The organism is Tessaracoccus sp. MC1627 (assembly GCF_014164725.1).
Classification (GTDB): Bacteria; Actinomycetota; Actinomycetes; order Propionibacteriales; family Propionibacteriaceae; genus Arachnia.
Genome location: NZ_JACJGA010000005.1, coordinates 115,343 through 170,908, shown reverse-complemented (window position 1 = coordinate 170,908; position 55,566 = coordinate 115,343). Strand labels below are relative to the sequence as shown.

Sequence of the window (55,566 nt, the reverse complement as noted above, 5' to 3'; positions counted from 1 at the left end):
GCGCATGACATCTGTCATGCCGAGGTCATGATTTCGTGCACTACTGCCGCGACACCAAGGGTGCGAGCCTTGGGGTATGACCACCAGGCAGCAGACACACCACTACTCGCCCACCAGCCACGGCGCCCCCGTCCTGGCCGAGTTGCTCGGCGTCTCCAAGCAGTTCGGTAAGGGCGCGGCCACGGTCCAGGCCGTTTGTGGACTGGATCTGGAAGTGCGGGCAGGCGAGCTGCTGGCCTTCCTCGGACCCAACGGGGCCGGCAAGTCCACGGCCATCGGGATGCTCACCGGCCTGACGGCACCAACATCGGGAACGGCGCGACTCTTCGGGCACGACCCCCGCGACATACGGGCACGACGGCGTCTCGGCACGATGCTGCAGGCCTCGGGAGTACCCGACACTCTGCGTGTTCGTGAACTCCTCACCGCGTTCCGCGGCTACTACCCCGCGCCCCTGCCCATGACGCAGGTCGTCGCCGCTGCGGGTCTTGACGGACTCGAAGACCGCATGTTCGGCGAGCTCTCCGGCGGTCAGCAGCGACGCGTGCTGTTCGGCATCGCACTGGCCGGCGACCCGGACCTGCTGATGTTCGACGAGCCGACCACCGGTCTGGATGTGGAGGCTCGGCGAGGCCTGTGGGCCACGTTGCGCGAGCTGGCCCGGTCCGGGCGTGGCGTCGTGCTCACCACGCATTACCTCGAGGAGGCCGACGCCTTGGCCGACCGGATCGTGGTCATCGACCGCGGCGTGGTGATCGCCCAGGGAACGCCCGCTGAGATCAAGGCCCTGGTGCCCGGGCGACGGATCCGTGTGCAGAGCTCGGTGAGCCTGTCCGTGGCTCGACAGTGGCCCGGCGTCGCCCGCGCATCACGCGAGGGAACATGGCTCGATCTGCTCGTCGGGTCCGCCGAGCCCGCACTCCGCGCGATGCTCGATTGTGACCCCTCTGCCACCGACGTCACCGTGACCGAACCAAGCCTCGAGGAGGCCTTCCTCACCCTGACCAGCGACTCGGAGGCAGCATCATGACCACCCACACTGCGACACATACGGCTACCGACACGGGGCTGCCTCGATCGCACCCTGCACGGATCTACGTCACCGAGGCCCGCCATGAGTTCCTCAAGCTGATCCGCATCCCCATCTTCGCCGTGAGTACCATCGCCCTGCCGGTGATGTTCTACGTGCTCTTCGGGTTGGCCTTCGGCGGCGGCGAGTCCCGTGGAGTCGGTGCGACCACCTACATGATGGTGACCTACGGCACCTTCGGTGTCATCGGCGCGGCCCTGTTCGGCTTCGGCGTTTCGGTTGCGGTCGAACGCGGGCAGGGCTGGATGCGGCTCAAGCGCGTCTCGCCAATGCCCCCTCAGGCCTACTTCGTGGCCAAGGTCGTCATGGCCACGGCAGTGTCCGCGCTGATCATCGGCATACTGTTCCTCCTCGGCGCCACACTGGGTGGTGTGCGAATGCCCGCCACGCAGTGGATCGGCCTCGGGCTGGTGCTGATCCTCGGGGCGCTGCCCTTCTCAGCCATGGGCCTGGCCTTCGGCTACCTCGTCGGCCCGAACTCCGCACCGGCACTGCTGAACGTGATCTACCTGCCGATGGCGTTCGCCTCGGGGTTGTGGATCCCGATTCACCAACTGCCCGAGTTCGTGCAGGGGATCGCCCCGGCGCTCCCGCCCTACCACTTCGCCCAGCTCGCCCTGGGCACTATCGGTGCGGCTGAGGGTGGTTCGCAGGCGCTGCACGTCGTCGTGCTGCTGGCATTCACCGCGCTCTTCCTGGCCGTGGCGTTGTGGGGCTACCGGCGCGACGAGGGCCGGACCTATGGATGAGCCGCACCGGATGAGCAAGAGCCCGCCGCAGCCCTCCCGCTCCATGCGCTATGTCTGGCTTGTCTACCTCGGCACACTGTTCTATCAGCCGGTGTTCGAACCCTCGGTCGGAGCCTGGGACTGGCTGGCCGTGGCGGTGCTGATCGCGCTGTTCCTGCCGATCTACACGGCGTCCTTCCGGGCCCGCGACGACCGACGCACCCTGATCCTCGTCGCGGCCCTCGGCGCCCTCGCCTTCGCGGGTTCGCTGGTCAACAGCGGGGCCAGCGTGTTCGTGATCTATGCGTCGGCCATCGCCGGCCGTGCATTCCGCCCGCGCCGGGCCGTCGCGGTGGTGGCCGTTCTCGTCGGGCTGGTCGCCGCGATGGCCGTGATCTCGCCGGTACCGATGCCGTGGCGGCTGGCGGCGCTCGGCCCCGCCCTGTTCTTCACCCCGGTGGTGGGCGCGACGACCATCTTCGACGCAGAGCGGGACCGTGCGAGGCGGCGCCTCCGGCGTGCCGACGAGGAGATCGAGCGGCTGGCGACCATTGCAGAGCGGGAGCGGATAGCGCGCGACCTCCACGACCTACTCGGGCACACCCTCTCGGTCATCGTGCTGAAGTCCGAGCTGGCCGCAAGGCTGGTGCGCGCAGACCCGGACCGGGCAACGGCAGAGGTCAACGACATCCAGAAGATCGGTCGCGAGGCCCTGGGTGAGGTCCGTGCGGCGGTCACCGGATACCGCGCGCGCGGCCTCGACGCCGAACTCGACGGGGCGCGGGTGGCCCTGGAGGCGGCTGGGGTCGGCGTCGAGGTGCGCGCAGACCCGACCGACCTGCGCCCCGAGCAGGAGTCGGCCCTGGCGATGGCGCTACGCGAGGCGGTGACCAACGTGGTGCGCCACGCCGACGCCGAGCGCGCCTCGATCAGCATCACCACGGTCGGCTCCGAGGTTCGGCTCACGGTGACCGACGACGGCCGTGGCTCTTCGGGGCTGGCAGGATCCGGGCTCACCGGCATGCGCGAGCGGATAGCGGCCCTCGGTGGCCAGGTCGAGGTGGGCGCCCCCACCGGTGGAGAGCACGGGACCGTCGTCGAGGTGACGCTGCCCCTCGCTGGGGCGGCCGACGACGGGCGCCGCGCGGAGGAGGTGAGCGGGCCATGACCATCACCGTGGTCCTGGCCGAGGACCAACTCATGGTGCTCGGCGCACTGAGCACCCTCCTGGGGTTGGAGTCCGACATCACCGTGGCCGGCACCGCCTCCGACGGTGAGGAGGCCGTGCGCCTGGTCGAGACGCTGCGGCCCGACGTCCTGCTGACAGACATCGAGATGCCCAAGATGACCGGGCTCGAGGTTGCGGCCGAGGTCCGGCGCCGGGGCCTGTCGACCCGGGTGGTCATCCTGACCACGTTCGCCCGCAGCGGGTACCTCCGGCGGGCGCTGGAGGCCGGTGCCGTCGGCTACCTGCTCAAGGACGCGCCGGCCAGCACCCTGGCGCAGGCCGTTCGCGACGTTCACGCCGGAGGCCGCGCCGTCGATCCCCAGCTCGCCGCCGACGCGTGGGATGAGCCGGACCCGCTGACCGACCGGGAGCGCCAGGTCCTACGCCTGGCGGGAGATGGGCTGAACAACAGCGAGATAGCCGGGCAGCTGCACCTGTCCGAGGGCACGGTGCGCAACTACCTGTCCGACGCGATGGGCAAGCTAGGAGCCTCCAGCCGAGCGGCGGCCGCTCGCCAGGCACGCGACCGGGGATGGCTGTGATGCCCCCGGCACAGTCTTCAGATGTCTACCGGGTGGCCGAGGGACCGCCACCGCACGGCCGCCGCCGCACCCACGCCGATCAGCGCGAAGAAGACCAGCAGCCCTATGCCCGCCCAGTCGGTGTCCACGCCGGCAAGCGCGTCGATGGCGGGCAAACGAACTCCGAGATCGCTCGCCAGGCCCGCGAACGTGATCAACGAGATCGCGACGGCGGCGGCGATCGACACAGCCGTGATCACCACGTTGTAGCGTGCCCGTTTCCGGTGCTGGGCTGACGAGTACATCTTCAGCATCAGGAAACCGTTGAGGGAGTCGCCCAGCGTCATCGCCGCGGCGAACAGAAGCGGAAGGGACAGCAGGACCAGCGGGGCCGTGCCCGCTGGGAGGCCGACGGCCAGCACGAGCACGGCCACCGACGACGCGGTGTCGAACCCCAACCCGAAGAGCAGCCCGAATCCGTACACGTGCCATGGTTGACGGACCCTCGCCAGCGGCGCCAGCAGCACCCGCGACACTCCCCCATGCACGCCCGGGCCGGCGGGACCCGCCCGCCCAAGATCAGCCCACGCGCGCGCGAGGACCGGGAGGTTGGTCACGGCGATGGCAGCCAGGTACGTGGCCGCGACACCCGCACCGACAACTCCCAGCCAGTGCCGCGTCACTGAGTCCTCGTCGATCGTCGACCCGATCCACCCAGTCCCTGCGATGACCAACGCAGCAGCGACGAGCACCACCGTCGAGTGTCCAGCTGAGAACGCCAACCCCACCGCGGCCGACCGCCTCCCCTCGGCGACGAACTTGCGCGTGGAGTTGTCGATCATGGCGATGTGGTCTGCATCGACGGCGTGGCGCAGACCCAGTGCATAGGCGACGACGGCGGAGGCCACCAGCCCGGCACCTCCCGAGGCCACCCCCAGTGCCAGGAGTGCCAGCCCCAACGCATGGAGCGACGCGACGACACTCACCGTCGCCCTGCTGCCGGTCAACCCCTGCAGGCTCATCCCACGGCCCCCTCCGCGTACGCCGGTGCGGCATCGGTGTGGACCTGTTCTCCCACTGGCATCTCACTCCCCCTCGTGTCCGCCTGCCGGATGCCGTCGACGATCAGGGACGGCCGCGTGGGCCCGCGAACATCACGAGTATGCATCGTGCGCGCCAGTTGCCCGCCGCACGCCAGCTCCATCACCAGTTCGTCCGGTGCTGGGACAAGGGTCTGGGTGCCGAACGCGAGCCTTGTGCTGATCGAACGCGCCCCGGCCCGGATGAACCTCTGGTCCTCCCCCGCACCCTGGTAGACGACGTCCTCGACCAGCAGCGGAGCCTCAGCCGTCTGCACGAGGGTGTGGCTGTGCACCCGGCCACCACGTTCGCCGTGGCGCCCCAGGACCACAGTCTCATCCAGCCGGAGCCCGGCCCCGTCGGCCAGCGTGGCGCGCAGGATCCGCATGGCCTCCGCACCGTCGCTGACGATGAAGGGCTCTGCCGCCCACACCAGTGACGCCCCGGGTCCGACGTTGAGCTCAGCCATCCACGATGCCCCCTGGCCGCGACCGTCGTAGGCCACCGTTGCCGCGATGTCCTTCAGCGTCAGCGACAGGCCGTCACGCACCTCCACCACCAGACGCACGTCGTCCCCACCGAGCAGGGTCGCCACCGTCGCCAGCAGCGACACCTCGAGATGATCCGAGCCGGCGGCGGTGATCCGGGCGCTGACCGGCCCCGTCCGGACCAGCAGCCGCGGGCGCCCGCTGCCGTCTCGGGCGGCCGTGATCCGGGTGACCTCAGTGGTGATGATGCGCCTCGCCCTCGTCGTGCGTGTGCGGGGGGAGGCCGCCGTGGGAGTGCGGGGCCATGGGGCCCGGATCGACGGCGACGTGATGACCGCTGCGGACGTGCTCCAGGGTCTCTCGCACCCAGTCGCACAGCAGGTCCACGCTCGCCTCGTCGGTCCGGCTCAGGGGGAGCACGGGGCGTCCGTCGCGGGCCTCGCGACCCTGCTCCACCATCAGTTCCGCATCCACCCCTACGTAGGGAGCCAGGTCGGTTTTGTTCACGATCAGCAGGTCAGCCCGCGAGATGCCGGGCCCGCCCTTGCGGACGACGTCTCCACCTCCCGCCACGTCGAGGACGAAGAGCTGGGCGTCGACGAGGGCGGGCGAGAACGTGGCAGTGAGGTTGTCTCCGCCCGACTCGACCAGGGTGATGTCCACCGGGTCGAAGGCAGCCTCCATCTCCTCGACGGCGACCAGGTTCATGGTGACGTCGTCACGGATCGCGGTGTGGGGGCACGCCCCCGTCTCGACGGCCCGGATGCGTTGGGGCGCCAGCACTCCGGCGCCGCGGAGCATGCGGGCGTCCTCGTCGGTGTAGATGTCGTTGGTGATGACGGCCAGCGAGAACTCGTCGCTCAGCCTGCTGCACAGCAGCCCGATGAGGGACGTCTTGCCCGTTCCGACCGGGCCGGCGACGCCGAGCCGAAGCGAACGCTGGGGATGTGTGTGGTCAGGCACTGAACAACCTCCGTGGGGTAGTGGCGTGGGCATGGATCCAGGCCTCGGTCTCGGGCGCGGATGGGCTCGGGATGTCTCTCGGGTGTGAGACCGCTGCGGCCTCTGCCGCGATGGTCTCCGCGAGGGGATGGGCGGCGATGGCCCATTCCACTGACGTGGCGGGGTCAAGCGGGAGCAGCTTCAGGGCGGCTGAGGTGATGGTCTGAATCTCGTCGTGCAGCAGCACTCGCACAGCCTGGAGCGGGTCGCAGGCCAGGATGTCGGCGAGCAGGGCCATGGCCAGGGGTCGGGTCGCGGGCACACCGGCGGCCGCGGACCGCCGGGGATCCAGCCGCTTCGCCAACCGAAGGTACCCGTGGGACGCCTGCTCCGCCGCCCGCCGCTGGACATGGCTCGGGGTGCGGGCCGACCAGTGGGCGTGCACCAGGTCCAGTCCGTAGTCGGCCCCGCGGAGGGCGCGCATGCCCAGCGCGAGGGTCGCGGCGTCCACGCGGGACACTGTCATGAGCCGGACCCGCAGGTACCCGGGCACGTCGCGGGCCTGGAGGCCCGCGAGGATCGCCGGCTCGAGGCCGGCTGACTGGGTGTGTCCCCCCACCGGCAGCCGGGCGTCACCCAGGAGGAGCGCGCCGAACGCGCCGTCCGATGCCGGGCCCATCAGAACAGCGAGTAGAGCTGCGCCAGCGGCAGCCGGTCCGCCGGCGCGGGCACCACCGTCTCGCCGTCGATCGCGATGGCGAAGGTCTCCGGATCGATGTCGATGGCCGGCGTTGCCGAGTTGTTGATCATGTCCGCCTTGCCCACCCCCCGCGTGGGCCTGACGGGTGCGAGCTCGTGCCGCAGGCCGAGCCTCCCAGCCAGTCCGGCGTCGAGAGCCGCCGGGGCAACGAACGTGAGCGAGTAGTTGGGTGCGGCGTCGGCGACGAGTGCGGGGCGCATCAGGACCGGTTGCGGGGTGGGGATGCTGGCGTTCGGGTCGCCCAGTGCTGCCCAGACGATCATCCCTGACTTGAGCACCACCGAGGGTCGGACCCCGAAGAACTTGGGTTCCCACAGGACCAGATCTGCCAGTTTGCCTGCCTCGACGGAGCCGATCTCGTGGTCGATGCCGTGGGCGATGGCCGGGTTGATCGTGTACTTCGCGACGTAGCGGCGGGCCCGCTCGTTATCGGCGGGCAGGCTCTCCGACAGCCGGCCTCGCCGCGCCTTCATGACGTGCGCGACCTGCCAGGTGCGGGTGATGACCTCGCCGATGCGACCCATGGCCTGGGCGTCGGAGGACGTCATGGAGAGGGCACCCATGTCGTGGAGGATGTCCTCGGCGGCGATCGTCGTGGCGCGGATCCGCGACTCGGCGAATGCCAGGTCCTCGGGGACGGCCGGGTTGAGGTGGTGGCAGACCATCAGCATGTCGAGGTGCTCTGCCACCGTGTTGACCGTGTGCGGGAGCGTGGGATTGGTGGAGCCGGGCAGCACGTTGGGCAGCGACGCGATCGACAGGATGTCTGGTGCGTGTCCACCCCCGGCCCCCTCGGTGTGGAACGCGTGGATGCTGCGGCCGCCGATGGCGCCGATGGTGGAGTCCACGTAGCCCGCCTCGTTGAGGCTGTCGCTGTGGAGGGCCACCTGGAGGCCGAACTCGTCGGCCGCGCGGAGCGCCGCGTCTATGGCGCCGGGGGTTGCGCCCCAGTCCTCGTGGATCTTGAGGGCGGCGGCCCCACCCCGCGCCTGCTCCGCCAGCCCCTCGGCGCTGACCGTGTTGCCCTTGCCGAACAGCAGCAGGTTGATGGGCAGATGATCGAGTCCGCGCAGCACGGTTTCGAGATGCCAGGCGCCGGGGGTGACGGTCGTCGCCTTGGACCCCTCCGAAGGCCCGGTGCCGCCCCCTCCGAGCGTCGTCAGGCCCGCGGACAGGGCCTCGTGCACCTGGCTGGTCGACAGGAAATGAACGTGCATGTCGATGCCGCCCGCGGTCAGGATCTTCCCCTCGCCGGAGATGACATCAGTGCTGGGGCCGATCTCCATGCCGGGGGTCACGCCGTCGGCGATGTCCGGATTGCCGGAGTGCCCGATGGCGACGATGCGGCCATCGCGGAGTCCGACGTCGGCGCGCACGATCCCCCAGTGGTCCAGGACAACGGCGTTGGTGATCACCGTGTCCAGTGCACCGTCGGCTCGCGTCGTGGTGCCCTGTGCCATGGATTCGCGGATGGACTTCCCGCCCCCGAAGACGGCTTCCTCGCCGCCGACGGTGAGGTCGCGTTCCACCTCGATCCACAGGTCGGTGTCGCCCAGGCGCACCTGGTCCCCGCGGGTGGGACCGAAGAGGGCCGCGTATCGGCTGCGCGTGATCGAGCTCATGACTGTCCTCCATCAAGGTTGGCGGCTTCGGAGCCCTTGCGCTGGATGCCGGGGACCCGACGCCGGCCGCGGAACGCCACGGCGTCGACGTCTCGCGCCACGCCGGGCTCGAATCGCACCGAAGTGCCCGACGGGATGTCCAGCCGGAATCCATGGGCGGCCTCCCTGTCGAAGTCGAGGGCGCCGTTGGTGTCGGGGAGGTGGATGTGGGAGCCGATCTGCACGGGGCGGTCACCCGTGTTGGTGATCCTGAGGCTCAGGCGCTCATCCTTGCGCCGATCGCCGTTCAGCACCACGTCGCCCTCCCCGACGCGCACGGCGCCCGGCTCGTCGCCGCCGTGGCCCAAGGGGTGGTGGAGGGTGACGAGTTTCCGCCCGTCGGGGAAGGTGGCCTCCACCTGCACGTCGTGCAACATGGCCGGCACCTCTGGCATGACCTGCTCGGCGGTGAGGACCTGGGTGCCCTCCTCCATGAGCTGGGCCACGGAGGCTCCGTCGCGCGCCCGTTCGATCACCCAGCAGCTGAGGTAGGCAACGGTCTCGGGGTGGTTGAGCCGGACGCCACGCGCCAGGCGGTCGCGCGCGACCATCCCTGCCACAGCCATGAGGAGTTTCTCCGTATCGGAGCCGATGAGGTGCATGTCTGGGTCTCCCGTTCAGATGGCCATGGCGGAACGCACTGCGGCGCTTGAGTGAGAGTCGCTGTCACCGCGCTCGCGGATCCGGCCGGAGGCCAGCACGACGTAGCTGTCACTCGCTTCCAGCGCGAACCCTACGTGCTGTTCCACGAGGAGAACAGCGAGTCCATCGGCCGCCAGCGCCGAAATGGTGCGTTCGATCAGCTGGACCACGGATGGCTGGATTCCCTCGGTGGGCTCGTCGAGCATGAGCAGCGACGGCTCCAGGAGGAGCGCGCGAGCCAGGGCCAGCTGCTGGCGCTGGCCGCCGGACAACAGCCCAGCCCGGCGTCCCATCAGCTCACCCAGCGCGGGGAACAGGTCGACGACCTCGCTCAGCTTGGCGTGGCCGCGGGGATTCTGGTCGGCCACCAACTGCAGATTCTCGCGGGTGGTGAGGTCGCCGAACGACTGCTGGCCCTGCGGGACGTATCCCAGGCCCAGCTTGGCCCGTCGGTGGGCGCTCATCCGAGTCACATCCTGGCCGTTGAAGCGGACCCTGCCTGCGGTGGGCTTCAGCAGGCCGCTCGCCGTGCGCAGCAACGTGCTCTTGCCTGCCCCGTTGTTGCCGAGGACGGCCACGATGCCCCTGTCGGGAACGCGCAGCGACACATCGAAGATCACGCTGGTCCGGCCGTAGCCGGAGGTGACACCGTCGATCTCCAGCATCAGCGGCCTCCTTCCGTGGTGGGGGTGCCCAGGTAGACCTCCTGGACGAGCGGGTTGGCCTGGATGTCTGCGACGCTTCCCTCGGCGATGAGCTCGCCGCGGGCAAGGACGCTGACCGAGTCCGCCACCTGCCGCATGAACTCCATGTCGTGCTCGACCACAACGACGGTGTGCCGAGGAGCGAGCGCACGGAGCAGGATCGCTGTCTGCTCCCGCTCGGCCTGGCTCATCCCGGCGACGGGCTCGTCGAGGAGGAGCAGGTGGGCCTTCTGGACCAGCAGCATCCCGATCTCCAGCCACTGCTTCTGGCCGTGGGCCAGCGTGCCTGCGGGCTTCTCCCGGAGCTCCGTCAGGCCGATGATCTCGAGCGCCTCGGCCACGTCGTCGGGGACGTGTGGGCCCCGGGCCCGGAGCAGCGTGCGTGGCCCGCGTCCGGCGCCGCTGGCGATGTCGAGGTTGGCCAGGACACTGAGCTCCTCGATCACGCTGGCTGTCTGGAATGTGCGACCGACGCCCATCCTGGCAACACGGTGGACGCTGCGACCGATGAGCTCGTTCCCGGCGAACCGGGCCCAGCCGCTGGCCTTGACCAGTCCGGTGAGCGCGTCGATGATCGTGGTCTTGCCTGCACCGTTGGGCCCGATGAGGAATCGAAGGTCCCCGCTGGTCACCGTGAGGTCCACCGAGTTCACGGCGACAAACCCGTCGAACGACACGGTCAGGTGCCGGACCTCGAGATACTCCTGGCGGGGGTCGGTGCCCGCGTTGACGAGCGTGGCCGAGCCCGGGTCGATGGTGCGGCTCATGCCGGTGCCTCCTGAGGTGTGGTGAGGGCGAGGGGGTGCGGTTCCCGGGAACGCATCCGGCGTCGCACCACCGCCCAGATTCCCGCGAGACCGGCTGGCAGCGCCGCGATCACGACGATGAACAGGGCCGCCTGGAAGTAGGTCCAGGCCCCGGGAAAGGTCTCCGAAAGGCTGGTCCGGGCCCAGGAGACCGCGATGGAACCGAGCACCGGGCCCAACAACGTCGCCCTCCCGCCGATGGCGACACCGACGAGGAAACCGATCGAGGCCACGACCCCGACGTCGGCGGGCGAGATCATGCCGGCCACCGGCACGAACAGCGCCCCCCCGATCGACGCGAAGACTGCGGCGATGACGAAGGCCACGATCTTGATGACCGCAGGGTTGTACCCCAGGAACCTGACCCGGTTCTCCTCATCTCGCACCGCCACCAGGAGCTCACCGAAGCGGCTGCGCATGAGCTGGCGGACGATCAGCACCATGGCGACGAGCGTCCCGGCGGCCACGTAGTAGAGGGTGGTCTGGTTGATCGGGTCGGACAGGGCGAAGCCGAAGAAGGAGCTGAACCCCGTCAGCCCGTTGGTGCCGCCGGTGGTCTGCTGCTGGCCCACCAGGAGGATCGCGAAGGCGGCGACGAGCGTCTGACTGAGGATGGCGAAGTACGCGCCCCGGACGCGGCGCAGGAACACGCCGATGCCGAGCACGAGCGCGAAGGCTGCCGGAATCAGGACCACCAGGACGACGGTGAGGGAGCCCGACCGCATGGGTTCCCACCACCACGGCACCACGCCTGTGCCGTAGAGCATCATGAAATCAGGAACCCCGCCCGGGCCGGCGTCGGCAAGCTTCATGTGCATGGCCATGATGTAGCCGCCCAGCCCGAAGAAGAGGCCCTGCCCGAGGGTCAGCATGCCGCCCTGCCCCCATGCCAGCCCGATCCCGACGGCGACCATGGCCAGGCAGAGAAACTTGGCCAGCAACGACAGCCGGAAGCTGCTGAGCAGAAGCGGGGCTGCCGCCAGGGCGGCGACGAGCACGAGTGCGATGAGGGGGGACTTGAGTCGATCGATCATGCGAGGCTCCGGGTGCGGACGGTGAACAGGCCCTGCGGGCGGATCTGAAGGAAGCCGACGACCACCACGAGCAGCAGCACCTTGGCGAAACTCGCGTCTGTCATCAGCTGGAAGAACGACTGCAGGATGCCGAGCGTGAAGGCGGCCAGGACTGCGCCCTTGATCTTGCCGATGCCACCGGCGACCACCACAAGGAACGCATCGACGATGTAGTTCTGGCCCACGGTGGGACCGACGGAGCCCAGGAGGGTGAGCGCCACTCCGGCCAGCCCGGCCAGCCCGGAACCGATGAAGAACGTCGCGCGGTCGATGCCGCCCGAGTCGATGCCGCTGGTCTCTGCGAGCGCACGGTTGCCCACCACTGCACGGATCCGGCGTCCGAGCGGCGTTCTGGCCAACAGGTAGGCCACGATCCCGACGGCGACGACGCAGATCAACAGAATCATCAGCCTGCTCTTCGGCATGACAAGTGATCCGAGCACCACGGGGCCGGACAGCCAGGCCGGGGCGGGGACGTCGACGTTCGGGGCGCCGAAGATGTCGCGGGCCAGCTGCTGCAGCAGCAGCGCCACCCCGAACGTGACCAGGAGGGTGTCCAGAGGTCTGTCCCGCATGCGGCTGATGATCGTGGCGTGGAGCAGGACTCCGAGGAGGCCCGCGACAACGAACGCCACCGGCAGTGACACCAGGAACGAGGTTCCGGCGTGGCCGATGATGCTCGACATGACGAACGCTGTGTAGGCGCCCACCATGACGAACTCACCGTGGGCCATGTTGATGACGCCCAACTGGCCGAAGGTCAGGGCCAGCCCGAGGGCGGTGAGCAGAAGCACCGACCCCAGGCTGAACCCTGCGAACAACTGTTCGGCGAAGATCTGCATGTCAGGAGGTCTCCGACAGACCCTCGGCCCAGTCATAGGTGGTGAGGAACGGGTCGGGCTCGATGGGGCCCTCGGAGGTCCACACCGAGTAGATGAGGCCGTCCTCGGAGATCTCCCCGATCATCGCGGTCTTGGCGATGTGGTGGTTCTCCCCGTTGAGGGTGACGGAGCCCCCGGGTGCGGCGAAGGTGACCCCGTCGGCGGCTTCCTGAACGTCGGCCACGGCGAAGGACTCCGCCTTCTCGACGGTGGCCTTCCACAGGTACAGGGAGGTGTAGGCGGCCTCCATCGGGTCGGAGGTCACGCGGTCGTCGCCGTACTTGGCCTTGAAGTTGGTCACGAACGTGGCGTTCTCCTCGGTGTCCACGGTCTGGTAGTAGTTCCACGCCGTGAGCTGACCTGCGATGTTGGCGGCGCCGATGCCCTGGACCTCCTCCTCAGCGATGGAGACCGACAGGACGGGCATCGCGTCGGCAGACAGGCCGGCGCTGGTGTACTCCTTGAAGAAGGCCACGTTGGAGTCGCCGTTCAGCGTGTTGAACACGGCGTCGGCGCCGGAGTTGCGGACCTTGCCGACGATGGTGGCGAAGTCCGTGCTGCCGAGGGGGGTGTACTCCTCGCCGACGATCTCCATGTCGTGGGCCTCGGCGTAGGCGTTGATGATGCGGTTCGCCGTGCGGGGGAACACGTAGTCGGAGCCCACCAGGAACACCTTGGTGTGTCCCTGTTCGCGCAGGTAGTCCAGGCCGGGGATGATCTGCTGGTTGGTGGTGGCGCCGGTGTAGAAGATGTTGGGACTGGCCTCGAGGCCCTCGTACTGGACCGGGTAGTAGAGCAGGGAGTCCTGGTCCTCGAAGACGGGGAGCATGGCCTTGCGGCTGGCGGAGGTCCATCCGCCGAAGACTGCAGCCACGCAGTCCGAGGAGATGAGCTTGCGGGCCTTCTCGGCGAAGGTCGTGGGCTCGGAGGCGCCGTCCTCGGTGATGACCTCGAGCTGCTTGCCGAGGACGCCACCAGCAGCGTTGATCTCCTCCGCGGCCATGTTGAGCGAGTCGTTGACAGTCTTCTCGGAGATCGCCATGGTCCCGGAGAGGGAGTTGAGGAAGCCCACCTTGATGGAGTCGGCGGAGGTGTCGACGCAGGACTCAGCCGAGGCGGCGGAGTCGTCGGTGCCCGAGGCGCGCGCACCACAGCCGGCGAGCGCCAGAGCGGAGACGAGGGAGAGAGCGACTATCGACGTACGCGCCTGGGGGGTGCGGAACACAGACATGGTTGTCCTTTCAGGTGCCTGAACAGAGAAGGGACGGCCGGCCGGGGGAAGTCCCCCGGGACTGGCGCCGTCCCTTCATGCAGAACGCTATGAGTGCCTGGTGTCGGGGCAGTCTCGGTCCTGTTCCAAGGGTGTTACCGCTTGTGAAGATCTGTTACAAGCTTCCGCGGGTCTGCCCTCCACCCAGCTGAGCCGTCGAAGCTCTCGGGCGGGGGTGTCTCTGGCGGACCCGGACGGCGCCCGAGGGAGATGCGGCATGACCGGGCCCCCGCGGAGTCGTTCGCGTAGGACGTGTCCGGGTCACACGTGGCGCGCATGGTGGCCCGTGACAGACTCCGAGAATGCTGAGTACTTCATCTGCGTGTGGCGCTACCTGGAGAATTGTCCCTCACTCGTGCCGGCAACCCTCTTCGCTGTGATTCACATTGCCACCACCGCAACGAACTACCTCTGATGGAGCCGGACCGGCTCGTGTCTTGGAGCACGGCGAGACGAATTGGGCATGCCGGGTGGCGCTGGTCCGGAAGCGTGAGCGCACCCCCGCGTCGCTGCCAGCCCGCTTCTGCTTGGGCATATACCGGGCCGCTGAAACGCTGCACCGCTTCCACCTCGTAGCCGTCAACGTATTGTCACGGGAGCCGATGGTGTGGGCGATGCGCAAGAATTACCATCCCCCAGGTGGCGAATCCGCTGTGCGGCTAGCGCTCACTGCGCCAAAGCTCGAAATGCATCGCCGAGGAGGAGGCTGCAATGTCCATGAGGCTGCTGTGCCGGATCGGTAGGCATCGGTTCCTTACCCATCACAACACGGAGGATGGGAAGCCCACCCATCAGCATTGCGCGCGCTGCGGGAAGCGGCGGTACTACGGCTTCGATGAGGGAAACCGCGACCTGATCGCCTTCGGCACCTCGTTCCTCTAGCTTCGTCGCCCCTCCCCCTCAACGTGGTTTGACCGGCGGCCGCTGCGGGCGCGAGGGTGCTCGCGCCCGCGGGCCATCAGGCCTCGGGGATTGGCACGCCGAAGTTGTCCAGGGGGATGAAGTCCGGCTCGGGGCCGCCGCGGACGCCGGTGTCGAGGGCGTCGATCGGGGCGATCTCGTCGGCGGGGAGCTCGAAGTCGAACACGTGAAGTTCTCGGCGTTCCAAGCCGCCTTCGTGGACTTGGGGATGACCTGCACCCCCTTCTGGATGTGCCAGCGGAGCATGACCTGAGCGGCGGATTTGCCGTGCTTCTCACCGATGGCGAGGAGCACGGGCTCGTCGAAACTCTTCTTGGGCACGTCGTAGTAGGACGTGATGCCGCCGATCGGGGACCACGCCTGGGTGGTGCGAGGCCAAGGGCTCGACCACCGGGGGCCGGGCGCGCTGACCCGGCCTCAACTTCTTGATCGAAGCGGAGGCGAGAGTTGATCAGATCCATACATAGTCGGGGGACAGTGGTCGTACCGGGCTCACGGGAGGCACCTCAATCAAGGAGACCACTATGATCACCACGCGCAAGATCGCTGCCCTCGCCGCCGCCGCGGCACTCGTCGCGATGACCGCCACCACAGCGGGAGCAGTCGAGCCAACCGGACGTGAGTTCGCCGACCACGTTCGAATGATGGCCCAATCAGACATGGGCTTTGACGGCGCCTGCAACCCTGGCATGCACCAGGGATTCGCCGGGATGGAGGCTCACCACTCCTGACCAATCCACAGCCGCCTCTCCGCCCAGGACTACAGAAGCTGCAGCGTGGTCAGGCAGGTGGGGCCCTCGGCATCGGAGGAGAAGCGGCTCTCGGCGCGCTTTCCGTCCTTGGTGACGACGACGGTGCCCTCGACGTCCTTCGGAATCCAGAAGCCGACAAACCCGTTGGCGTAGGTGGTCGCGTCCTCGTCAATGAGGACCTCCCCCGAATCGGTGGTGATCATCACGCGCACCTCGACGTCTGCCAGCTCCCCTTGGCACGTGCCGAGGTTGTGGAAGTAGCACTCGTGCGTGGCGGTCTCGTACGGCGCCATCGACAGGTAGAACTGGTCACCGTCGAGGGCCAGCGCGGCCTCCGTGGTGCCGTCGCTGAGGAGCACCTCGTCGTAGCGCACCGATCCAGCCAGCGGCAACGGGCGCTGAGCGTCGAGTTGGTCCAGCGCCTCCACAACCTCGGCGCCGCTCTTCCCCTCAAGCCCGTGCGCCGCAAGCAACGTCCTCGCCTCCCCCACCGCGGCACTCGGCGCCGCCGTCGACGGGGTATCTCTCGGGGCCTCGGCAACCTCCGGGGCTGAGCAAGCCGACAGCGCCAGGAGGGCAGCGAGCGGCACAGCGATGCGGACGGTCAGATGAATGCGGCGCATGGGTGGTCTCCAGGATCTATGTCTTCAAGGAAGTCCAGGTGTCCGCGATGTACCGCGGCACCGTTTCGGACAGGTCGTCCAACCAGCATGCCCCAACCACTGAGTGCGCCAGTCACATGCTTGGTCAAGATCAGATCAAGAAGATCCCGAAGTGGCGGGGCTTCCTGTGACAAGCGCTCCACCGCTACCATCGTCACGCGGAGGCCCAGGCATGAGCGACACCCACGACCACACCCACGCGAGTCCGGGGACCAACCGGACCAGGCTGGCGATCGCGTTCGGGATCACCGCCACCATCCTGATCGCCGAGGTCATCGGCGCATGGTGGACCAACAGCCTCGCCCTCCTCGTCGACGCCGGGCACATGCTCACAGACGCCTCCGGCCTGCTGATGGCACTGATCGCCGCCTCCCTGGCCCTGCGGCCACCCACACCGGAGCGGACCTGGGGTTACCGTCGCGCAGAGGTGCTGGCCGCCGGCGCCCAGTCCGCGATCCTCCTCGCCGTCGGCATCTACGCCCTCATCGAAGGCGTCCGCCGGCTCTTCGACCCGGCAGAGGTCACCGCCGGCGGGCTGCTCGTGTTCGGGATCGTCGGACTCGTCGGCAACATCGTCGCCATGCTTGTCCTGGGCGCAGGCCGCGCCGCGAACCTCAACATGCGTGCCGCGTTCCTCGAAGTGGTCAACGACGCCCTCGGATCCGTCGCCGTCATCATCAGCGCGATCGTCATCTCGCTCACCGGATGGACCCGCATCGACGCCATCGCCGGGATGCTGATCGCCGCCCTGATCGTCCCCCGCGCGATCACGATCCTCAAGGAGGCCGGGGGGATCCTGCTCGAATCCACCCCCAGAGGCCTGAACCTCGACGACGTCCGCGGACACATCCTCCAGGTCCCGCACGTGATCGGCGTGCACGACCTGCACGCCTCCACCATCGCCACCGGGCTACCCGTCCTCACAGCCCACGTCGTCGTCGAAGAAACCTGCTTCGCCCAGGGCCACGTCTCCCAGGAGCTGCGAGACCTCCAAACCTGCGTCGCCGAACACTTCCACGTCAGCGTCGAACACTCCACCTTCCAGATCGAGACCCCCTCCCACAGCGCACTGGAACGCAGCTCTCACCACTGAGACCCGGTTCTGCCCGACGTGGCGTGGGTTTGGAATCGCAAGGGTGTGGGTATGGGTGAAGTGAAGGGAAGGAGCCGCCATGACAAGCGACGCACCGCGACACCACACCGAGGACAGCGGGAAGGACAAGCACTCGCATGCGATGTACTGGAAGTTCGGGGCGATTCTCCTGGTCAACCTGGGACTGATGTGGGCACTCAGCATGTCTATGGTCCGCAGCCTCGACCACTTCTACTTCAATCCCAGCAACCTCTACATGGCCGTCCTCATGGTGGCCGCCATGGCGGTGCTGATGACGGTCGGCATGTGGTCGATGCTCAAGAACAAGACCCTCAACATCATCCTGCTCGTCGGGTTTCTGGCGCTGTTTCTTGCCGCATTCTTCATGGGCCGCAACGAGGTGGGGGTAGGCGACGAGGGATTCCTCACCTCCATGATTCCGCACCACTCGCGCGCCATCCTGGTGTGCCAGGAGGCCACCATCACCGATCCTGAGATCGAACAGCTCTGCAGCGAGATCGTCGAGGCGCAGGAGAGGGAGATCGCCCAGATGAAGGAGATCCTCAAGCGGTACCAGTGAGTTGAAGCCGTCGCGGGGCACTCGGACCGAACGACACGTCCCATCCAGTGACTTCACCGAAGTCGCGTAGTGACCTCGTTGAGGAGTTCCTGCGGGTCGAGCCACATGGAGGGGTAGTTGCCGTACCAGCGTTGGACGCCGTCGCCGTCGATGAGCACGAAGCCGTGTCCGGGCAGCCCGGGGTGCATGCCCTTGTCGAGGACGTCGTAGGCCTTGGACACGGTGCCGTCGTCGAGCAGATACGGGGTGGTCATGCCGAACTGCTGCATGTCGGGCAGGATCTGCTCGGCGGTGTTCATGACGATGGGCAGTACCTCGATGCCCGCCTCGGCGAATCCGGGGTTCTTCTCGATCTCGGCCATCTGCATGGTGCAGGAGGCGCAGCCGGCGCCTTCGTTGAAGTAGATGAGCACCGGGTTGGGGCGCAGGTCGCTGAGGGTCACTGAGGTGCCGGCTGTGGTGGTGAGGGTGAAGTCGGGGGCGAGGCGCTGGCTGTCGCCCTGTTCGGGGATGGCGGTCCACAGCCCATAACCGACGACTGCCGCCACGATCAGCGTCACTGCTCCGCCGACGACCCGGGTCCAGGTGAGCCGCTTCGTGTCGCGCTGCGTCTCGGCCTGCTGCCGTGTTCTGAGTTGCTCGCGTCGGGAGGGTGCCGGGGCGGTGGGGGTCATCGGGGCTCCTGGGAGGTGACGGTCGGTGCGGCGGTATTCGCGGGCGCTGTTGTCTGGGTGTCGCAACAGTCATGGACGGTCGCGGGCTGCTCGTTTCTGCGGCGGTCTCTGAGGGTGGCGACGACGAACACGGCCACCAGTGCGAGCAGCGCGAGCCCGAGGACGGCTTCGGGGATGGGGGCGGTGATCGCGATCAGCCAGGCGAAGACGTCGGAGAGCCAGGCGCCCATGCCGACCAGCGGGGCGTCGGCGCCGGTCATCTCGGTGGCGCCGGCTTGGCCGATCACAAGGATGCCCATGATCACGAACCCGACGGCGACCGCAAGGTTGACGGTGTTGGTGGCCAGCGTGAAGCGGCCCACGTTGATGCGGATGGACTTGACGCGGAGGCTGCGCATCCGCCCAGGACGCTTGTCCCACAGTAGCGCCATCACGAACAGCGGGATCACCATCCCGAACACGTAGGCCAAGCCGAGCACCAAGCCGCCGACGGGTGAGCCGGACAACGCTGACAGGGTCATCACGCCGGCCAGGACCGGTGCGCAGCAGCTGGAGGCGATGCCGGAGAACACGCCGAGGCTGAAGAAGGTGGCGGTGTCACCGCGTGTGGTGTCAGGCGCCCGGAGGAAGGACGGCATCGACCACATCGTCCCCGACAACGCCAACAGGCCGAGTCCGATCATCAGCAGGCCACCGGCCCAGTACAGGACCACGTGGTACATGGCGATGGCGCCGGCGATCAGGCTGACGCCCATAGTGATCGGGACTAGGACCGCCGCCAGGCCGGCGGCGAACACGAAGGTCAGCGGGATCAGGCGCCAGCGGCGGTTCTTCGCCGCCGCAGCCAGGTAGCTGGGAGCGAGGAAGACGATGCAGCACGGGGCGAACAGCGCGACGCCGCCGGCGAGGAACGCTGCCAGGATCCCGCCGGCGCTGAGCAGGTCGGCGCCCATCAGCGGGCACCGAGGTGGTCGACGAGCCGCGCCAGTTTGCCGCGGGGGATACGCCCGTCGTGGAAGTAGCGCCCCGCCACCAGGGTCAAGGGGAACATGCCCGGACGATGCTCGGCGATCAGGGCCGCACCTTGCGGTGACTCCGCCGGGATCGTCGTGAGCCGAAGCAGGCCCGCGCGGTCGAGGGCGTCGAGGCGCTGATGGGCGTCATCACAGAAGTGGCACGCTGCGGTGGTCACCAAGGTGACGTTGACCACCTCGGTCGGGGCGGTCGGCGGTGCTGGCGCCAGGATCTCGTTCACGTTCCCAGCCTCACCCCTCCAGATCAGGGAAGGGTTCAGCCCGGGTCAAGGTTCGGCCAAGAACACTTCCCCCAGCGCTGTGAGGGGGTGGGTTGGGGGCGGGGTGTGTCGATAATGGCTGTATGGCTGAGCCCCGCAGATCGAGTGTGTTGGTGATCGACGATGAGCGCCCGCTGGCCGGGATCGTCGGCTCCTACCTCAACAAGGCAGGCTTCGACACCGCCCTGGCCTACACCGGCCCGGACGGCGTCCGCTCAGCGCAGGACCTGGACCCCGACGTCATCATTCTCGATCTGGGCCTGCCCGGCATCGACGGCATCGAGGTGTGCCGCCAGATCCGGTTGTTCTCCGACTGCTACATCCTGATGCTGACGGCCCGGGCCGACGAGGTCGACAAGCTGATCGGCTTGTCGGTGGGCGCCGACGACTACCTGACCAAGCCGTTCAGCCCCCGCGAGCTCGTCGCCCGCGTCAACACCGTGCTGAGACGGCCACGACGCCAGACCCACGGCACACAACCCGCACCGCCGCGCGAGTTCGGACGGCTGCGGGTGGACGCGGAAGGCCGCGACGTGTGGGTCGACGACCAGCAGGTGGGGCTGACCCGCACCGAGTTCGACATCCTCGACGCACTGTCGGCCCGGCCCAACGTGGCGCTGAGCAGGCGGCAGATCATCGACGCGGTGTGGGGCGGCGGGTGGGTCGGCGACGACCACGTCGTCGACGTCCACGTGGCGAACCTGCGCAAGAAGCTCGACGACCCACCCACGGAACCGCGCTACATCCTCACCGTCCGCGGGGTCGGATACCGGATGGGACCAGGGCGATGATGAGGCTGCGCGGGTACGTCTCCCGGATGCGGTGGGGCACCCGCACGTTTCTCACCCAGGCGCTGGTGGTGGCAGTCGGCGTGATCACCGCCGCGCTGGTAGCTGTGGTGGTCGGGCCTCCGCTGTTCCACGAGCACCTGCAACAACTGGGACACCCGGACGGCACCGCCGAGATGGGGCATGTGGAGCAGGCGTTCCTCGAGGCCGGCGTCAGATCGTTGGGCATCGGGCTGGTGGTGGCGCTCACGCTGGCTATCGGCCTGGCCTGGCTGGAGACCAGGCGGCTGCGCCGACCGCTGGAGCGATTGACCGCCGCCTCGGCACTGGTTGAGGCAGGCGACTACAAGGCGCGCGTGCCAGACACCGCGACCAGTCCCGAATTCACGGCGGTCGCCGACGCATTCAACGATATGGCCAGCCGCCTGGACTCCACCGAAACCAGCCGACGGCGGCTTCTCTCGGACGTGGCGCACGAGCTCCGCACCCCCCTGGCCACCCTGACCGCTGAGCTGGAGGCCGTCATCGACGACGTGGTCCCCTGGGACCACGACAGCCAGCAGCTGCTCACCCTCCAGGCCACCCGGCTCAAGAAGATCGCCGCCGACCTCGATGACGTGTCCCGCGCCGAGGAAGGCCGATTCACCCTCGACACCCAGACCCAGCCGATCCGGGACCTCATCGAGCCCGCCGTCGCCTCCGTCGCCACCCGATACGAGAACAAGGGTGTCGCGTTGTCCGCGGACTCTCACCCGGGCCTTGTCGCAGCGGATCCGCAGCGGGTGGGTCAGATCCTGGGCAACCTCCTCGACAACGCGCTGCGGCACACCCCCACCGGCGGGATCGTGCACATCAGCACGCGCGACTCGAAGGCCGAGGTGGTGATCACGGTCACCGACACCGGCGACGGCCTCACCCCGGAGCAGCTCTCGAAGGTGTTCGACCGGTTCTACCGCGCCGACACGGCCCGGGCCCGCGATGCGGGCGGTTCCGGGATCGGGCTGACTATCGCCCGCAGCCTCGCGCTCGCCCACGGCGGCTCATTGACCGCCACCAGCCCCGGCCCCGGACACGGCTCAACGTTCACCCTCACCCTTCCCCTCGCCACCGCGCCCGAACCGGAGCGGGTCTTGATCGATCCTTGACCTTCCACGGGTTGGATCGCTAGCTGAGGGTTCATAGGCTCGAGATCAAGGTCCGGCGACCCCGTCGGCCAGGAACGGAGCACGAACATGTCACGCACGAAGCGGATCACCGCCACGTTGGCGGGGCTGGTCCTGACGGCCACCCTGGCGGCCTGCGCAGACCAGAGCACCACACCCCCAGCCGCGACCACCTCACAGACAGGCATCTCCGCCATGGCCACCGAGTCAGTGTCGGCGAGCGCCTCATCGGACGTCGCTGCCGACCACAACGACCAGGACACCACCTTCGCGCAGATGATGATCATCCATCACGAGGGCGCCATCGAAATGTCACAGCTGGCGATCGAGCAAGCCGAAACCCCCGAGGTCGTCGCGCTCGCTGAGCGGATCGCCGAGGCCCAAGGCCCGGAGATCGACGAGATGACCGCGTGGCTGAACACCTGGGGCGAGGACGTCTCCCCCGACGACCACGGCGGCATGGACATGGGCGGGATGGACATGAACGGCATGAGCCAGGAAGAGATGATGACCCAACTCGACGGCCTCACGGGCACCGAGTTCGACCAGGCGTTCCTCGAAGCCATGATCGCCCACCACGAGGGCGCCATCGAGATGTCCGAGCAGCAGTTGGCCGACGGCCAGAACCCCGACGCGGTAGCGCTGGCCGAGAAGATCATCGCCGACCAGCAGGCCGAGATCACCGAGATGCAAGAGCTGCTCACCAGCCTCTGACCAGAGTCCGCGGAGGCGGGACGCCAGTGCGGGGCTCCACGCTCAGGTGTCAGACCAGCGGGTGCCACTACGGGCACGATTCCGCGCCTCGGGCCTGATCCACAACCTGGACCGAGCCGCGACCATCGGGGACAAAAACAGGGCGGCGCCTCGGATCGGGCTCGGGTGGTGTCTCGGGGCATGACTTCGAACGAGGTCATGAAGAATCGTGGCGGCAGCGCATCGCCGGCTGGTCACGGAACCAACCCTACCGAGCTCACGGGCAGGTCGCGCGTGTCGAGCTGTTAGTTATCCCGTCGTCCATCTGTTAGGTACAGCACTGTCCAGTCGACCCCGCCCTGGCCGCCCGCCTCGTCGGCGTCGGCAAGGCCGGGCTGCTCCGTGGACAGGGCCGCCGCGTCCACGCTGCGACCGGCACCTGGCTAGGGGCACTGTTCGAGTCGCTGGCCGCCCAATCGGTGCGGGTCTACGCCGAAGCGGCCGATGCCCGCATCGGGCACCTGCGCACCAAGAACACCGACCACGAAATCGACCTCATCGTCGAGGCGGCCAACCGTTCCGCGATCGCGATCGAGGTCAAGCTCACCGACACCATCAGACCCGCCGACGTCGAGCACCTGAACTGGCTGGCCCAGCAACTCGGCGACCGCCTCGTCGACCAGATGATCATCTACACCGGCAGACACGCCTACCGCCGCCCCGACGGCATCGCCGTCGTCCCCCTCGCACTCCTCGGGCCCTGAACGACGGCACACCGCCGGCCGTGACCTCAAGCAGATGCTGACAGCTGGCCTACCAACCTGAGGGCGCGTAGTCCTTCAGGAAGACGCCGAAAAGGTCCTCGCCGGCCTGCCCGCGGACGATCGGATCGTAGACCCGAGCGGCTCCGTCGACCAGATCCAAGGGCGCATGGAAGCCCTCCTCGGCGAGCCGAACTTTCGTGGGGTGCGGGCGCTCGTCGGTGATCCAGCCGGTGTCGACGCTGGTCATCAGGATGCCGTCGGACTCGAACAGCTCCCGCGCGCTCGTCCGCGTCAGCATGTTGACCGCCGCCTTCGCCATGTTGGTGTGCGGATGGCCGGGACCCTTGTAGCCGCGCGCGAAGACCCCCTCCATCGCTGACACGTTGACCACGTACCCCCGGGCCGGACCACTCGCCACGCTTCTCGCCGCCTCGGCCAGGCGCGGCCGCAGTCGGCTGATGAGGATGAACGGAGCCGTCTCGTTGCAGAGCTGCACCTCAAGCATCTCGAGCGCGTCCACCTCACCGACGCCCTGGACCCAGCTGTTCGAGTCGTGAAGGTCGGGAACGAGCCCTCCCGCGTCGATCGCCGAGCCGTCGGCCAGACGCGCCAGCGACGACGAGCCCGGAGCCAGAGCCATGTCTGTCAGGCGCTGGGCGTCGCGGGCCGCTGCCTCGGCATCCGCGTGAGTGGCGGCAGAGCCGGTGACCGCGGCGTCCGCCGCCGCGAGCAGCGGGTGCGCCTTGACCGACTCGGCCAGCGCCAGAGGATGCAGGTCTCGTGTGTGCCCGAACGTCAGGAGTTCTGGGCCTTGGCCTTCGGGCCACAGTCCGTCCGGGACCGGGATCGACTCGGCGTCGACGAGGGGCGCGTACGAACCGGCCGAGCGTCGTACTGTCTGTGCCGCGTTGTTGACCAGGATGTCCAGCGGGCCCCTGGCGGCCACCGCGTCGGCCAATGCGATGACCTGGGACGGATCACGCAGGTCGATGCCGACCACATGCAGTCGATGCAGCCAGTCGGCGGCGTCAGGCATCGCCGCGAAGCGTCGCACCGCGTCACGCGGGAAGCGGGTGGTGATCGTGGTGTGGGCACCATCGCGCAGCAGCCGGAGCGCGATGTGCATTCCGATCTTGGCCCGGCCGCCGGTCAGCAGCGCCCGCTTGCCGGTCAGATCCGTCCGCGCGCCGCGCTTGGCGTGACTCATGGCCGCACACGCGGGGCAGAGCTGGTGGTAGAACGCGTCCACCAGCGTGTAGCGCTGCTTGCAGATGTAGCAGGGCCGGGCCTTCATGAGCGTCCCGGCCGTCGGCGCCTCGACGCCTGACGTGAGCGCCAGCCCCCGCGTCTCATCATCGATGCGGTCGGGTGCGCCCGTGGCCGTCCCGGCGACGATGGCCTTGTCGTTGTCCTGGATCGCCGCTCGCTTGACGCCTCGGCGGTGGTGCTTGACCGCCTTGAACATCCTGCCGGTCGCCTGTCGGACGGCCACGAAATCGGGGTGGGCCTCGTCGAGCTCGTGGATGGTGCGCAAGACCCGCAATGTCACGGCCAGGTCGTCTGCGTCGACTCCGCTGCCGACCGCAGCCGAGGAGGGTGCTGACATGGGCTCGGGCGCTGATCGGTTCGACACGGCGTCCAGCGTACTCAGGGCTCGTCCGCGGGCACATTACAGCCCGCATGGGCGAGGCAACTCAGCACCCGAGACCCGCGCGGATCTCGCGCCATGGTTGTCCCTCAGCATAGGCGGCCGGCATCCACGGGCCACCGCCGAGAGGTTGGTTGTCCGCAGGGCTGCCAGCCAGTCGATGGAAGGGGCCGCGAGCGTGGGAGCCGCCGCGGCGTCGCCGCCTGCGGCCAACCACACCGAGACCGAGATCCGGCCACCGAGCGAGGAAGCGTGCCGGCGCATATTCTCGGGCTTCATCGGCAACGGCCGCTGCGTTCGCCTCGCCCCCGCGCATGGCCAGCCCGAACTGGCCGGAGGTGTCGACCGCCCGCAGCAGCCCGACGGCGCGGAAGGCACCAGTCTCCTTCACATGGTCGGGCAAGAGCGACAGCGACCGCCGAACGCTGCAGTGGATTTCTTGCACTGCATCGCGGCCTCCTGTCATCGGCCCAGACAAACCAGTCACCCCGCATAACGAGCGCCGACCGTAACCGGTGGACAGCTTCGGACACCCGCGTGCACCCCCAACCCGCCTCATGGCCTGACACCACAGGGCTGCCCGTGAGCACGACGTGACGCTTGATGACGTGTTGTCTGCCTTCGCTGTCCTCGCCGAAGGACAGGACGACCGCAGATGCGACGTGGGGACGCCGCCGTAGGAACGAGTCAGTTCACCGAAATGCCGATGGGCGTGTGCTCACTCAGCTGCCCAGAGTCGGACGCCGACGGCGATGGTCGGACCCCGCCCACATGGCGATGGTCGGTCCTTCAAGATTGCGCACCGCGCCCGCTCATGTTTGCTTGGTTCGTGTGTTCGCGTTTGCGTACTACGTAGCGTCATGTCTGCTAGGTTGGGCTCATGGTCCTCGACTCGCTCGTCCCACGGAGGGTGGGTGAAGTCCTGACGGGGCTGGTTGCCGTGGAACCGGTGATCGCCCTGCACGGCCCGCGCTCGGTGGGTAAGTCCACGGTGTTGCACGGGTTCGCTGCCGATGTGGGGAGATCGGTTCTCGACCTGGACGACGTCGAGGTGCGCGAGGCGGTCGTGGGGAATTTGGCCTCGGTCGTCGCCGGTGCGGCACCAGTGTGTGTCGACGAGTACCAGCGGGTGCCCGACATCCTGGATGCGCTCAAAGCGAGGCTGAATCGAGAGGGCAGCCTACCCGGAACCGCCGTGATCACTGGATCGACCCGGCAGGACGCCCTGCCCGCCACGGCTCAGGCTCTCACGGGACGGTTGCACTCCCTGACCATCTGGCCGCTGTCCCAAGGTGAGATCGCCGGGGTGAGCGAGAACCTCATCGAGGTGTTGCCTGCCGACCCTGAGGGTGTCGTCGGCCGGATCCCCTCCTCAACGACCACGCGCCAGGAATACGTGGAGCGTGTCTGCGCCGGGGGCCTGCCCTTGGCCCTGCGACGTTCCGGCGCGGCCCGAGCCCGATGGTTCGATGACTTCGTGCGAGCATCGGTCGAGCGGGACGCCCTGGAGTTGAGCCGAATCCGTGAACGACAGGCAATGACCGACCTGCTGGGTCTGACTGCGGCACAAACCGGGCAACTGCTCAACGTCTCTGCTGCTGCTGAGAGGCTCGGCGTCAGTCGAGCCACCGTAGAGGTTCACCTGCGGCTGCTCGAGGACCTCTTCCTCGTGGTACGGCTACCGGCGTGGGGCAAGACCCTGCGCTCACGGGTCAGCGTCAAACCCAAGGTCCACGTCGTCGACTCCGGACTGGCCGCCCGGCTGCTGCGACTCACGCCTGACAAGCTCACACGACTCGACCCGGCATCACTCACCGACTTCGGGCACCTGCTTGAGACCTTCGTCGTCGGGGAGATCCGCAAGCAGGCTTCCTGGCTCGACGAGCCCGTCACCCTAGGCCACTGGCGGACAAGCGACGGTGCCGAAGTCGACGTGGTCATCGAGTACGACGACGGCACAGTCGTTGCGTTCGAGGTCAAAGCCAGCGAACGGGCGCCGGGCGGCGACTTTCGCGGTCTGGCTCAACTCCGCGACGCCCTCGGACCGCGGTTCGCCGCCGGGATCATCCTCACCACCGGAACCCGCTCCTACACCTACGCCGACCGACTCCACGTCATGCCCATCGACCGGCTGTGGACTCCGGTGGCACCCGGAGCCCCGCACTGACCCCGCCACAAGGCTCCGACGCGAGTTGGTTCTCTACCCAAGGTCTTTTGATGGGCCTGAGCCATGTCGTCACCTCGTCGTGGGGAATTGTGTAGAGCCGCCACAGCGCGCGTTGCTGTCAACGGCAATCCCGAGATTGGCGCAGAACGGCAGCATCCTCGGCGCCATGGAACGGGACAGGCGAACACGTAGCAACCGTGCAGCCGGCACGGGAGCTCGGCATCTGGGGGTCGCCATCACCCGTTGAGTCGGACGACGCGGACGGCGATCTCGACCAGGCTCCGAGCGCGACGGACGAGCGCCTCAGCCTTCACAGCTGACATGAGGCTGACGCCGTGCTCAACGTCAGCCTTGTTCGACACCAGTTCGCGGAGTCCCTTCTCGGCACCGGCCGCGTCCGGTCGCTGCCCCAGTGCCCGACGAAGCTCCTTCGCGGCAAGCGCGTGGTCCTTGCCCTTCACCGTCGAACCGGTGAGCTGAGTGACGATGGCGTCCTTGGCGCAGATGCCCGCATGGATGGCATCCCCCGCAGCAACGGTGTAACGCTCCGCACTCAGATTTGCCTCCGCGGAGGCCAGGTACTCCTCGGCTTTCTTCAGGAAGCTTCGTGCGTGATTGCGGTGTTCGAGCGTTGCCATCACGCCACACCGACGGGTGCCTGCGGGAGCGACCCGAGTAGAACCACCCCGTCAGCGACGATCTGGGCGACGACCGGCTCCTCGCCGCTGCCCGCGAGGCGGCCGAACTCCTCCGGTGTGAACACCAGCACGTCGCAGTCGTTGCCCAGCCGAGCGCGGACAACGTCTTCCAGTTCCGTCCGACCCTGCCAGTCCGAGGGCGCGAGGACGGCCAAGTCGACATCACTCTCGGCCGATGCCTCCCCCCGCGCCACCGACCCGAACAGGACCACCGCATCGACACTCGACCCGACCACGGCCCGGACCGCCTCCCTCAGCGCCGCAATCGGATCGAGCAGGACACGCAAAGGCTGGATGGCGTAATGGTCCTCGTTGATCGTGTGAACCATCGCCCGACCCACAGCGCGGCTCTCCACCACACCGAGATCGGCGAGGGAGGCCAGCGCCTGCTGAACCGACCACAGGCTGCACTGATCGCGGACCAGGCCATGCACCTGCCGCCCGGTCAGCGGAACACCCGTACGCAGCAGCACGGCCAGCACCGCCCCGCTCGCACCCGGGATCAAGCCCCCGAACGCGGCCTCAAATCGCATATGACCAGTCTACCTGTCACATGACTGCAGTTCCAGTCACTTGGGGTGATCACGCGGCTAGGCCACTGAGACCCAAGCGACCAGCTCGTCAACCCGAAGACCCCCCCCCGGCGGCCAACCCCAGCGAGGCTGGACCCTCGCGATCGCCGCCCCGCGATCTCGTGGGTCGCGATGTCGACGGTCAGGGCCTTGCCCGACAACTCCCACATGCGGTGCCACAACCACTCCGCCTCCAGGTCGGTGCCGACCAACAGGCCTGATCATAATTCTGAACCCCTCAAACTCATGATCTGTACTCGAGTCAAGTCCTCATGAGCCAGAGATGCCTGCGTGGTGGTGGACGGCTTGGGCACCGACCAGGACGAGGCTCGGGAGGTGGTGGGTCAGCGCTTCGAGGGCGTCGAGGAGGAGTCGCCGAGCGGCGACAAACAGGGACGACGGCGTCCACGTCAGTCCTTCGACGCGAGATCGGTCGCCGCCAGGGCGTCCATCAACTGCTCGGCCTCGGAGTCAGAGCGACTGCAACTCGTCCCTTCAGGGGTTGCCCGGCCAGGTAGTGTCAGCTATAGTCGACACGTGGTCGAGGTTACACCGCGAGGGCTTCGACCGTTGGCTCAGAAAGCTGAAGGACCGGCAGGGCAGGCTGCGGATCCTGGAGCGGATCGACCGCCTCGCCCACGGGAATCCTGGTGATGTGAAGTCGGTCGGACAGGGCGTGCTCGAACTGCGCTTGAGTTTCGGTCCCGGCTATCGGGTCTACTTCACACAACACGGCGACCGTCTGGTCCTGTTGCTGCCGACTGGCGTTCGAGAGAGGACGACGATGACGACGAAGAAGACTGAGAAATCCACCCCGTTCGATGCGGCCGACTATCTAGACGGCATCGATGATGTCCCCTCCTACCTGGAGATTGCGCTGGAGGAATCGGCCGAGGACCCCACGGCCGTTCCCCGCGCCCTTGGTGTCATCGCTCGCTCCCAGAACATGAGCGAACTCGCTCGCCGCGTCGGCATGAGCCGCGACGGCCTATACAAGGCGCTGTCCGATCAGGGCAACCCGACCTGGTCAACCGTCCTGAAGGTGACCAACGCACTGGGGCTGCGATTCACTCTGCACGCCGCCTGACTCACGAAAGGTACGCACATCGCGTTATCTCGAAGGTCGCGGCTTACGAGATGACGAGGTGCCGGTGACCGTCGATGCCTCCATGGACGATGTCGAGTTTTCCGGCGTGCGTGGTGGTTTCAACAAGCAGCCTGCCCCATACCCCCCTTTAGTTCTTGCGACTACGGCAACCCACCCATAGTTTGAGGCGTGAAGCAAGCAACCGTGAGGACTCGCACATGAACATTGGCATTCTGGGGACGGGCAACATCGGCAAGACGCTGGTCACAAGGCTCAGCCAAGCGGGGCACGAGGTGAAGGTCGCCAACTCTCGCGGCCCTCACACGATCGATGCCGAGCTTCTCTCAGCGGGCGCGCGTGCCGTGACGACCGAAGATGCTCTGGCCGATGTTCAGGTGGTCATCCTGTCCATCCCCCTCAACCGCATCCCCGAGCTCGCTCCGCTGATCGCGCGCCTGCCCGAGGACACAGCGGTCATCGACACCTCCAATTACTACCCGTTCCGCGACAACAAGATCGACGCGATTGAGGCTGGTCAAGTTGAGAGCGTGTGGGTTGCCCAGCAACTTGGCCGTCCGATCGCCAAGGCATGGAACGCGATCGGCTCGGCCTCCTTCGCCAAGAAGGGCAAGCCTGCAGGTGCGCCCGATCGGATCGCGATTCCTGTCGCGGCCGACCGTGACCGGGACCGGGAGATCGCGATGGCGCTGGTCAATGACACCGGCCTGGACGCCTTCGACGCTGGTTCCCTCGCGGACTCGTGGCGCCAGCAGCCCGGCGCCCCCGCCTATTGCACGGACCTCAGCCACGCCGAAATAGGCGATGCTTTGGACGCAGCCGAGCGGGACAGGCTGCCCAAGCGCCGGGATCTCGGCGTAGCAGTCATGCAGGAGCGTCTCGGCGACGGAACCACCAACCCAGACGAAGAGTGGGGAGTCCGCCTCGTACGGGTCATCAACATGTAGTCGGCCGCGGGCACGACCCTCGCGCGCAAGCGTGCTCCGCTCACGAGGGTGCCAGTGAGCGCTTGCGGTACCCGTGGGTCGACAAGGACGGCCGATACACGAGGGACGTTCCGGCAATCACTCTTCTCATGGGCGCGGGAGTCAGGGAGTTCGGGAATCGCTGGCCACGCATCGACATCGCCGGAGACTCCGCCACCACCCTGACTACCCATGATGCGCCCCTCCCGTCACGCTCCGTAACGGGCTCGAGGACGGTGGAGTGGACAGCAGGCGACGCCGACGACGTTCCCCCCACCCCGGATGTCGTGGGAATACGTGGGGAACCGTGGCGAATGGGAGGCCTCCGGAGGCCATCCGTGTCCATGAGAGTCCACAACTGAGAAGGACCGAAGTCCTTGTCAGAGGGGATTTGATGTAGTCAGGAAACCATACATCGTTGTGCGCGAGAGAGGAGTTGAACCTCCACGTCCCAAGGGACACTGGCACCTGAAGCCAGCGCGTCTGCCATTCCGCCACTCGCGCAGTGGGTCTTGCAACCCGACGGCAAACAATAGCACGCACTGCGCGAGCTTCCGCAAATCGAATGGGCTCCACCGCCCCGCCAGTCCACGGCGATCTCCCGGAACCCTGTCAATCAGGACCTGAGACGCCTACTGTGGAGAGACCACGGAGTCTGACTTGAAGGAGGACGACCATGCCGGATTGGCCACTATGGGTGTGGGTGATCATCGTCGCAGTGCTGCTCGCGGTGATCGCAGGGATCGTCGTGGCAGCGTCGCGGAGGCAGCAGAGCGCCAATCTTGAGCGCGCCGAGGAGCTGCGGACGCGTGCGCACGAGAGCGACCGGATCGTCGCCGCCCGGCAGGAGCGTGCTGATGAACTGGCCGCTCGCGCCGAGTCGGTACGCAACGAGGCGATCGGAGAGAGCCAGCGCGCCGAGTCCCTGCGCATGCAGGCCGCTGAGGCGGAGGAGCGGGCCGCACGCGCCGCCGAGCAGGCTGAGTTGCGCGACGATGAAGCCCGCAACAGCCGCGAGTCGCTCGAAGCAGCCGCCCTGGAGCGCGATCAGCAACTCGCTAAGGCTGACCAGCTGGACCCACGGGTGCACACCGGACGGCACGGCCACATCGTCGAGGATCAACCTGTCGACAAAGCCCGCCCCATCGATCCCGATGATGAGCGGGATCCGGATCCTGAGCCTCTCCCTGACGATGACCGCGACGTGGACCTCGAAGACGAGCGGGACCTCGTCGTCGACGACGATCCGACGCCGGATGACGTTCCCCGGGACGAACACGGCCGACGACTCGACCCCTATGGAAACCCTGTCCCCGATGGCCGATGGCCCGATAAGGAGTGAATCATGACCACCGATCCTCTCGGCACGCCCTACCCCGACCCTGCCGCGCGCCCAGACCTCGAGAACGAGGTCTCCGCGGAGTCGCCCGGCTCTCCCGACTCGCCGGACTCCCCCGCCTCGCCCGACTCACCAACCAGCCCGGACAGCCCTCCTGAAGCTGAGCCCCTCGACCGCGACGGTCTGGCAGGTATGGACATCGAGCACGAACCCGATGCGGACGGCTTCTGGCGCGACGAGTTCGGGAACCGCGTCGACCACGAGGGCCGACGGGTGGACGAGGACGGCAACCGGATCGACGCGGGGGGCGATCGCATCGACCCGCTGGACCCGCCAACCGGCATCGTGCCACCAATCCCACCCCGCTGACCCTCTCTCAGCAGGCGGGGGCACAAATCTCTGGGAGCCGGCCGCTCTCTGGGTTGGTCAACCCACCCAGAGAGCGGCCGCTCACCAAACGAACCACGCGGGGGTGACACATCCCCGCGACAGGTCAGGGAACCAGGTAGCCCGCCGCCCGGTACAGCTCGTACCACTCAGGCCGGGTCAGCTCGACGTCGGCACCCGCCGCCGCCCAAGTCACGCGCTCGGGCGTCGTCGTGCCCAGCACAACCTGCATGTTGGCCGGGTGCCGCGTGATCCACGCCGTCGCGATGCCCTCGGGCCGCACGTCGTACTTGGCCGCCAACCGGTCGATGACCGCGTTCAGCTCCGGATGGTCCGGGTTGCCGAGGAAGACGCCGGTGAAGAACCCCGCCTGGAACGGCGACCACGCCTGCACAGTGATGTCGTTCAGGCGGCAGTAGTCCAGGATGCCGAGGTCGCGGCTGACCGACTGGTCCAGCGCAGCCATGTTCGCCGCGACACCCTGCGCCACGATCGGCGCGTGCGTGATGGACAGCTGCAACTGATTGGCGACGATGGGCTGGGTGACGTCGCGCTTCAGCAGGTCGATCTGCCCAGGAGTCTGGTTCGACACCCCGAAATGGAGCACCTTCCCGGCTGCCGCCAGGTGATCGAACGCGCGCGCCACCTCCTCGGGCTCCACCAGCGCATCGGGGCGATGAAGGAGCAGGACGTCGATGTAGTCGGTGTCCAGCGCGCGCAGCGATCCCTCCACCTGGACGACGAGGTGCTTGTAGGAGAAGTCGAAATAGGGCCCATCCTTGACGATGCCCGCCTTGGTCTGGAGCGTGATCTCCTCCCGCTCCGACGCGGTGAGCTGCAGCGCCTCCGCGAAGCGTCGTTCACATCCGTGATAGCGGTCGTCGCCGTAGATGTCAGCGTGGTCGAAGAAGTTGATGCCCGCCTCGCGTGAGGCGTGATAGAGCGCCCGCACCTCGTCGTCGGACTTGTCCTGGATACGCATCAGGCCCGTGACTACGGCTGGGACCTCGAAGGTGGTGGGGCCGAGGTTGAACGTCTTCATCGTCGTTTCCTTCGTCAGGTCGTTCGCGGGCCTCCTCGGCTCGCGCTCATGAGCCTATCCCTCGCCCGACCAACAGGCGGGCTCTTCCTGCCATGCGACGCTGTGTCCAGGTAAAGCGGACAGGTCACGTTCCTGAGGCTTCGAGGCCGCTTCGCGGCACCTCAGCCAGCGGGGGCGCACGCCTCGCGGCACCTCAGCCAGCGATGGGGCCGACGGGGGCCGTGGAGTGGCGGATCACCAAGCGGGTGGCAAGCCGCACGTGCCCGGATTCGACCGGGCGGCCGGCGGAGATATCCAACAGCCGACGAACGGCGGCCGCGCCCATCCGGTGCAGCGGCTGGTGCACCGTCGTCAGGCCCGGCACGGCGAGCCCGGCCAGGATGGTGTCGTCGAACCCCACGACACTCAACTCCCCCGGCACCTGGATCCCGAGCTGCCGCGCAGCCTCGCAGACCCCCATCGCGGCCGGGTCGCAGGGGGCGAAGATTGCGGTGGGCCGCTCTTCAGCCGGCCGCGACAGTAAAGTCCGCCCGGCCTCCAACCCCAGCTCGTGGGTGTAGCCGCCCTCCACCACCAGCGACGAGTCCAGCGTGAGGCCGCCCATGTGGAGCGCCGAGACGTAGCCCTGCATCCGCTCGGTGGCGGGCACCGATTCGGGCGGGCCCTGAATGAAGCCGATGCGACGGTGCCCCAGGCCGATCAGGTGCTGCGTGGCCTCCACACCGCCGTTCCAGTTGGTGGCGCCGATGCTCATCACGTTCGACGGCAGGGCGTTGGCCGGGTCGATGGCCACCAGAGGCAGCGCCAGGTCGCGCAGCTTGGCGAGCTGATGCTCGGAAAGCCGGGCGGTCAGGACGATCACCCCGAGGTACCCCTTGGCCTTGAGCAGCTCCAACCAGGCGTCATCCAGCGGGACGGGGGCCCCCGCAGTCGACTCCCCCGGGATGTAGAACGTACCGAGCGCCACCCCCTCGGCCATCGCGGTGGAGATGGCGCCCTTGAGGATCTCGAGGGTGTAGGTGGTGGTGAGGTCGTCCGCCACGAGCGCGATCTGCGGGTACGGCGACGACTCCCCGCCCACGGGCTGGTACCCCAGGTCCTCCACGGCAGCCAGCACCTTGGCCCTGGTGGCGCCGGACACTCCGCCTCGGTCGTTGAGCGCCTTCGAGGCCGTGGCGGTGGATACGCCCGCACGCAGCGCGACGTCCTGCAGCCGCACCGCCTTCACTCCCTTGCCCGCCATGGAGGTCAGCCTAGCGAAAGTTTCGCCCGTGGGTCACAACACGGCACCAATCTTTGGTCGCTCTTGCAAACTAAATACCTTTGTGCCTAAGATCAGTCTTGTTAGTCAAGGTTTCGCGAAACTTTTCGCGGTCACACTTTCGGAGGATCAACGATGACCCACAAGCTTCCCAAGATCGCGGCACTCGTCGCGGCGGCGGCTCTGGCCCTGTCCGCCTGCGGCGGCACCACCGACGAGGCCAGCCCCGGCTCGTCGTCCGCCCCGGCCGGTGGCGGCGAAGCCGCCCTCACCTGGTGGCACAACTCCAATACCGGCGCCGGCAAGGACTACTACGACAAGGTCGCCGCAGACTTCGAGGCCGCCAACCCCGGTGTCACCATCACCGTCGAGGCCATGCAGCACGAGGACATGGGCACCAAGATCGAGGCTGCCTGGCAGAGCGGCGACATGCCCGACATCTACATGGAGCGTGGCGGCGGCGAGCTGGCCGACAAGGTCGAGGCCGGTCTCGTCAAGGACCTCTCCGAGGCCGCGTCCGAGACGATCGACAAGCTGGGCGGCGCCGTCAACGGCTGGCAGGTGGACGGCAAGACCTACGCGCTGCCCTTCTCGCTGGGCGTGGTGGGCTTCTGGTACAACACCGAGCTGTTCGAAGAGGCCGGCATCACCGAGGCCCCCACCACGATGGACGATCTCTACGACGCCATCGACAAGCTCAAGGCCGCCGGGATCGATCCGATCTCCGTCGGTGCAGGCGACAAGTGGCCTGCCGCCCACTACTGGTACTACTTCGCTCTCCGCCAGTGCTCGCAGGACGTGCTGTCCGGCGCGGTGACCAGCCTCGACTTCTCCGACGAGTGCTTCGTGCGCGCCGGCGAGGACCTCGAGAAGCTCGTCGCGGCCGAGCCGTTCAACCCCGGCTTCCTCACCACCCCCGCCCAGTCCGGCCCCACCAGCGCCTCCGGCCTCCTGGCCACTCGCAAGGTGGCCATGGAACTGGCCGGCCACTGGGAGCCCGGCGTCATGCAGGGACTGACCGAGGACGAGCAGGGCCTCGGCGAGGCCACCGGCTGGTTCGCGTTCCCTGAGGTCGACGGAGGCGAGGGCGACCAGAGCGCCGCGCTCGGCGGCGGCGACGCCTGGGGTGTCCCCGCCGACGCCCCCGACGAGGCCGTCGAGTTCGTCGAGTACCTCCTCTCCGACGAGATCCAGAAGGGCTTCGCCGAGCTGGACATGGGCCTGCCCACCAACCCCACAGCGTCCGAGTACGTGGCTGACCCGGCGCTGGCCCAGCTGCTCGAGGTCCGCGACGCCGCGGGCTACGTGCAGCTCTACTTCGACACCGCCTTCGGCACCTCCATCGGCGGCGCCATGAACGACGAGATCGCCCTGGTCTTCGCCGGTCAGGCCTCCGCGCAGGACATCGTCGACGCCACCCAGGCCGCCGCGGACGCGGAGAAGTAATCAATGACCGCCACCTCTCAGCAGGCGGCGGGCCGGATCAACGTGGAGGGCGGGCGCGACGAGCGCCCGCTCTCCCCCGTCCGGAAGCGGCCCGTCAACTGGAAGATGGGCCTGGAGATCGCGATCTTCGTCCTGCCCGCCCTCATCCTCTTCTTCATGTTCGTCGTGTGGCCCATGCTGCGCGCGATCCAGTTCTCGGTCTACCGCTGGAAGGGCTTCGGCCCACTGGTGGACTTCGTCGGCCTCCGCAACTACGCCTCGGTGCTCAGCAACGACGTGTTCCTCGGGGCGCTCAGCCACAACCTCATCATCGTGGTGGCCTCCATCGCCATCCAGCTTCCGCTCGGCATCGCCGTCGCGCTCCTGCTCAACCGCAAGATGAAGTTCCAGGGGCTGCTGCGCACCATCGTGTTCGTGCCCTACATCCTCGCCGAGGTCATTGCCAGCGTGGTGTGGTTCCAGCTGCTGCAGCCCCGCTACGGCGTGATCGACTCCATGCTCGCCACCCTCGGCATCCAAGGCCCCGAGCAGGGCTTCCTCGGCACCCCCGAGATCGCGCTGTGGACCGTGATGGTGGTGCTCACCTGGAAGTACCTCGGGTTCGCCATCCTGCTGTTCCTCGCAGGCCTCCAGGGCGTCCCCCAGGAGCTCGACGAGGCGGCCCAGATCGACGGTGCCTCGTGGTGGCAGACCCAGCGCTACATCACCATCCCGCTGCTCGGCCCCACCCTGCGCACGTGGGCGTTCCTGTCCATGCTGGGCTCGCTCCAACTCTTCGACATGGTGTGGATCCTCACCGGCGGCGGCCCCGCCAACGCCACCACCACCATGGCCACCTTCCTCATCAACGAGGGCACCAAGCGCAGCAACTACGGCATCGCCGGAGCCGCGTCGGTGGTGCTGTTCGTGGTGGCCCTCACCATGGCGCTGCTCTACCAGCGCTTCATCCTCAGCCGCGACATTGAAGCCAACGACAAGCGAAAGGTCCGCCGATGACCGCGATCACCGCCCGCGCCGCGTCCGACGCGGCCCCGCGCCGCCGTCGCCTGATGAGCGTCAACCCGTTGGTCTACCTGGTGGGCCTCGTGGTGGCGGCATTCTCGCTCGGGCCCGTGTTCTACTCCATCCTCGGTGGCTTCCGCAGCAACGCGCAGCTCGCCGAGAACCCGGCCGGGCTCCCGTCGCCCTGGATCTGGTCCAACTACACCGGCGTGCTGACCAACCCCAACTTCTGGCGCTACGGCCTCAACTCCATGGTGATCGCGCTGCTCACCACCGCGCTGGTGGTGGTGCTCGGCCTGATGGCGGCCTACCCGCTCTCGCGCTACCACTTCCCCGGGCGCGAGAAGATCTACATGATCTTCGTGCTGGGCCTGCTGTTCCCCGCCACGGTGGCGGTGATCCCGCTGTTCATCATCATCAGCAAGGACCTCGGCATGAGCAACACCTGGTGGGGCGTCGCGCTCCCCCAGGCCGCGTTCGCGCTGCCCATGACCATCGTCATCCTGCGACCCTTCCTCCAGGCCATCCCGGCCGAGCTCGAGGAGGCTGCCGCGATCGACGGCGCCAGCCGGCTGAGCATCTTCACCCGCATCATGGTGCCCCTGTCCGGCCCAGGTCTGGTCACCGTCGGCGTCCTGGCCTTCGTCGGCTCCTGGAACGCCTACCTGCTGCCGCTCCTCCTGCTGCAGGGCGACATGCGCACCCTCCCGCTGGGCGTGGCCGACTTCTCCACCGAGCACTCCTCCGACACCGCCGGCGTGTTCGCGTTCACCACCTTGGCGATGGTCCCCGCCATGGTCTTCTTCCTCACCATGCAGCGCCGCATCGTCGGCGGCCTCCAAGGCGCGGTCAAGGGCTGACGCCCGCGCGCAGAATCGACTCCCCCATGACCTGGACAGACCCCACCGCACCCCTCGACGCGCGCCTCGATGCCCTGCTGGCCGAGATGTCCCTGGCCGATCTGGCCCACCAGCTCGGCTCCTACTGGCTCCCCGCCGACGGCGACCGACCCGCACCGGATCCCGACGCCCACGAGGTGGCGCCGATGGAGAACGAGTTCGCGCAGGAACTACGCCCCTGGGACGAGGCCATCGACGGCGGGCTGGGACACCTCACCCGCGTCTACGGCACCGCCCCGGTCAGCGTGCCCGATGGCGCCGCCAAGCTGCGCCGGCTGCAGGCCGACGTCGTGGCCTCGAACGCGTTCGGCATCCCGGCGATCGCGCACGAGGAGTGCCTCACCGGCTTCACCACCCTGGGCGCCACCGTCTACCCTGCGTCGATCGCCTGGGGCGCCACGTGGCGGCCCGAGCTGATCGAGGAGATGGCCGCGGCGATCGGCTCGGACCTCGCCTCCGTCGGCGTCCAACAGGGGCTCTCGCCGCTGCTCGACGTGGTGCGCGACTACCGCTGGGGCCGCGTCGAGGAGACCTGCGGTGAGGACCCGTACCTGGTGGGCAGCCTCGGCACCGCCTACGTGCGCGGCCTGCAGTCGGCGGGTGTGATCGCCACGCCGAAGCACTTCGTCGGCTACCCGGCCAGCCGCGCGGGGCGCAACCACGCGCCGGTGTCGATGGGGCGCCGCGAGCTCGAGGACGTGATGCTGCCGCCGTTCGAGATGGCGCTGCGCCTCGGCGGGGCCCGATCCATCATGAACTCCTACTGCGACATCGACGGCCAGCCCGCCGCCGCGTCGGCCGAGCTGCTGACCGGCGTGCTGCGGGACCGCTGGGGCTTCGAGGGCACCGTGGTCTCGGACTACTGGAGCATCGCGTTCCTCACCCGGATGCACCGGATCGCCCCCGACGACGCCACCGCCGCGGCGCTGGCCATCCGCGCCGGGCTCGACATCGAACTGCCCTCCACGGGCTCTTACTGGGCCATCGAGGAGGCCATCTCGCGCGGGATGCTCAACGAGGACGACGTCCGCCGCTCAGCGCGCCGCGTGCTCCGGCAGAAGCTGCAGTTGGGGCTGCTCGACGACGGCTGGGAGCCGACTGCGGACCCAGCCGCGGACCTGGATTCCCCGCGCAACCGCAGGATCGCGAGCCGGGTCGCGGAGGAGTCGGTCGTGCTGCTCAGCAACGACGGCGTGCTGCCGCTGGCCGCGGGGCGCCGGGTCGCCGTCGTCGGTCCCGTGTGGGCCGACGTGCGCAGCTTCATGGGCTGCTACTCCTTCCCCAACCACGTCATGGCCAAGACCGGCACCGAGATCGGCCTCCCCATCCGCGGCCTCGACGAGGCCCTGACGGCCGCGCTCGGTGACGCCGTCACCTTCGCGCAGGGCACCGGCTTCATGGACGGCACCGACGAGGACCTGGCCGCGGCCGTGGCCTCGGTCGCCGGCGCCGACGTGGCCGTGGTCACCGTGGGCGACATCGCGGGCATGTTCGGCGACGGCACCTCCGGCGAGGGCTGCGACGCCGTCGACCTGCGCCTCCCGGGCCGGCAGGGCGAACTGGTCGAGGCGGTGCTGGCCACCGGCACCCCCACGGTGCTGGTGCTGGTCACCGGCCGCCCCTACGCCGTCGGAGAGTACGCGGACCGCTGCGCCGCCGTCGTCCAGGCGTTCATACCTGGCGTGGAGGGCGCGGACGCCCTGGCCGGGGTCCTGTCAGGAGCGCTCAACCCGTCGGGCCGGCTCCCGATCGGGCTGCCCTCGCACCACGGCGGCCAGCCCGGCACCTACCTGGCGGCGCCGCTCGGATGGTTCTCCAACGGCATCTCCAACCTTGATCCCATCCCGCGGTTCCCGTTCGGGCACGGCATCTCGTACACGCGGTTCGAGTACTCGGATGTCGCGGTGTCCTCGCCGACGATGCCCGTCGACGGCGCCGTCGAGGTGTCCGTCACGGTCACCAACGTCGGGGATCGCGACGGGGCCGACGTGGTCCAGCTCTACCTCAGCGACCCCTGGGCGGAGGTGGTGCGGCCGCTGAAGCAGCTGATCGGCTTCCGCAAGGTTGACCTGGCCGCCGGCGCGTCAGTACGGGTGACCTTCGAGGTGCACGCGGATCGGTCGTCGTTCACCGGAGTCGACATGGCCCGGATCGTCGAGCCGGGCGAGGTGCAGCTCTCGATCGGGTCCTCGTCGGAGGACCGGCTGCCCGCGCTGTCGGTGGAGGTCACCGGCGAGCGGCGGGTCGTCGCGGAGGGTCGCGTGCTGGATACGCCCGTCACGGTGGCGGCGCTGTGAGCTCGAGGGTCGCGGCGGCGGCGGACCCCGGGGTCTACGCGCACCGGATGGGCACCGCGGTGCTCAGCCTCGGGCCGGCCGCCGCGGGGCGGTCGGTCACGGTGCGGCAGACCCGGCACGCGTTCGCCTTCGGCAACATCGGGTTCGACTTCATCGGCCTCGCCAATGGCGAGGAGCAGACCGTGTCGACCGGATTCGGCCAGGCGCCCAGCGAGATGGCCCAGGCACTGGCAGGGCAATGGTTGGAGTTGTTCAACACCGCGACCCTGCCCTTCTACTGGCGCACCTTCGAGCCTCACCGGGGGCTGCCCGACACGCGGCGCATGCAGGCCGCCGCCCGCTGGTTCGTGGAGCGTGGCGTGGTCGTCAAGGGCCACCCCCTGGTGTGGCACACGCTCGCCCCGCAGTGGCTGCTCGACCTCCCCACCGCGGAGGTCCGGCGCCGCATCGAGGAGCGGATCCGCCGCGAGGTGGCCGACTTCGACGGGCTGATCGGGCTGTGGGACGCCATCAACGAGGTGGTGATCATGCCGGAGTTCACCGCCGAGGCCAACGCCATCACCCCGCTCGCCCGCGAGCTGGGCCGGGTGGGCATGGTGAGGCTTGCGTTCGACACCGCGCGCGAGGCGGACCCGTCTCTGCGCCTCGTGCTCAACGACTTCAACATGTCAGCCCGCTACGAACGCCTCATCGAGGAGTGCCTCGACGCCGGGATCCGGATCGACGCCATCGGCCTGCAGAGCCACATGCATCAGGGCTACTGGGGCGAGGAGCGCACGCAGGAGGTGCTGGCACGGTTCGCCCGCTTCGCCCTGCCGCTGCAGATGTCGGAGACCAGCCTCGTCTCCGGGGAGATCATGCCGGCCGAGATCGTGGACCTCAACGACTACCAGGTCCCGTCCTGGCCCTCCACCGTCGACGGCGAGGCGAGGCAGGCCGACGAGGTGTCGCGGCACTACCGCACGCTCGTGGAACACCCCTCGGTGGAGGCCATCACCTACTGGGGCATCACCGACGCGGGCGCCTGGCTGGGCGCGCCCATCGGGCTGATCCGTGCCGACGGCACCCCCAAGCCGTCCTTCGAGGCACTGCGCGGCCTCATCCGCGGCGAGTGGTGGGTACCGGAGACCACCGTGGTCGCGGACGAGCGGGGCGAGGTCGCCGTCGAGGGCTTCGCGGGAGACTACGAGGCAGTGATCGACGGGCGGGGCACGGCGTTCAGTGTCGCGGCGGGCTCCGAGACCGGCGTGGATCTCACGCGCTGAGGCGCGCGCCGAAGCGCTCGATGAGGACCGTCGCGAGGTCCTCGACGACCTGGATGGGATCGCCGACATTGATAGCCTCGATCCCCTCCTCGTCCTCCCCGAGCGCCTCGAGCGCGGCGCGCTGGGAGCCCAGCATCACGGGCTTCATGAAATGCCCCTGCCGAGCCACCAACCGCTCCAGGTTCACGTCCTCCGGCAGGACGAGGTGGACGAAGAAAACGTCCCCGTCGGCCTCGCGCAGCACGTCGCGGTAGTCCGCGCGAAGGGCCGAGCACGCCACAACAGACGAGCGGCCCACCGCCTCCTGCTCGGACATCCAATCCCTCAACGACGCCAGCCACGGCCAACGGTCCTCGTCGGTCAGCGGCTGGCCCGCGCCCATCTTGGCCCGGTTGGCCTCGCTGTGGAAGTCGTCGCCCTCCCCGAACGGCAGGCCCAGTAGATCGGCCAGGCCCCGGCCGATGGTGGTCTTGCCGGTGCCCGCGGCGCCGAGCACCACCACGTGCACGGGCCTGTTCGCGTCGATGTGCCCCGCAGGGCCTTGACCGCTGTGATCCACTGGACAGTTCTCCTCATACCCTGGGCCGCGTCGCCTCAATGATAATACCATTACACAGAGTCGACGGAGTGGCAAATCCGGACCGCGCCCACGGGCTTCGCGGCCACTACCCTTGGGCCCATGTCCAGCCCTCGCGCCGCCCTCTCGCACTCGGTCATGGACACCGTCGGCGTGGAGATCGTCAGCGGCCAGCTCGCCCCCGGCGAGGGCTTCACGCTGCAGGATCTCACGGAGCGCTTCGGTGTCTCGCGCACCGTCGCCCGCGAAACGATGAGAGCGCTGGAGGAGCTGTCGCTGGTGGCCGCGAGTCCGCGCATCGGCATCACCGTCCTCCCCGCCGGGCAGTGGAAGGTATTCAGCCCCCGCGTCATCCAGTGGCGGCTCCAGTCGGGTCAGCACGACGCCCAGCTGCGCTCGCTCACCGAACTCCGGGCCGCCGTCGAGCCTGCCGCCGCCCACCACGCGGCCGCCCGCGCCACCCCGGGAGAACGGGTGCGGTTCACCGAACTGGCCGCCACTCTGCGACGGCTGGGCGAAGCAGGTGAGGGCCACCTTGAGGAGTTCCTGCGCGCGGACATCGAGTTCCACACCCTCCTTCTGCAGGCCTCCGGCAACGAGATGTTCGCTGCGCTGGGAGAGACCATCGGGGAGGTCCTCGTCGGGCGCACGCACCTCGGGCTCCAGCCTGCCCATCCCGAACCCGACATCCTCGACCGCCACGACGCGATGGCCCGGGCCATCGTCGACGGGGACGCGGTGGCGGCGGAGTCGCACGCCCGGGCGCTGGTCCATGAGGTCAGCGACGCGCTCGCCCACCTCTGAGGAGGTAGTAGCGTCACCCCATGCGCGTCGCCTTCATCTCGCTCCACACCTCCCCCGCCGAGCGGGCCGGCACGGCCGACGCCGGAGGCATGAACGTCCTCATCCGGGCGCTGGCCACGGCTCTGCAGCAGGCCGGGGCGCACGTCGAATTCTTTACGCGACGCTCCTCAGCGGATCAGCCCGCCACCGCCACCCTCGACGACGGACTGATCGTCCACCACATCACCGCCGGCCCGGCCACCCCCCTGCCGAAGAGCCAGATCGACGCCCACATCGACGAATTCCGCGACAATCTCGGCTCGCTGGACCGCTTCGACCTCGTGCACTCCCACCACTGGATGTCCGGCGTGGCCGCCATCCCGCTGGCCCGCGCGGCCGGCATCCCGCATCTGATGACCTTCCACTCAGTGGCGGCGCACCCCAACTCCTCCCTGCGCGACGGCGAGCCCGCGGAGTCCCCGGCGCGGATCGACGGCGAGGTCTACTGCGCCACGGAGTCGGACTTCATCCTGGCAGTCAGCCGCCACGAGGCCGCCGTCGTCATCGGGCGTTGCCAGGCGGGCCCGGAGCAGGTGATGATCGTGCGTCCCGGGGTGGACACCGAGCTGTTCCATCCGGCCGACCCGGGAGAGGTGTGGGTGCCGGCGCCCGGCGTCGAGCCCGGATACGTGCTGTTCGCCGCCCGCCTCCAGCCGCTCAAAGCCCCGGACGTGGCCATCCGAGCGCTCGGGCTGATCCCGGCCGAGGAGCGGCCGGATCTGGTGATCGTCGGGCAGGTCTCGGCGGACTTCGCCGACTACGAGGCCGAGCTGCACCGCTTCGTCGAGGAGGGTGGTGTCGCGGGCGAGGTGACCTTCCTGCCCGGCCAGGACCGCGAGTCGTTCGCGCGGATCATGCGGCACGCCTCCGTGATGCTGGTGCCGTCGTACTCCGAGACCTTCGGCCTGGTGGCCCTGGAGGCGTCGGCCTCCGGCATCCCGACGCTGGCCGCGGCCGCCGGCGGACTCACCGAGGCCATCTGCAACACCCACACGGGCGACCTGGTGCCCACGCACGATCCCGCAGACTGGGCCGCCGCGCTGCTGCGCCTCCTCCGCGACCCCCATCGTCGGGCGCGGATGGGCGTCACCGCCCGCGAACGTGCTGAATCGATGACGTGGGCGCACGTGGCGGACCGGACGCTCCAGGCCTACCGTCGCGCCATCGCCAACGGCGCCGTCAAGCACGTCACCTTCATCCACGCCCACCCCGATGACGAGACCCTCGCGTCGGGCGCGCTCATCGCGCACCTGGTCGACGAGGGGCTGAAGGTGTCGGTGCTCACCTGCACACGCGGCGAGATGGGGGGCGTGGTGCCGGGCCCGCTGTCCTACCTGGAGGGCACGCCGGCGCTGGAACAGCGGCGCGAGGCCGAGCTGGCGGGGGCCCTGGATTCGTTGGGCGTGCACGCCCACGCGTATCTGGGGATGCCGCCCGCCCGCGCGTCGGAAGAGCCGCGCCGCTTCCTGGACTCAGGTATGCGGTGGATCTCCGAGGGGCTCGCGGGCCCGGGAGAGGAGGCTGACGAGCGGTCGCTGACGTCGGCGGACGAGGCGGAGGCGACGGCGGACATCGCGGCGTTCCTGCGCAAGATGGGCACGGACCTCGTCGTCAGTTACGACGACGACGGCGGGTACGGCCACCCGGACCACGTGCGCACGCACCACTTGAGCCGGGCCGCAGCCGACTCGGTGGGGATCCCGTTCGCCGCGCTCACCACGGACCGCGAGGTCGCGGCGAGGTGGTTCGACCTTGAGGGGTACCGCCCGCGCGTCGCGAAGGCGCTGCGGCATCACCGCACGCAGCTGACGGTCCACGACGACGACCGCACCATCACCCACAGCGGGGGGCAGCCCGACACCATCGTGACGTCGACTGGCCTACGCGGAGACGTCCCCCACCTGCCGTAGCGGCCTGGCGGCACCTCAGCCAGCAGAATCGACGAGGTCTCGCTCGTGGATCGCCACCACGGCGAACGTCAACACGCCAAGTGCCGGCACGAGCAACAACAGGTACTGCCAGGTGATGACGACGGCGAGGCCGAGCGCCACGGCGGTCATGACGGCGACGAACGGGGACAAGGAAAGCCGGCGGGGCGCCTCGGCCAGAAGCCCGCGCCACAGGAGTCCAGGCCGCCACGACGCAGCGGCGGTGAGGATCAGGACCGCCGCGACCCCCGCGGCGGCGGTCAACACGACGGCGATCCCCGCCGCCCCGGGCAGCGCGCCGTCGGCGGCAATCCGAAGATCCAGGGCGACGAGGCCGCCCAGCAGCAGCGACCCCGCCCCCACGCCCACGCCTCCGGGCATCGCCCGCCGCACGTCGTCGACGAACTGCGCCACCGTCGAGGACTCACCCCGAAGGAAGCGGCGCAGATGCGAGGCGCCGGCCGCGAAAGCCGCCGGCCAGGTGACCAGCGGCAGGCAAGCCACCGCCATGAGGATGCCCACCCACAGCACCTCACCGAGGAGCGCGAACTTGGCCGTGGCGCCCGGCCACCGGAGCACGCTGCCATCGGCAGGCTCCTGTACCGCGAACCGCGGCCGTCGCCTCATCCCTTCAGCCCCTGCGTCGAGACGCCCTCCACGAGGAACCGCTGGAAGATGATGAAGAACAGCAGGATGGGAAGCAGCGCCAGGACGGACACCGCGACCGTCGCGCCGTAGTCCGACGTCGAGGTCTGGTCGTTGAACACCCGCAGAGCCAGCGGCAGGGGGTAGTTCTCCGGAGAGTTCAGGTAGAGCAGCGGCCCGAGGAAGTCGTTCCAGCTCCAGATGAACGCGAAGATCGACGCCGACACCAGGGCCGGCTTGATCAGCGGAAGGATGATCAGCCAGAAGATCCGCCAATGGCCGCAGCCGTCGATGCGTGCAGCCTCATCCATGTCGCGGGGCAGCGCCCTGATGAACTGGACGATGAGGAACACGAAGAACGCCTCCACGGCCAGGAACTTGCCCAGCAGCAGCGGGACGAAGGTGTCGATCAGGTCGAGCCGCCGAAACAGCATGTACTGGGGGATGATCAGGACGTGGAACGGCAACAGGAGGGTGCCGATCATGATGGCGAACCACACGCCGCTTCCCCGGAACCTGACGCGCGCGAACGCGTAGGCCGCCAGCGACGCGGAGATCACGATGCCGATCACCGAGAACGTCGCCAGGATGAACGAGTTGGCGAAGAACCGCCACAGCGGCACCCCGCCGATGCCTTCCAGAACCTTGAAGTAGTTCTGGATGGTGGCATTCTCCGGCAGGAACGACTGGTTGGCGCCGAACTCGGACGTGGGCTTGAACGAGGCCGAGAACATCCAGGCAAGCGGGTAGAGGACCACGGCGGTAAGGAGCACCATGGCCGCCACCCATCCGACGGTGGCCCAGGTGCGCCTGCTGCGCATGCCGCGGGGCCGCGGTCCCGCGACGGCGCCCCGCTCTGGGGCGGAGGTGGTGGCGGTCATCGCTTGTCTCCCGAGTAGTGCACCCACTGGTTGGAGGTGCGGAACATGATGAAGGCGATCACGCCGACGACAGCCAGCAGCACCCAGGCCATCGCCGAGGCGTAGCCCATCTGGCTGTTGGTGAAGGCCCGCGTATACAGGTAGACGGTGTAGAAGTTGGTGGCTCCCGCAGGCCCCCCGGTGCCCGAGCCGATGATGTAGGCCGAGGCGAAGATCTGGAAGGCGTGGATCATCTCGAGGAGCAGGTTGAAGAAGATGACCGGCGACAACATGGGCAGTGTCACGCTGACGAACTTGCGGAAGGGACCGGCTCCGTCGACGGAGGCCGCCTCGTAGAGCTCCTGCGGCACCTGCTTGAGGCCGGCCAGGAAGATCACCATGGGTGCGCCGAACTGCCAGACGGCCAGCAGGATCATCATGGGCAGAATGAGGGCGGGGACACCAACCCATCCCCCGATGTTGATGCCGAAGAGGCTGAGCGAGCTGTCCACGGGGCCGCCGGTGGAGAACATGGCGCGCCACACGATGGCGATGCTGACGGATGCGCCGATCAGCGACGGCGCGTAGAACGCCGAGCGGAAGAAGCCGGTGCCGCGGCTGCGGTAGTTGAGCAGCATCGCCACTCCGAGGGCTGCCGCGAGCTTGATCGGGGTGCCCACGAGCACGTAGATCAGGGTGATGCGCACCGACCCCCACCACACCTCGTCGCTGAGCATGCGCTCGAAGTTGCCGAGGCCGATGAACTCGGTGGTGCCGAAGATGCTGTAGTTGGTGAACGCGAGGTACAGCGAGTAGATCATGGGGCCGGCGGTCAGCAGGAAAAAGCCCACCAGCCACGGCGTGAGGAACAGGTAGCCGGCCGCGTCCTCGCGGCGCTGCAAGGCCCTCCTCCGGCGGGGCGCGGAGGCCGCGTGCTCTGCTGCAGTGACGGGCCCCCCGCCACGGGCCCGGCGAACCGGGCCCGCGGCGGTTGTGGCCGCACTCTTGGGTGCGATGGTCATGGTGTCAGGTCCGTTTCCGTGCTCAGCCGAGGATGACTTCGGTCTCGGCGAAGAACTGGTCGACGGCCTCGTCGACGGTCACGGCGCCGAGCCCGAGCGCCTTGCCCAGGTCCCAGAACTTCTGCTCCAGAGCACCGTAGCCGACGACCGGGACGGGCGGGGCGTCGCCGATGCGGTCCTCGACGGAGGCGAGGAAGTCGGCCACCTGCTTGTCGGGGCCCTCCAGCACGGCCCCTTCGAGCTTGCTGCTGGAGGCGGGGAAGCCGAGGGTGGTGCCGAAGATCTCGCCTGCTTCGGGGCTGTTGACAACGAAGTCCAGGAAGAGCGCGGCGGCCTCCGGGTGCTCGGTGTTCTCCGAGATGGCCATCTGCAGGCCTGCCTGGCGGTAGAGGTCCTTCGACCCCTCAACTGCAGTGGGAGGCGCGATCATCGAGATCGTTTCGGCCCCCGAATCGGCCAGGTAGCCGCCCAGGAAGTTGCTCCAGCTGGTCTCGCTGACGGTGAGGTTGGCGCCGAAGCCGGACTTGGGCGCGATCTCCTCCAGCTTGTTCTGGGGGACGCCGATGCCGTCGCGGACGGCCTGGCCGGACTCCCAGAAGGCCGTCAGCTCCTCCTTGGTGAAGCCGAGTTCGCCGTCCTCGGTGTAGAGATTCTTGCCCTCGGCGCGCAGCGCCAACTCGAAGGTCTGGATCCGCTGCGTGACGTCAGTGCCGCCGTAGACGGTTCCGCCGGTCTTCTCGGTGACGCCTGCCATCCAGTCGGTGAACTCGGCGAAGGTGGTGCCGCCCTCGGGCATCTCCAGCCCGTGCTCGGCGATCAGTCCATCGTTGACGAAGTTCGCCCAGGTGCTGTAGCCGGTGGGGAGCGAGTACTGGACGCCCTCAAGCTGACCGGTGCCCTTGAGCCCGTCGTCGAAGGTGTCCATGGTGATGTGATCGGAGACGGTGCCGAGGTCCAGCAGGTAGCCCGGCTCGGCGTACTGACGAAGGTAGCTGTCTGAGAACTGCCACACGTCCGGCAGTCCGCCGCCTGCGGCCTCGGTCTGCTTCTTCTCCCAGTAGGAGGGAAAGTCCGTGAACGTACCGTTGATCTCGATGTTGGGGTACTCCTCGTTGAACGCAGCGATCAACTTCTCGTACCGGGCAGCGCGGTCGTCATTGCCCCACCAGGTGAACGTGAGCGACACCGCCTCGTTGGGATCGAAGGAGGCGGTGGCCTCAGGGGCGGTCTCGCCGCCGCCACCACAGGCCGTCAGAGCCAGGGCCGCGCTGGCGATGAGCGCCACGAGGGTGTGCTTCTTGGGGAACATCAGTTGTGTCCTCTCGATTCGGAACGTCGTCGTTCTGGGCTGTGCGTGACGGGCAACTTGCCGCCCGTCGCACTTGGAAAGCGCCTTCCCAAAAGCTAACACCCTTTGAAACGTTTCGCAAGAGCCGGTACATAACGAAATGGACACAGCGCGAGGATCTTGACAGGACAAAAGGCCTAGTCCGGACGCAAGCGGCTCAGCCGAAGGCGTGGAATCGTTTCCAGCCGCTCCCCCGCTCGCTGGCGGGCGTAGCCACCCTCGGCCCCTCCCCCTGGAGCGCTCGTCACGCCACTACCATGGCGAGCAGGCAAGCGCTGTCCCTCCCCACACCACCGAGGCGTACCCATGACGACCACCTCCCACACCCCCGGCCTCAACGCCGCCTTCGACTACGTCTTATCCCTCGTCCGCGACGGCGCCCTCCCCACCGCGGTCCTGGGGATCGCCACTCGCGACGGCATCGTGGCCCTGGAGGCGTTCGGTGGCACCGGCACCCGCGAGGCGCGGACGGGCGACCACTACCGGCTGTTCTCCATCACCAAGCCCCTCGTCGGCCTCCTCGCCGCTCGCGAGCTGGAGCGGGGAACGCTCTCCCTCGACACCCCCCTGACCGACGCGCTCCCGGGGTTCGGCGCGGGCCGCGACGACGTCGTCCGCCTCCGCCACCTCGCCTCGCACACCTCCGGCATCACCGAGCCCGAGCTGGACGACCGGCGCCCCCTCCGCGAGGCCCTCGAGACAGCCGGCCGCGACACCCCCGTCGGCACCCGGCGCCGCTACTCGTCGCTCGCGTTCGAGGGCATCGCGGCGCTGATCGAGCACGCCGGCGGCGCAACCTGGGAGTCCGGGCTCAGCACCCTCAACGACGAGCTCGGGACCAGCTTCACCCTCGACGAGGCCTCGGACCCGCCGCCCGTCCTCGGGCTCGGAGCCTTCGACATGGCCACATTCGCCGCCCAGCACCACCCCGGCGCGGGCGTCATCGCCCGGGCGGAGGACCTGCTCAGGGTGGCCGTCTCGCTCCTACGGGGCGACGGCGCCGTCGTGCGCCCCGAGACCCTGGACCTGATGCGACGCCCCCTCACCGTCGGCATTCCTGTCCACGAACCGCTCCCGCAGGACGACGGCGACGAGTACGGCTTCACTGTCAAGCTCCCCGGATGGGGCGCGACCGACGGCGTGTTCGGCCACGCCGGCTGGTCCGGCACCGAGTTCTGGATCAACCCGGCGGCGGGTGTGGCGTGGACGCTGATGACCAACCGACCCGAGCGGCCCGGTTTCGAGGTCTCCACCATGGAACGCCTCGTGACGCGGGCCGACTAGTCCTCAGGGCGCGCCCCAGCGCGTCGTTCAATGTGCGGACAACTGAACCCGTCGCGCTCATCATCACCCTTGCAAAGTCTTGACCGACCCCCTATTGACAGTACAAAGCGAAGGATCTAGGCTGAGGCCAGCTCAAGGATGAGCAACCCGAAAGGATGACGATGGCTGTCGACAAGAGCCGTAACACTGACCCCCGTTACTCCAAGCTGACCGTCGGAGTCTGCCCCGACCAGTGGGGAGTCTGGTTCCCCGAGCACCCGGACCAGATCCCGTGGGAGAAGGCACTCGACGAGATGGCCGAGGCCGGCTTCTCCGTGATGGAGACCGGGCCGTTCGGCTACTTCCCCACCGACCCCAAGCGCCTCATGGACGAGATGGGCAAGCGCGGCTTCCGCGTCGTCGCCGGCACCGCGTGGGGCATCCTCCACAAGGAGGAGGCCTGGGCCGAGACAGAGAAGACCTTCCGCGCCGTGGGCGAGACCCACGCCGCCGTCGGCGCCGAGTACGTGGTGCACCTGCCCCCCATGTTCCGCGACGAGATCACCGGTGACTTCACCGACGACCGCCACCTCGACGGCGCCGCCTGGGACCTCTACATCAACAACGCGAACCGCCTCGGCCGCATGATGAAGGAGGACTACGGGCTCAAGATGGTGCTGCACCCCCACGGCGACTCCCACATCGAGACCCGCGAGGATATCGACCGCATCTTCCAGGCCACCGACCCCGAGTACGTCGGCTTCTGCCTCGACACCGGCCACATCGTCTACGGCATGGCCGACAACATCGCGCTCATCCAGGACTACCCGGAGCGCATCAGCTACGTCCACATCAAGGCCATGGACCCCAAGCTGGTCAAGCAGGCCCACGACGAGGACTGGCCGTTCGTCAAGGCCGTCAAGGCCGGCTGCTCCGTCGCCCCGCCCGAGGGCGAGCCCGACATGCCCACCCTCGTCGAGGCCCTCGCGGACCTCAACAAGGAGCTCTACGTCATCACCGAGCAGGACATGTTCGGCTGCGACCCGGGCTACCCGCTCCCCAACGCCATCAAGACCCGCGAGTTCCTGGCCTCCTGCGGCCTCGGCCTCCTCTGATCCGCGAAAGACTGACTCACATGACCCTTCGTATCGGAATGATCGGCCCCGGTGGCATGGGCAAGGCCCACATCGAGCGGATCCACACCGTCATCTCGGGCGGCCGCGTGGTGGCCGTCAGCGACGTCAACCCTGACAACGCCGCCGCGGTGGCCGAGCAGATCGGCGGCACGGCCTTCGCGACCAGCGCCGAGCTGATCGCCTCGCCCGACGTGGATGCGATCATGATCGCCAGCTACGGCCCGGCCCACAAGCCCGACGTGATCGCCGCCATCAAGGCCGGCAAGTACGTGTTCTGCGAGAAGCCCCTCGCTCCCACGGCGGCCGAGTGCGTCGAGATCATGGACGCCGAGCAGGAGGCCGGCAAGAAGCTGGTCACGGTCGGCTTCATGCGCCGCTTCGACGCCTCCTACCGCGAGATGAAGAAGATCCTCGACGACGGCGAGGTGGGCGAGGCACTCATGGTGCACAACGCGCACCGCAACCCCACCGTGCCCGAGATGTACACCTGGGACATGGCCATCAACGACACCGCCATCCACGAGATCGACACCATGCGCTGGCTGCTGGGCGAGGAGTTCGTCTCCGCGCGCGTCGACAAGCCGAAGAAGACCTCGCTGCGCTTCGAGCACCTGCAGGATCCGCTGGTGCTGATCCTCACCACGGAGTCGGGCGTCCGCGTCGACGACGAGGTGTTCGTCAACTGCCAGTACGGCTACGACATCCAGTGCGAGCTGGTGGCGGAGCAGGGCATCGTCCGCCTGGGTGACCAGGAGTTGGTCGTCCGCGCCGACAAGCTCGGCCGTCACAACCGGCTCACCATGGACCACAACCAGCGCTTCGGCCAGGCCTTCGTCACCGAGGTCCAGGAGTGGATCACCGCGGCATCGGCGGATCGCCACACGGGCTCCAGCTCCTGGGACGGCTACGCCGCCGCCGTGGTCTGCGACGCCGGCGTCAAGGCACTGACGGAGGACGGCGAAGTGCCGATCTCCATGATCGAGCGTCCCGCGCTCTACGCGTGACCTGAGGGCGCCCGCGTTCCGGCGGGCGCCCCTCACTCCGCCTCCCCTCCCCCCTCTCCCCGCTCCACCCCCGCCCAGCACGCCAAGGAAGCCGTCATGGTCAAGATCCTGCTCGACCCCTCCATGTACCACCCCCACCTCACCGTCGCCCAGGAGTGCGAGAAGGCCGCCGACCTCGGCTACGGCTACATCGAGCTGTCCCCGCGCGCCGACTTCCACGAGTGGCACCACTACCCCAAGGTCGACAACGCCGAGATCGCGCGCGTCAAGAAGGCCATGAAGGCCACGGGCGTGAAGATCGAGACCTTCAACCCCGTCTTCAACTGGGCCTCACCCGACGAGCAGGAGCGCCAGGCACAGGTGCGCAACTGGCGCCGGCTCCTGGAGATCGCGGAGGAGCTCGAGGTGCCCATGATGGCCACCGAGTTCTCGGGTGATCCCAACCGGGCGCTCACGAGCGAGCACCAGTTCTACCGCTCCATCGAGGAGTTGGCCCCGGACTTCGAGAAGCGCGGCATCGAGTGCGTCGTCGAGGCCCACCCGTACGACTTTGTTGAGACAAACGACCGGGCCGTCCAGGTGGTGCGCGGGGTCAACAAGGACTGGTTCAACTACCAGTTCTGCCTCCCCCACCTCTTCCACCTGTCTTCGGGAAAGAGCAACCCGCGCGAGCTGATGGAGTACGCCGGAGACCGCCTCCGGCACATCCACATCGGCGACGTGTGGAACCACCTGGCCAACGTCGGAAACCGCTACATCATCAACCCCCCGGGCGTTGACGCGCGCATTCACCAGCACAACGAGATCGGCAACGGCGAGGTCCCCTGGGACGAGGTCTTCGGGTACCTGCGTGAGATCGAGTACGACGCCCGCCTGTCCGTATGCGTCTTCGGATGGGAGGAGGACGCCGACGCCATCCACGTCCGGATGCGGGAGCGCCTCGAGTCCGAGTTCACAACGAACTGATAACATCTGAAATCTTTGTCTTGACATAGAGTTGTTTGTCAGGTCATCATAGCGGTGTTGCAACGATGCGACACTCCCTCCCTGCGGAGTCACCAGACACCGCAACCACCCTCGGAAGAGAGACTGCAATGAAGCAAGGAATCAAGCTCGTCGGCCTGTTGGCCGCCGGCGCCCTCGCCTTGAGTGCATGCGGGACCACCGCCAGCACCACCTCCTCGGCCCCCGCCGAAGGATCCGACGCCCCGACGTCGCAGGCCATCGAGACCGTGGCGTTCGAGCCCGGCGAGGTGGTCAAGCCCGCCGACGGCGAGGTCATCAAGATCGGCGTCACATTCCCGATCCTGGATCAGTTCCTGCAGACCGTCGCCGACGGCATCGAGGCCCGCGCCGCAGAAGCCGGTGTCGAGGTGACCATCGTGGCCGCCCAGGAGAAGGCAGACGTCCAGCTGGGCCAGGTGGAGAACTTCATCTCCCAGGGCCTCGATGGCATCATCATCATCCCCGTCGACACCGACGCGGCCGGCCCCATGACCGAGAAGGCCATGGACGCCGAGATCCCGCTCGTCTACGTCAACCGTCGCCCCTCCGACCTGCCCGTGGGCGTGCCCTACGTCGGGTCGAACTCTCTGGTGGCCGGCCAGCTTCAGATGGAGGCGCTCGCTGAGCTCGCCGACGGCAAGGGCAAGGTGGGCATCCTCATCGGCGACCCGGCCAACGAGGCCGCGCGTGACCGCACCGAAGGCTGCAAGCAGGTCCTCGAGGACTACCCGGAGATGGAGCTCCTGCGCGAGCAGGCCGGCAACTGGTACCGCGAAGAGGGCCTGGCCATCACCGAGAACTGGATCCAGTCCGGTGACGAGATCGACATCATCTGCGCCAACAACGACGAGATGGCCCTCGGCGCCATCCAGGCTCTGAAGAACGCCGGCAAGCTCGACGACGTGATCGTGGGTGGCGTGGACGCCACCGCCGACGCACTGGCGGCGATGAAGGCCGGCGAGCTCGAGGTGACCGTGTTCCAGGATGCGGCCGGCCAGGGCGCTGGTGGAGTGGACTCCATCATCAACCTGTACAACGGCGAAGAGGTCGCCGGCGTCATCGACGTGCCCTACCAGCTCGTCACCCCTGACAACATGGCCGACTTCGAGAAGTGACGGACCCAGGGGGCCGGGTGCGATGATCGCCCCGGCCCTCTGCTTCGGCAGGGAGGATAGGAAATGCAAGAGGTAATTCTGCGGATGCGTGACATCCGAAAGACGTTCCCCGGCGTGGTGGCCTTGGACGGCGTACAGCTGGACGTGCGAAGCGGCACGGTCCACTCGCTCATGGGGGAGAACGGCGCTGGCAAGTCCACGCTCATGAAGTGCCTGATCGGCATGTACACCCCCGACGCTGGCACGGTTGAACTCGCCGGTGACATGGTCAGCTTCAAGGACACCAAGGACGGCCTCGAGCACGGCATCTCCATGATCCACCAGGAGCTGTCTCCCGTGCCGGAGATGATGGTGGCCGAGAACATCTGGCTCGGCCGGGAGCAGCGCGGCAAGTTCGGGCTGTTGGACCCCAAGCTGATCATCCGCAAGACGCAGGAACTCTTCGACGAGTGGGACATGAAGATCGACCCGCGCGCCAAGATGAAGGACCTCACGGTGGCGCGCCAGCAGATGGTGGAGATCGCCAAGGCCATCAGCTACGACGCCAAGATCATCATCATGGACGAGCCCACCTCCGCCATCCCCGAGCGGGAGGTGGACCACCTGCACAGGATGATCAAGCGGCTCACCGACTTCGGCGTGGCCATCGTCTACATCACCCACAAGATGGACGAGGTCTTCAAGATCTCCGACGACATCACGGTCTTCCGCGATGGCAAGCACGTCGTCTCCCTCCCGGCGAAGGAGCTGGACCGCAACAAGCTGATCCAGCTGATGGTGGGCCGCGAGCTCACCAGCCTGTTCCCCAAGCTGGAGGCCGAGATCGGCGAGGTGGTCCTGTCGGTCCGCAACCTCAACCGGGGTCGGTTCGTCCAGAACGTCAGCTTCGAGGTGCGCCGCGGCGAGATCCTCGGCTTCGCCGGGCTCATGGGCGCGGGCCGCACGGAGGTGCTCGAGACCATCTTCGGGATCGAACCCGCTGACAGCGGCGAGATCTTCGTCGAGGGCAAGCAGCTCAAGGTCCGCGAGCCGAAGGACGCCATCGCGGCCGGCATCGGCATGCTGACGGAGGACCGCAAGCACAACGGCATCATGGGTGTGCTGTCGGTCCGCGACAACATCACCATCGCCGCGCTGCCGAAGTACAGCCCGAAGGGCTTCCTCAACATGGCGCAGATCCGCAAGGACAGCGAGGCCCAGCGCCAGGCGCTGCGCATCAAGACCCCCACGCTTGAGCAGTTGATCAAGAACCTCTCCGGCGGCAACCAGCAGAAGGCGCTCATCTCGCGCTGGCTGCTCACGGTCCCTGAGATCCTCATGATCGACGAGCCCACCCGAGGAATCGATGTGGGCGCAAAGAGTGAAATCCACCGCCTCATGTCCCAGCTCGCGCAACAGGGCAAGGCCATCATCATGGTCTCGTCCGAGCTGCCCGAGGTCCTCGGGATGAGCGATCGCGTCATCGTCAT

Annotated in this window: 56 protein-coding genes, 1 tRNA gene and 1 pseudogene (1 of these 58 running past the window's edge); 30 read left to right on the top strand and 28 right to left on the bottom strand. The window is 68.1% G+C overall.

Features of this window, described 5'->3' with window-relative positions; genetic code table 11:
- The first annotated feature begins 76 nt into the window (after window positions 1-76).
- Genes H5399_RS11890 through H5399_RS11875 form a run of 4 tightly spaced genes read left to right on the top strand, consistent with a single transcriptional unit; the run spans window position 77 to window position 3,588 of the window.
- On the top strand, window positions 77-1,030 hold the full coding sequence (locus H5399_RS11890; RefSeq protein ID WP_182783262.1) for an ABC transporter ATP-binding protein: 954 nt from the start codon (window positions 77-79) through the stop codon (window positions 1,028-1,030).
- Entirely contained in the window at window positions 1,027-1,839 is an 813-nt protein-coding gene (locus H5399_RS11885) for an ABC transporter permease (protein ID WP_182783261.1), read from the top strand. The genes H5399_RS11890 and H5399_RS11885 overlap by 4 nt, the downstream gene beginning before the upstream one ends.
- A 10-nt stretch (window positions 1,840-1,849) precedes the next feature.
- The gene (locus tag H5399_RS11880; RefSeq protein ID WP_182783260.1) at window positions 1,850-2,986 is read left to right on the top strand and encodes a sensor histidine kinase; all 1,137 of its coding nucleotides are present in this window, start codon (window positions 1,850-1,852) and stop codon (window positions 2,984-2,986) included.
- Window positions 2,983-3,588: a response regulator transcription factor gene (locus H5399_RS11875; RefSeq protein ID WP_182783259.1), complete on the top strand. Its 606-nt coding sequence runs from the start codon at window positions 2,983-2,985 to the stop codon at window positions 3,586-3,588. Before H5399_RS11880 ends, H5399_RS11875 begins: the two co-directional genes overlap by 4 nt.
- A gap of 17 nt (window positions 3,589-3,605) precedes the next feature.
- Here H5399_RS11875 and H5399_RS11870 read toward each other — a convergent pair whose 3' ends face one another.
- The 12 genes and pseudogenes from H5399_RS11870 to urtA form a co-directional block, all read right to left on the bottom strand.
- Complete coding sequence (locus tag H5399_RS11870) at window positions 3,606-4,589, bottom strand: nickel transporter (RefSeq protein WP_182783258.1); 984 nt, start codon at window positions 4,587-4,589, stop codon at window positions 3,606-3,608.
- A complete protein-coding gene (locus H5399_RS11865) occupies window positions 4,586-5,260 on the bottom strand; it encodes an urease accessory protein UreD (RefSeq protein WP_182783257.1) in 675 nt (224 codons plus the stop codon). The genes H5399_RS11870 and H5399_RS11865 overlap by 4 nt, the downstream gene beginning before the upstream one ends.
- Before the next feature lie 109 nt (window positions 5,261-5,369).
- Window positions 5,370-6,098 carry an urease accessory protein UreG gene (gene ureG, locus H5399_RS11860; RefSeq protein WP_370585763.1) on the bottom strand — a complete coding sequence of 243 codons (729 nt, stop codon included), beginning with the start codon at window positions 6,096-6,098 and terminating at the stop codon, window positions 5,370-5,372.
- Complete coding sequence (locus tag H5399_RS11855; RefSeq protein WP_182783255.1) at window positions 6,091-6,756, bottom strand: urease accessory protein UreF; 666 nt, start codon at window positions 6,754-6,756, stop codon at window positions 6,091-6,093. Before H5399_RS11855 ends, ureG begins: the two co-directional genes overlap by 8 nt.
- Window positions 6,756-8,459, bottom strand: a complete 1,704-nt coding sequence (locus tag H5399_RS11850) for an urease subunit alpha (RefSeq protein WP_182783254.1) — start codon at window positions 8,457-8,459, stop codon at window positions 6,756-6,758. Before H5399_RS11850 ends, H5399_RS11855 begins: the two co-directional genes overlap by 1 nt.
- Window positions 8,456-8,806: an urease subunit beta gene (gene ureB / locus H5399_RS18565; protein ID WP_255422299.1), complete on the bottom strand. Its 351-nt coding sequence runs from the start codon at window positions 8,804-8,806 to the stop codon at window positions 8,456-8,458. Before ureB ends, H5399_RS11850 begins: the two co-directional genes overlap by 4 nt.
- Window positions 8,804-9,100 (bottom strand): annotated as a pseudogene (locus tag H5399_RS18560) (urease subunit gamma); the annotation flags it as partial. The gene ureB and the pseudogene H5399_RS18560, both read right to left, overlap by 3 nt.
- Window positions 9,101-9,115: 15 nt before the next feature.
- Window positions 9,116-9,805, bottom strand: coding sequence for an ATP-binding cassette domain-containing protein (locus tag H5399_RS11840; protein WP_182783252.1), 690 nt, complete (start codon window positions 9,803-9,805; stop codon window positions 9,116-9,118).
- A complete protein-coding gene (urtD, locus tag H5399_RS11835) occupies window positions 9,805-10,611 on the bottom strand; it encodes an urea ABC transporter ATP-binding protein UrtD (protein ID WP_182783251.1) in 807 nt (268 codons plus the stop codon). The genes H5399_RS11840 and urtD overlap by 1 nt, the downstream gene beginning before the upstream one ends.
- The gene (gene urtC / locus H5399_RS11830; RefSeq protein WP_182783250.1) at window positions 10,608-11,684 is read right to left on the bottom strand and encodes an urea ABC transporter permease subunit UrtC; all 1,077 of its coding nucleotides are present in this window, start codon (window positions 11,682-11,684) and stop codon (window positions 10,608-10,610) included. The genes urtD and urtC overlap by 4 nt, the downstream gene beginning before the upstream one ends.
- Complete coding sequence (gene urtB, locus H5399_RS11825; protein WP_182783249.1) at window positions 11,681-12,565, bottom strand: urea ABC transporter permease subunit UrtB; 885 nt, start codon at window positions 12,563-12,565, stop codon at window positions 11,681-11,683. Before urtB ends, urtC begins: the two co-directional genes overlap by 4 nt.
- A gap of 1 nt (window position 12,566) precedes the next feature.
- Entirely contained in the window at window positions 12,567-13,835 is a 1,269-nt protein-coding gene (urtA, locus tag H5399_RS11820) for an urea ABC transporter substrate-binding protein (protein ID WP_182783248.1), read from the bottom strand.
- 750 nt (window positions 13,836-14,585) lie between these two features.
- Between urtA and H5399_RS11815 the strand changes: the two genes are divergently transcribed.
- Window positions 14,586-14,756 (top strand): hypothetical protein, encoded by a 171-nt coding sequence (locus H5399_RS11815; RefSeq protein ID WP_182783247.1) that lies wholly within the window; start codon window positions 14,586-14,588, stop codon window positions 14,754-14,756.
- Window positions 14,757-14,832: 76 nt separating this feature from the next.
- Here the strand turns inward: H5399_RS11815 and H5399_RS11810 are convergent, their stop codons facing one another.
- Window positions 14,833-14,982 (bottom strand): hypothetical protein, encoded by a 150-nt coding sequence (locus H5399_RS11810; RefSeq protein ID WP_182783246.1) that lies wholly within the window; start codon window positions 14,980-14,982, stop codon window positions 14,833-14,835.
- Between the two features lie 337 nt (window positions 14,983-15,319).
- Here H5399_RS11810 and H5399_RS11805 point away from each other — a divergent pair, with 337 nt between their 5' ends.
- Window positions 15,320-15,526 (top strand): hypothetical protein, encoded by a 207-nt coding sequence (locus H5399_RS11805; protein WP_182783245.1) that lies wholly within the window; start codon window positions 15,320-15,322, stop codon window positions 15,524-15,526.
- A gap of 29 nt (window positions 15,527-15,555) precedes the next feature.
- Here H5399_RS11805 and H5399_RS11800 read toward each other — a convergent pair whose 3' ends face one another.
- Window positions 15,556-16,170, bottom strand: coding sequence for a CueP family metal-binding protein (locus H5399_RS11800; protein WP_182783244.1), 615 nt, complete (start codon window positions 16,168-16,170; stop codon window positions 15,556-15,558).
- Between the two features lie 211 nt (window positions 16,171-16,381).
- Between H5399_RS11800 and H5399_RS11795 the strand changes: the two genes are divergently transcribed.
- Together H5399_RS11795 and H5399_RS11790 are read left to right on the top strand one after the other, a co-directional pair.
- Entirely contained in the window at window positions 16,382-17,302 is a 921-nt protein-coding gene (locus H5399_RS11795) for a cation diffusion facilitator family transporter (protein WP_182783243.1), read from the top strand.
- A 79-nt stretch (window positions 17,303-17,381) separates the two neighbouring features.
- Window positions 17,382-17,882 carry a DUF305 domain-containing protein gene (locus H5399_RS11790; RefSeq protein WP_220489469.1) on the top strand — a complete coding sequence of 167 codons (501 nt, stop codon included), beginning with the start codon at window positions 17,382-17,384 and terminating at the stop codon, window positions 17,880-17,882.
- Window positions 17,883-17,935: 53 nt separating this feature from the next.
- On the opposite strand, the gene H5399_RS11785 is transcribed toward H5399_RS11790, so the two are convergent.
- From H5399_RS11785 to H5399_RS11775, 3 genes are read right to left on the bottom strand one after another with little or no spacing between them, the layout of a single operon-like run.
- Window positions 17,936-18,556 (bottom strand): peroxiredoxin, encoded by a 621-nt coding sequence (locus H5399_RS11785; RefSeq protein WP_182783242.1) that lies wholly within the window; start codon window positions 18,554-18,556, stop codon window positions 17,936-17,938.
- Window positions 18,553-19,509 carry a cytochrome c biogenesis CcdA family protein gene (locus tag H5399_RS11780; protein ID WP_182783241.1) on the bottom strand — a complete coding sequence of 319 codons (957 nt, stop codon included), beginning with the start codon at window positions 19,507-19,509 and terminating at the stop codon, window positions 18,553-18,555. Before H5399_RS11780 ends, H5399_RS11785 begins: the two co-directional genes overlap by 4 nt.
- Entirely contained in the window at window positions 19,509-19,811 is a 303-nt protein-coding gene (locus H5399_RS11775; RefSeq protein WP_220490979.1) for a hypothetical protein, read from the bottom strand. The genes H5399_RS11780 and H5399_RS11775 overlap by 1 nt, the downstream gene beginning before the upstream one ends.
- A 122-nt stretch (window positions 19,812-19,933) precedes the next feature.
- On the opposite strand from H5399_RS11775, the gene H5399_RS11770 reads away from it, so the two are divergent.
- The 4 genes from H5399_RS11770 (at window position 19,934) to H5399_RS11755 (ending at window position 23,258) form a co-directional block, all read left to right on the top strand.
- Complete coding sequence (locus tag H5399_RS11770) at window positions 19,934-20,641, top strand: response regulator transcription factor (protein ID WP_182783240.1); 708 nt, start codon at window positions 19,934-19,936, stop codon at window positions 20,639-20,641.
- Window positions 20,638-21,783 carry a cell wall metabolism sensor histidine kinase WalK gene (locus H5399_RS11765; RefSeq protein ID WP_255422281.1) on the top strand — a complete coding sequence of 382 codons (1,146 nt, stop codon included), beginning with the start codon at window positions 20,638-20,640 and terminating at the stop codon, window positions 21,781-21,783. Before H5399_RS11770 ends, H5399_RS11765 begins: the two co-directional genes overlap by 4 nt.
- Before the next feature lie 87 nt (window positions 21,784-21,870).
- On the top strand, window positions 21,871-22,515 hold the full coding sequence (locus H5399_RS11760; protein WP_182783239.1) for a DUF305 domain-containing protein: 645 nt from the start codon (window positions 21,871-21,873) through the stop codon (window positions 22,513-22,515).
- A gap of 338 nt (window positions 22,516-22,853) precedes the next feature.
- A complete protein-coding gene (locus tag H5399_RS11755) occupies window positions 22,854-23,258 on the top strand; it encodes a DUF4143 domain-containing protein (RefSeq protein ID WP_182783372.1) in 405 nt (134 codons plus the stop codon).
- Between the two features lie 49 nt (window positions 23,259-23,307).
- Here the strand turns inward: H5399_RS11755 and H5399_RS11750 are convergent, their stop codons facing one another.
- Complete coding sequence (locus H5399_RS11750; protein WP_370585762.1) at window positions 23,308-24,891, bottom strand: SDR family NAD(P)-dependent oxidoreductase; 1,584 nt, start codon at window positions 24,889-24,891, stop codon at window positions 23,308-23,310.
- Window positions 24,892-25,786: 895 nt separating this feature from the next.
- Between H5399_RS11750 and H5399_RS11745 the strand changes: the two genes are divergently transcribed.
- A complete protein-coding gene (locus tag H5399_RS11745; RefSeq protein WP_182783238.1) occupies window positions 25,787-27,073 on the top strand; it encodes an ATP-binding protein in 1,287 nt (428 codons plus the stop codon).
- A 236-nt stretch (window positions 27,074-27,309) separates the two neighbouring features.
- On the opposite strand, the gene H5399_RS11740 is transcribed toward H5399_RS11745, so the two are convergent.
- Both H5399_RS11740 and H5399_RS11735 read right to left on the bottom strand, forming a co-directional pair.
- Complete coding sequence (locus H5399_RS11740) at window positions 27,310-27,711, bottom strand: hypothetical protein (protein ID WP_182783237.1); 402 nt, start codon at window positions 27,709-27,711, stop codon at window positions 27,310-27,312.
- Window positions 27,711-28,304, bottom strand: a complete 594-nt coding sequence (locus H5399_RS11735; protein ID WP_182783236.1) for a nucleotidyltransferase domain-containing protein — start codon at window positions 28,302-28,304, stop codon at window positions 27,711-27,713. Before H5399_RS11735 ends, H5399_RS11740 begins: the two co-directional genes overlap by 1 nt.
- A 322-nt stretch (window positions 28,305-28,626) precedes the next feature.
- Here H5399_RS11735 and H5399_RS18090 point away from each other — a divergent pair, with 322 nt between their 5' ends.
- Together H5399_RS18090 and H5399_RS11720 are read left to right on the top strand one after the other, a co-directional pair.
- Window positions 28,627-29,430, top strand: coding sequence for an addiction module antidote protein (locus H5399_RS18090; RefSeq protein WP_255422280.1), 804 nt, complete (start codon window positions 28,627-28,629; stop codon window positions 29,428-29,430).
- Window positions 29,431-29,585: 155 nt separating this feature from the next.
- Complete coding sequence (locus tag H5399_RS11720) at window positions 29,586-30,395, top strand: NADPH-dependent F420 reductase (RefSeq protein ID WP_370585761.1); 810 nt, start codon at window positions 29,586-29,588, stop codon at window positions 30,393-30,395.
- A 439-nt stretch (window positions 30,396-30,834) separates the two neighbouring features.
- Here H5399_RS11720 and H5399_RS11715 read toward each other — a convergent pair.
- Window positions 30,835-30,917: transfer RNA gene (locus tag H5399_RS11715), tRNA-Leu, on the bottom strand.
- Window positions 30,918-31,089: 172 nt separating this feature from the next.
- Here H5399_RS11715 and H5399_RS11710 point away from each other — a divergent pair.
- A complete protein-coding gene (locus H5399_RS11710; RefSeq protein ID WP_182783234.1) occupies window positions 31,090-31,755 on the top strand; it encodes a hypothetical protein in 666 nt (221 codons plus the stop codon).
- Between the two features lie 3 nt (window positions 31,756-31,758).
- Entirely contained in the window at window positions 31,759-32,121 is a 363-nt protein-coding gene (locus tag H5399_RS11705; RefSeq protein ID WP_182783233.1) for a hypothetical protein, read from the top strand.
- Window positions 32,122-32,245: 124 nt separating this feature from the next.
- On the opposite strand, the gene H5399_RS11700 is transcribed toward H5399_RS11705, so the two are convergent.
- Window positions 32,246-33,181: an aldo/keto reductase family oxidoreductase gene (locus tag H5399_RS11700; RefSeq protein WP_182783232.1), complete on the bottom strand. Its 936-nt coding sequence runs from the start codon at window positions 33,179-33,181 to the stop codon at window positions 32,246-32,248.
- Window positions 33,182-33,374: 193 nt separating this feature from the next.
- On the bottom strand, window positions 33,375-34,424 hold the full coding sequence (locus H5399_RS11695) for a LacI family DNA-binding transcriptional regulator (RefSeq protein WP_182783231.1): 1,050 nt from the start codon (window positions 34,422-34,424) through the stop codon (window positions 33,375-33,377).
- A gap of 153 nt (window positions 34,425-34,577) precedes the next feature.
- Here H5399_RS11695 and H5399_RS11690 point away from each other — a divergent pair, with 153 nt between their 5' ends.
- Genes H5399_RS11690 through H5399_RS11670 form a run of 5 tightly spaced genes read left to right on the top strand, consistent with a single transcriptional unit; the run spans window position 34,578 to window position 41,351 of the window.
- Window positions 34,578-35,888 carry an extracellular solute-binding protein gene (locus H5399_RS11690; protein ID WP_182783230.1) on the top strand — a complete coding sequence of 437 codons (1,311 nt, stop codon included), beginning with the start codon at window positions 34,578-34,580 and terminating at the stop codon, window positions 35,886-35,888.
- A gap of 3 nt (window positions 35,889-35,891) precedes the next feature.
- Window positions 35,892-36,884: a carbohydrate ABC transporter permease gene (locus H5399_RS11685; protein ID WP_182783229.1), complete on the top strand. Its 993-nt coding sequence runs from the start codon at window positions 35,892-35,894 to the stop codon at window positions 36,882-36,884.
- Window positions 36,881-37,750 (top strand): carbohydrate ABC transporter permease, encoded by an 870-nt coding sequence (locus H5399_RS11680; RefSeq protein WP_182783228.1) that lies wholly within the window; start codon window positions 36,881-36,883, stop codon window positions 37,748-37,750. Before H5399_RS11685 ends, H5399_RS11680 begins: the two co-directional genes overlap by 4 nt.
- Before the next feature lie 26 nt (window positions 37,751-37,776).
- Window positions 37,777-40,086, top strand: a complete 2,310-nt coding sequence (locus H5399_RS11675) for a glycoside hydrolase family 3 protein (protein ID WP_182783227.1) — start codon at window positions 37,777-37,779, stop codon at window positions 40,084-40,086.
- Window positions 40,083-41,351 (top strand): endo-1,4-beta-xylanase, encoded by a 1,269-nt coding sequence (locus H5399_RS11670; RefSeq protein WP_370585760.1) that lies wholly within the window; start codon window positions 40,083-40,085, stop codon window positions 41,349-41,351. The genes H5399_RS11675 and H5399_RS11670 overlap by 4 nt, the downstream gene beginning before the upstream one ends.
- On the opposite strand, the gene H5399_RS11665 is transcribed toward H5399_RS11670, so the two are convergent.
- Window positions 41,341-41,910 (bottom strand): gluconokinase, encoded by a 570-nt coding sequence (locus tag H5399_RS11665; protein WP_220490978.1) that lies wholly within the window; start codon window positions 41,908-41,910, stop codon window positions 41,341-41,343. The genes H5399_RS11670 and H5399_RS11665 overlap by 11 nt on opposite strands.
- Window positions 41,911-42,030: 120 nt before the next feature.
- Between H5399_RS11665 and H5399_RS11660 the strand changes: the two genes are divergently transcribed.
- Both H5399_RS11660 and H5399_RS11655 read left to right on the top strand, forming a co-directional pair.
- Window positions 42,031-42,732 (top strand): FadR/GntR family transcriptional regulator, encoded by a 702-nt coding sequence (locus tag H5399_RS11660; RefSeq protein ID WP_182783225.1) that lies wholly within the window; start codon window positions 42,031-42,033, stop codon window positions 42,730-42,732.
- A gap of 20 nt (window positions 42,733-42,752) precedes the next feature.
- Window positions 42,753-44,681 carry a glycosyltransferase gene (locus H5399_RS11655; RefSeq protein WP_182783224.1) on the top strand — a complete coding sequence of 643 codons (1,929 nt, stop codon included), beginning with the start codon at window positions 42,753-42,755 and terminating at the stop codon, window positions 44,679-44,681.
- Between the two features lie 15 nt (window positions 44,682-44,696).
- Here H5399_RS11655 and H5399_RS11650 read toward each other — a convergent pair whose 3' ends face one another.
- The 4 genes from H5399_RS11650 to H5399_RS11635 all read right to left on the bottom strand — a co-directional run bounded on the left by H5399_RS11650 (window position 44,697) and on the right by H5399_RS11635 (window position 48,535).
- Window positions 44,697-45,326 (bottom strand): hypothetical protein, encoded by a 630-nt coding sequence (locus H5399_RS11650; RefSeq protein WP_182783223.1) that lies wholly within the window; start codon window positions 45,324-45,326, stop codon window positions 44,697-44,699.
- Complete coding sequence (locus tag H5399_RS11645) at window positions 45,323-46,225, bottom strand: carbohydrate ABC transporter permease (RefSeq protein ID WP_182783222.1); 903 nt, start codon at window positions 46,223-46,225, stop codon at window positions 45,323-45,325. The genes H5399_RS11650 and H5399_RS11645 overlap by 4 nt, the downstream gene beginning before the upstream one ends.
- Complete coding sequence (locus tag H5399_RS11640; protein WP_255422278.1) at window positions 46,222-47,106, bottom strand: carbohydrate ABC transporter permease; 885 nt, start codon at window positions 47,104-47,106, stop codon at window positions 46,222-46,224. Before H5399_RS11640 ends, H5399_RS11645 begins: the two co-directional genes overlap by 4 nt.
- A 142-nt stretch (window positions 47,107-47,248) precedes the next feature.
- Entirely contained in the window at window positions 47,249-48,535 is a 1,287-nt protein-coding gene (locus H5399_RS11635; protein WP_182783220.1) for an ABC transporter substrate-binding protein, read from the bottom strand.
- Window positions 48,536-48,880: 345 nt separating this feature from the next.
- Here H5399_RS11635 and H5399_RS11630 point away from each other — a divergent pair, with 345 nt between their 5' ends.
- The 6 genes from H5399_RS11630 to H5399_RS11605 form a co-directional block, all read left to right on the top strand.
- On the top strand, window positions 48,881-49,858 hold the full coding sequence (locus H5399_RS11630) for a serine hydrolase (protein WP_182783219.1): 978 nt from the start codon (window positions 48,881-48,883) through the stop codon (window positions 49,856-49,858).
- Between the two features lie 161 nt (window positions 49,859-50,019).
- Window positions 50,020-50,952, top strand: coding sequence for a TIM barrel protein (locus H5399_RS11625; RefSeq protein WP_182783218.1), 933 nt, complete (start codon window positions 50,020-50,022; stop codon window positions 50,950-50,952).
- A 20-nt stretch (window positions 50,953-50,972) separates the two neighbouring features.
- On the top strand, window positions 50,973-51,977 hold the full coding sequence (locus H5399_RS11620) for a Gfo/Idh/MocA family protein (protein WP_182783217.1): 1,005 nt from the start codon (window positions 50,973-50,975) through the stop codon (window positions 51,975-51,977).
- 96 nt (window positions 51,978-52,073) lie between these two features.
- Window positions 52,074-52,943: a sugar phosphate isomerase/epimerase gene (locus H5399_RS11615; RefSeq protein ID WP_182783216.1), complete on the top strand. Its 870-nt coding sequence runs from the start codon at window positions 52,074-52,076 to the stop codon at window positions 52,941-52,943.
- Window positions 52,944-53,071: 128 nt separating this feature from the next.
- Window positions 53,072-54,097 (top strand): sugar ABC transporter substrate-binding protein, encoded by a 1,026-nt coding sequence (locus tag H5399_RS11610; RefSeq protein WP_182783215.1) that lies wholly within the window; start codon window positions 53,072-53,074, stop codon window positions 54,095-54,097.
- A 63-nt stretch (window positions 54,098-54,160) separates the two neighbouring features.
- Window positions 54,161-55,566: the 5' portion of a sugar ABC transporter ATP-binding protein gene (locus tag H5399_RS11605; protein WP_182783214.1), read on the top strand. 94 nt of this gene lie beyond the right edge of the window; the window shows 1,406 of its 1,500 coding nt (coding positions 1-1,406); it begins with the start codon at window positions 54,161-54,163; its stop codon lies off the right edge, out of view.

Coding starts and splice junctions, on each gene's coding strand:
- H5399_RS11785 (WP_182783242.1), bottom strand. CDS start 18,556: ATGACCCCCACCGCCCCGGCACCCTCCCGACGCGAGCAACTCAGAACA.
- H5399_RS11630 (WP_182783219.1), top strand. CDS start 48,881: ATGACGACCACCTCCCACACCCCCGGCCTCAACGCCGCCTTCGACTAC.
- H5399_RS11690 (WP_182783230.1), top strand. CDS start 34,578: ATGACCCACAAGCTTCCCAAGATCGCGGCACTCGTCGCGGCGGCGGCT.
- H5399_RS11890 (WP_182783262.1), top strand. CDS start 77: ATGACCACCAGGCAGCAGACACACCACTACTCGCCCACCAGCCACGGC.
- H5399_RS11745 (WP_182783238.1), top strand. CDS start 25,787: ATGGTCCTCGACTCGCTCGTCCCACGGAGGGTGGGTGAAGTCCTGACG.
- H5399_RS11765 (WP_255422281.1), top strand. CDS start 20,638: ATGATGAGGCTGCGCGGGTACGTCTCCCGGATGCGGTGGGGCACCCGC.
- H5399_RS11795 (WP_182783243.1), top strand. CDS start 16,382: ATGAGCGACACCCACGACCACACCCACGCGAGTCCGGGGACCAACCGG.
- H5399_RS11620 (WP_182783217.1), top strand. CDS start 50,973: ATGACCCTTCGTATCGGAATGATCGGCCCCGGTGGCATGGGCAAGGCC.
- H5399_RS11790 (WP_220489469.1), top strand. CDS start 17,382: ATGACAAGCGACGCACCGCGACACCACACCGAGGACAGCGGGAAGGAC.
- H5399_RS11710 (WP_182783234.1), top strand. CDS start 31,090: ATGCCGGATTGGCCACTATGGGTGTGGGTGATCATCGTCGCAGTGCTG.
- H5399_RS11700 (WP_182783232.1), bottom strand. CDS start 33,181: ATGAAGACGTTCAACCTCGGCCCCACCACCTTCGAGGTCCCAGCCGTA.
- H5399_RS11625 (WP_182783218.1), top strand. CDS start 50,020: ATGGCTGTCGACAAGAGCCGTAACACTGACCCCCGTTACTCCAAGCTG.
- H5399_RS11695 (WP_182783231.1), bottom strand. CDS start 34,424: ATGGCGGGCAAGGGAGTGAAGGCGGTGCGGCTGCAGGACGTCGCGCTG.
- H5399_RS11675 (WP_182783227.1), top strand. CDS start 37,777: ATGACCTGGACAGACCCCACCGCACCCCTCGACGCGCGCCTCGATGCC.
- H5399_RS11760 (WP_182783239.1), top strand. CDS start 21,871: ATGTCACGCACGAAGCGGATCACCGCCACGTTGGCGGGGCTGGTCCTG.
- H5399_RS11655 (WP_182783224.1), top strand. CDS start 42,753: ATGCGCGTCGCCTTCATCTCGCTCCACACCTCCCCCGCCGAGCGGGCC.
- H5399_RS11680 (WP_182783228.1), top strand. CDS start 36,881: ATGACCGCGATCACCGCCCGCGCCGCGTCCGACGCGGCCCCGCGCCGC.
- H5399_RS11615 (WP_182783216.1), top strand. CDS start 52,074: ATGGTCAAGATCCTGCTCGACCCCTCCATGTACCACCCCCACCTCACC.
- H5399_RS11875 (WP_182783259.1), top strand. CDS start 2,983: ATGACCATCACCGTGGTCCTGGCCGAGGACCAACTCATGGTGCTCGGC.
- H5399_RS18090 (WP_255422280.1), top strand. CDS start 28,627: ATGCCTGCGTGGTGGTGGACGGCTTGGGCACCGACCAGGACGAGGCTC.
- H5399_RS11645 (WP_182783222.1), bottom strand. CDS start 46,225: ATGACCGCCACCACCTCCGCCCCAGAGCGGGGCGCCGTCGCGGGACCG.
- H5399_RS11610 (WP_182783215.1), top strand. CDS start 53,072: ATGAAGCAAGGAATCAAGCTCGTCGGCCTGTTGGCCGCCGGCGCCCTC.
- urtA (WP_182783248.1), bottom strand. CDS start 13,835: ATGTCTGTGTTCCGCACCCCCCAGGCGCGTACGTCGATAGTCGCTCTC.
- H5399_RS11850 (WP_182783254.1), bottom strand. CDS start 8,459: ATGAGCTCGATCACGCGCAGCCGATACGCGGCCCTCTTCGGTCCCACC.
- H5399_RS11780 (WP_182783241.1), bottom strand. CDS start 19,509: ATGGGCGCCGACCTGCTCAGCGCCGGCGGGATCCTGGCAGCGTTCCTC.
- H5399_RS11885 (WP_182783261.1), top strand. CDS start 1,027: ATGACCACCCACACTGCGACACATACGGCTACCGACACGGGGCTGCCT.
- H5399_RS11800 (WP_182783244.1), bottom strand. CDS start 16,170: ATGCGCCGCATTCATCTGACCGTCCGCATCGCTGTGCCGCTCGCTGCC.
- H5399_RS11735 (WP_182783236.1), bottom strand. CDS start 28,304: ATGCGATTTGAGGCCGCGTTCGGGGGCTTGATCCCGGGTGCGAGCGGG.
- H5399_RS11880 (WP_182783260.1), top strand. CDS start 1,850: ATGAGCAAGAGCCCGCCGCAGCCCTCCCGCTCCATGCGCTATGTCTGG.
- H5399_RS11855 (WP_182783255.1), bottom strand. CDS start 6,756: ATGGGCCCGGCATCGGACGGCGCGTTCGGCGCGCTCCTCCTGGGTGAC.
- H5399_RS11660 (WP_182783225.1), top strand. CDS start 42,031: ATGTCCAGCCCTCGCGCCGCCCTCTCGCACTCGGTCATGGACACCGTC.
- H5399_RS11815 (WP_182783247.1), top strand. CDS start 14,586: ATGTCCATGAGGCTGCTGTGCCGGATCGGTAGGCATCGGTTCCTTACC.
- H5399_RS11840 (WP_182783252.1), bottom strand. CDS start 9,805: ATGCTGGAGATCGACGGTGTCACCTCCGGCTACGGCCGGACCAGCGTG.
- H5399_RS11650 (WP_182783223.1), bottom strand. CDS start 45,326: ATGAGGCGACGGCCGCGGTTCGCGGTACAGGAGCCTGCCGATGGCAGC.
- H5399_RS11805 (WP_182783245.1), top strand. CDS start 15,320: ATGATCACCACGCGCAAGATCGCTGCCCTCGCCGCCGCCGCGGCACTC.
- H5399_RS11740 (WP_182783237.1), bottom strand. CDS start 27,711: ATGGCAACGCTCGAACACCGCAATCACGCACGAAGCTTCCTGAAGAAA.
- H5399_RS11870 (WP_182783258.1), bottom strand. CDS start 4,589: ATGAGCCTGCAGGGGTTGACCGGCAGCAGGGCGACGGTGAGTGTCGTC.
- H5399_RS11685 (WP_182783229.1), top strand. CDS start 35,892: ATGACCGCCACCTCTCAGCAGGCGGCGGGCCGGATCAACGTGGAGGGC.
- urtB (WP_182783249.1), bottom strand. CDS start 12,565: ATGCAGATCTTCGCCGAACAGTTGTTCGCAGGGTTCAGCCTGGGGTCG.
- urtD (WP_182783251.1), bottom strand. CDS start 10,611: ATGAGCCGCACCATCGACCCGGGCTCGGCCACGCTCGTCAACGCGGGC.
- urtC (WP_182783250.1), bottom strand. CDS start 11,684: ATGATCGATCGACTCAAGTCCCCCCTCATCGCACTCGTGCTCGTCGCC.
- H5399_RS11635 (WP_182783220.1), bottom strand. CDS start 48,535: ATGTTCCCCAAGAAGCACACCCTCGTGGCGCTCATCGCCAGCGCGGCC.
- H5399_RS11705 (WP_182783233.1), top strand. CDS start 31,759: ATGACCACCGATCCTCTCGGCACGCCCTACCCCGACCCTGCCGCGCGC.
- H5399_RS11770 (WP_182783240.1), top strand. CDS start 19,934: ATGGCTGAGCCCCGCAGATCGAGTGTGTTGGTGATCGACGATGAGCGC.